Below are 57671 nucleotides of genomic sequence, written 5' to 3'. Positions count from 1 at the left end.
GCATCTGCAGACGATCACGCGCGTATTTCAGGCCGCCCTGGAAGCCGATTTCGGCGTGGGCCAGACCTTGCAATGCGGTACCCAGACGTGCGGTGTTCATGAAGGTGAACATGCAGTTCAGGCCTTTATTCGCCGGGCCGATCAGGAAGCCGGTGGCCGCATCGAAGTTCATCACGCAGGTCGCGTTGCCGTGGATGCCCATCTTGTGTTCCAGAGAACCACAGTTCACGGCATTGCGCTCGCCAACGCTGCCGTCAGCGTTTGGCAGGAATTTCGGCACGATGAACAGTGAGATACCTTTGGTGCCAGCAGGGGCATCCGGCAGACGCGCCAGTACGATATGGACGATGTTATCGGCCATGTCGTGCTCGCCAGCCGAGATAAAGATTTTGGTGCCGGTGACACGATACGAGCCATCAGCCTGAGGTTCGGCCTTGGTGCGCAGCATGCCCAGGTCGGTACCGCAGTGGGATTCGGTCAGGCACATGGTGCCGGTCCATTCGCCCGACACCAGCTTGGTCAGGTACAGGTGCTGCTGTTCTTCGGTGCCGTGTTCGGAAATGGTATTCATCGCGCCATGGGACAGACCTGGGTACATGCCCCAGGACCAGTTGGCTTCGCCGACCATCTCACTAACCGCCAGCCCCAGGGATTCAGGCAAGCCCTGACCACCATGCTCAACGTCGTGCGCCAGGCTTGGCCAGCCGCCTTCGACGAATTGCTTGTAGGCCTCTTTGAAGCCGCTCGGCGTTTTCACGCCCGACTCGCTCCAGGTACAACCTTCCAGATCACCAACACGATTCAGCGGTGCCAGCACCTGCTCACAAAACTTGGCGCCTTCTTCAAGAATGGCGTCGACCATGTCTGGAGTAGCGTCCTGGCAAGCCGGCAGACTTTGATAGTGCGCTTCGTAGCCGAGCAGTTCGTCACGAACGAAGCGAATATCACGCAAGGGGGCCTTGTAGTCAGGCATAGCGATAAACCTCTGCTGATGAAACCTGGAAATGTATGACCGATCGGTCGCTGCGGGAATGTTCCCCAACCACCGGACAATCTCGGATGCCTAGCGGTCAAACAGGTGTTTGAAACATACGTTTACGCCCAAACCTTGTCAAGCATGCGTCTACTACCTTTCATCTTGAGATGTTTTACAAGACGCACAGGCAAAGGCGCACAGCGGGATAAATGCCGTTCGTCGACGTCATGAGTCTAGTTGAGAGAGATGACTTTGCGGAGCTGCGCGGAGGAAATAGAAACGAGTGATGACAGGGAATTCAGCGCATGCCGTGCGCAGATCGCACGGCACAGAAGAGGTAAATCAGGCGTAGGTATCGATCAAAGTGCCGAGCATTTCGTCGCTGGCTTTCTGCACGGCAACACCGGCTTCAGCCTGAAATTTTCCAGAAGCCATTTCGACCAGATTCGCGGACAAGTCAGAACGTTGGGAACGGTCAACCGAACGCAGGTTTTCCAGCTGGAAGTCCGAAGACTGGCTTCTGCCGGAGACTTCAATGTTGCTGCTGGCGATTTGAGTAGCCGCTTGATCGACACGCGACTGCCCGACTTCCATGGCGCTGAGGCCTGGATAGAGCGTGTTATTCATGGAGATTTGCATAAATCGATCCTCTGTTCGTAAGCGAACACGGGCTTATTTAAGCAGCAAACCCGGCGAAACACCCGACAAAAAGACTAATGGCACAAAGCCTCTTCATAGGCTTAGCCTTTCTCGTTTGGCCAGTTTACTGCTTCGACCTGAATCACATTGATCAATTTTTGTGCGGTGGCGCACATTCCAGCCACACCGATGCCCTGTAGGAGCCATCGGAGGTTACGACGGTCGCGAAGCGGTGTGTCAGACAGACCGCAATCGCAGCCTTCGGCAGCTCCTACATGAACCGCGCAGGACTCAATCCAGCAACTCCAGATGCAGATACTCCGCCACCGCGTCAGCCCCGGCCTTCTTCAACTTGGGCACTCGCCCCAGACACGGCGCAGGCAAACGCTCAGCCAAGGTCGCCAGATTCTCTTCGAGGCGCGAGGTTTTCGGGTCGATGATATTGGCCACCCAACCCGCCAATTGCAGCCCATCAGCAGCGATGGCCTCAGCGGTCAGCAATGCATGACTGATGCACCCCAGGCGTACGCCAACAACCAGAATCACCGGCAATTGCAGACCGACGGCCAGATCCGACAGATTGGCCTGGTCGGCCAGCGGCACACGCCAGCCTCCCGCTCCTTCGATCAGAGTGAAGTCAGCATTGCGGGCCAGTAACAAGCGCATCGGACCCAGTAGCGCCTGCACCGTGAGCGCGACGCCCGCCTCCCGCGCAGCCAGATGTGGTGCGATGGCGGGTTCGAACGCAAACGGATTGATCTCGTCATAACTCAACGCTATCGAACTCTCGGCAATCAGCGCCAAGGCATCCGGGTTGCGCAAGCCATCAGGAGCGACCACACACCCCGATGCGACTGGCTTGCCCGCAAGGGTACTCAGACCGCTCAACCGGGCAGCATGCAACAAGCCCGCAGCAATCGTAGTTTTACCAACGTCAGTGTCGGTGCCTGCGACGAAGTATGCACGGCTCATCTCGGCAATCCCTTTTCACGTGGTGAACTCAGACGGTTTTTTCCAATACCGCGTAGATAACCTGATACGTCGCAGGCAAACCTTCAGCCTGACGATAACCTTCATACGCCTCAATCAAGGCTAGTAGCCGCGCCCGCCCGGTCAAACCGCCGGGACGTCCGGGGTTCAGATTGTGTGCGCCCAATGCTTTCAGCTCATGGGTCAGGCTGCGCACATCCGGGTAGTGCAGGACATGCGGACGGACCTCAAGCGAGCGTACTCGCATCCCGCTGGCCGCGCATAACTGTTGGTAATCCTCGAGTTGTCGGAAGCGGTTGACGTGAACCAGCCCGTCTACCGCCTGCCAGCTGTCGCGTAATTCATGAAGGGTGCCGACGCACAGACTGGCAAAGGCAAACACGCCCCCCGGTTGCAGTACGCGACGTGCTTCACTCAGGACAGCAGCAAAATCGGCACACCACTGCACCGCGAGACTGGAGAAAATCAGCTCACAGCTTTTATCGCGCAGCGGCATGCGTTCAGCATCGCCCGCTACGAAATACTCAGCGCCGCCCAACGGCTGTGCATGGCGCAACATGCCTTCGGCAATATCAAGCGCGACGCCTTTGCAGCCCGCAAAGGTCTCGGCCAGCGCGCGACTGAAATAGCCGGTGCCGCTGCCCAGATCCAGCCAGCGCCGGGGGGACAGCCCGGCAGGCAGACGCGACAGCAGTTCGCCGCCCACCGCACGCTGCAACTCGGCGACGCTGTCATAACTGCCCGCCGCACGGGAAAAAGAGGCCGCCACCTGGCGCTTGTCTGGCAAACCACCCGGCAGCCGTGGATTGGAAAGATCAGTCATCACCGGACTCATGCAGAAAAGCGTGGATCGCCGCCGCCACACCGTGGGGGTTTTCCAGCAGGAAGGCATGGCTGGCCTGTTCGATCAGCCCTACTTCCACATCAGGTAACAGCGCCAGCAGATCACTCGCTGCCTCGGCGGGCACAAACGCATCCAGACCGGCAAACAGATGCAACTGCGGACCGCGAAAGGTTTGGAGCGCGCTTCGGGTATCAAGTTGCCCCAGCAATTGCAGGCCGTGTACCAATGCGTTGATGGAGCCATGTGGCGCGCCCGCTTTGAGCAACCGCGAAATAGCCCGCGGGTCTTCGGCCCCTTGTGCACACAGCAGACTGAAGCGCTTCAAGGTCTCGTCCGGATGATCAATGCATCCAGTCAGGAAAGCATCGAAATCCCCGGCGGGCATCGCGTTGGGCCACGCACCACGGGGCACGAAACTGGCGTTGCTGGCCAACGTCAGAAGACCACAGCAACGCTCACCACGACGCGCCGCCAGCTCAGCGGCGAGCATACCGCCCAGTGACCAGCCACCTAGCCAGGCGTCATCGGGCAGGGTCGCGTCTAGCTCGTCTAGCCATTCTCGAAGATCGCTGCTGTCCAGCTCCGGCAAGGGCTCGATTTCCACCCGGAGGTGCTCGTCGAGACCGCGCAGCGCAGCGGCCAAAGGCTCCAGAGGCGAGATACCCAAGCCCCAACCCGGTAACAGAATCAACCGATCACGCATGCTCTGGCTCCACCGGTTCGCTCATGCCCAGCAGCGGGTAACACTGCGCCAATGCATTCAACAATAGCTGCACTTGGGCGGCGCTGTGTGCGGCGGATAACGTCACGCGCAATCGCGCGCTGCCAGCGGGTACAGTCGGCGGGCGAATAGCGGTCACCAGCAGGCCGTGCTCGCGCAGCATCTGCGACAGGCGCACAGCCTGCCCGGCATCGCCGATGAGGATCGGCTGGATCGGCGTGAAACTGTCCATCAGCGTCAAACCAATCTGTTCGGCACCGGCGCGAAATTGTGCGATGAGCCGCGTCAGGTGTTCACGACGCCAATGCTCGGTACGCAACAACTCAAGGCTTTTCAGTGTTGCGCAGGCCAATGCCGGAGGCTGGCTGGTGGTGTAGATGTACGGTCGGGCGAACTGGATAAGGGTTTCGATCAACTCGTCGCTGCCCGCTACAAAGGCTCCGGACGTGCCGAATGCCTTACCCAGCGTGCCAATCAAGACCGGCACGTCATCCATGCCGAAACCGAAATGCTCAACGATACCGCCGCCATTGGCGCCCAACGGACCGAAGCCATGAGCATCATCGACCATCAGCCAGGCGCCTTTGGCTTTCGCGGTGTGTGCGAGGGTCGGTAGATCGGCGATATCGCCATCCATACTGAATACGCCATCGGTGACCACCAGCGTATCCCCAACGGCTTTCTCCAGACGTGAATTCAAACTCTGGGCGTCGTTGTGCAGATAACGGGAAAACCGCGCACCGCTGAGCAATCCGGCATCCAGAAGCGAAGCATGATTGAGGCGATCTTCGAGCACGGTGTCGCCCTGCCCTACCAACGCAGTAACGGCACCAAGGTTGGCCATGTAGCCATTGGAGAACAGCAGCGCACGCGGTCGCCCGGTGAGCTCGGCCAGCGCCTCTTCCAGTTCGTGATGCGGGCTGCTGTGGCCGATCACCAGATGCGAAGAGCCACCGCCAACGCCCCACTTATCAGCGCCTGCCTGCCAGGCGGCGATAATTTCGGGGTGATTGGCCAGCCCCAGATAATCGTTGTTGCAGAACGCCAGCAACGGCTTGCCGTCGACTACCACTTCGGGGCCTTGCGGGCTTTGCAGCAAAGGGCGCTCGCGATAGAGATTGTCAGCACGCCGGGAAGCCAGACGTGCGCTCAGATTGAAAGACATTGGGGCCTCGAGGAGGGAAGCTGTTTGGAGATCCATGTGGGAGCGAGGCTTGCCCGCGATAGAGTTAACCAAAATCGCGGGCAAGCCTCGCTCCCACAGGACCTCGCGCCAACAGAAATCTGCGCGCTAAACCACGGCGTTATAAAACTGCTCGCTGCTCTTCTGTTCGACCAGCGCTTGCTCGATGGCAGCCTGGTGCACTTCGTCGGCATGTTCTTCGCGGGCTTCGGGCTTGATCCCAAGACGCGAGAACAACAGCATGTCTTTGTCCGCTTGTGGGTTGGCGGTGGTCAGCAGCTTGTCGCCGTAGAAGATCGAGTTGGCACCGGCAAAAAACGCCAATGCCTGCATTTGCTCGTTCATGGCCTCACGACCTGCCGACAACCGCACGTGTGACTGCGGCATCAGAATGCGCGCCACGGCGAGCATGCGAATGAAATCAAACGGGTCGATGTCTTCGGCATTTTCCAACGGCGTACCGGCGACCTTGACCAGCATGTTGATCGGCACCGATTCCGGATGCTCTGGCAGATTGGCCAGCTGGATCAGCAAATTGGCGCGGTCATCCAGCGACTCACCCATGCCCAGAATACCGCCTGAACAGATCTTCATCCCGGAGTCACGCACGTAGGCCAGGGTCTGCAAACGCTCGCTGTACGTGCGGGTGGTAATGATGCTGGTGTAGAAATCCGGCGAGGTATCGAGGTTGTGGTTGTAGTAATCCAGACCGGCCGACGCCAGTGCTTCGGTCTGTTCCTGATCCAGACGACCCAGGGTCATGCAGGTTTCCAGGCCCATTGCCTTGACGCCTTTGACCATCTCCAGCACATAAGGCATGTCTTTGGCAGATGGGTGCTTCCAGGCCGCGCCCATGCAAAACCGGGTCGAACCGATGGCCTTGGCACGAGCGGCTTCTTCGAGAACCTTCTGCACTTCGAGCAGCTTTTCTTTTTCCAGGCCGGTGTTGTAGTGACCCGATTGCGGGCAGTACTTGCAGTCTTCCGGGCAGGCACCGGTCTTGATCGACAGCAGGGTCGAGACCTGAACGCGATTGGCGTCGAAATGAGCACGATGCACCGTCTGCGCCTGAAACAGCAGGTCATTGAAAGGCTGTACGAACAGCGCTCTGACCTCAGCTAAAGTCCAGTCATGACGCAAAGTGGCGGTGGTGCTGGCGCTCATCGGGCGGTCCTCGGTTTCTGCTGTGATTCTTTTGGCTAACGACCTGCGACTCAGCCCTGCTTGCACAGGCTAAAAGTCCACAAGCACGACATGGATGTTTCAGTATGTTTAAGGAAGAGCCATGCGCTGTCAACCACATCCTACCTATCAGGTTTACAACTGGCTAAAAAACAACCAGAACTGTTTATTGTGCGACGAGTTGACCGACACGCTTTATCCGATTTGCACAGCCTGTGAAACCGAACTGCCCTGGCTCGGTGACCAATGCCAGCAATGCGCACTCCCGCTGGCGATGTCAGGCCTGAATTGCCCGCAGTGCACGAGAAACGAGCCAGCCTTTGACGAAGTAGCAGCGCCCTGGCTGTATGAATTCCCCATCGACAGCCTGATTACCCGATTCAAGCATCAGGGCAACTGGCCCATGGGGCGCCTGTTGGCGCAATTACTCGGGCAGTTTCTGCAACACCGCTTCGAAGAAAACCTGCCGCGCCCGGACTTTCTCCTGCCCGTGCCATTGGCTGTTAAACGCCTGCGCCAGCGCGGCTACAACCAGGCAGCGATGCTGGGTGACTGGCTGGGCGATCAATTGCAGCTTCCCGTCTCAGATCGCCTTGTGCTGCGTACCCTGGAAACCCCCGCCCAACAAGGCCTCGACGCCAAAGCCCGCAAGCGCAACCTGCGTAATGCGTTTGTTGTGATTGATGAGGAGAAAATCAAAGGTAAGCATGTAGCGCTGGTGGACGACGTGCTGACCACAGGCTCCACGGCGGATGTGATTGCAAAGCTGCTGATCAAGGCCGGGGCGTGTCGGGTGGATGTTTATTGCCTGGCGCGGACGCCGAAGCCGGAGGATTGATTACCATCAATAGACGACATTTGTAGGAGCTGCCGAAGGCTGCGAAGCAGTCATCCTGACACACCGCCATCGCAGCCTTCGGCAGCTCCTACAGATCCGATGTGTGGCGTAGACATCCGGCAACACCTACAAAAACACCAATGCCTTACACTGCCCGCCATCATCACGACCAAAAAGCAGCCCCCATGCCCCTACCCACTCTGCTCACCCAACACATGGTCCGTCGCCCGCAGCGCATTGCGCTGTTGCAGCACATCGCCGAGCAGGGTTCGATTACCCGTGCGGCCAAGAGTGCGGGGTTGAGTTACAAGGCGACGTGGGATGCCATTGATGAGCTGAACAACCTGGCGCAGAAGCCGCTGGTCGAGCGCAGTGTCGGCGGGCGTGGCGGTGGGGGTGCGAAGTTGTCTGCCGAGGGCGAACGCGTGTTGCGTTTGTACCATCGCTTGCAGGCACTTCAGGCTCAGGTGCTGGAGGCCACTGAAGAAAGCGCCGACCTGGATTTACTCAGCCGCCTGACGTTACGTACGAGTGCTCGCAATCAGTTACTGGGACGTATCGAGAGCATTACCGCTCATGGTCACAACGATCTGGTTCGCCTGCGTCTGGCAGGCGATGTATTCATCAATGCGCAAATTACCCACGACAGTACGCTGCGTCTGGATCTGGCAATCGGCATTGATGTCGTGGCGCTGATCAAGGCTGGCTGGCTGGAATTACAGACTTCAGGGCACCCCGTAACAAATAGACACAATTGCTTGAGCGGCACGGTAGAAGAAGTCATCGACGCTGCGGATGGTCCGAGCGAGGTGCGCATTACCCTGCCCAGCGGTCAGATTCTGTGCTCACTGGCAGAGCCTGCACAGCTTGCGGCCCTTCAGCTGAAAACCGGCAGCGCGGTGCAGGTTCAATTCGCGCCATCCCTCGTGCTGCTGGGCACGCCGCTGTAAGTAGCACGGCGTCATTGCGACGACACAATTTCGTCATATCTGCTCACTAAGGTGTCTGCCACACCTGCTGGGAGCCGTGTTGATGAAACTACTAGAAGAAAACCAAGCTACAGACCTCGAACAAATGGTCGGCCTGACCCGCCGTGGCTTCATTACCGCTGGCGCTTTGTGCGGCGCAGCGATGTTTCTCGGCGGCGGCCTGTTGAGCCGCACAGCGCTGGCCAAGAGTGTCAGCGCTGCATCATCAGGCAAGCTGCTCGGCTTCGACAGCATCCCCGCCGCCACGGCTGACAGCATCAGCCTGCCGCCGGGCTACACCTCTTCGGTTCTGATAAGTTGGGGTCAGCCGCTGCGGGCTGACGGACCGGCATTTGACCCTAGCGGTAAAGGCACCGCCGAAGCGCAGGAAGTGCAGTTCGGCGACAACAATGACGGCATGAGCCTGTTCCCGATGCCGGGTCATAAAGACCGCGCACTGATGGCCATCAACAACGAATACACCAATTACCGCTACCTGTTCGATCACGGCAAAGAGCCTCAATCCCCTGAAGACGTGCGTAAAGCGCTGGCCAGTGAAGGCGTGTCGGTAATCGAAGTGCAGCAAAAGAATGGCAAATGGCAGTTCGTGCAGAACTCCAAATACAACCGCCGCATTCACGGCAACACCCCGATCAATCTGAGCGGCCCGGCCGCCGGGCACGACTGGCTCAAGACCGCCGCCGACAGCACCGGCACCAAAGCCCTCGGTACATTCCAGAACTGCGCCAACGGCAAAACGCCATGGGGCACTTACCTGACCTGCGAAGAGAACTTCACTGATTGCTTCGGCAGCAGCGACGCCGAGCAGAAGTTCGACGCGGGCATCAAGCGTTATGGCGCAGTCGCGGCCAGCAAAGAGATCAACTGGCATCAGCATGACCCACGTTTCGATCTGGCCAAGAACCCCAACGAGATCAATCGCCACGGCTGGGTGGTGGAAATCGATCCGTTCGATCCGAAATCCACTCCGGTAAAACGCACCGCGCTGGGCCGCTTCAAGCACGAAAACGCTGCTTTGGCCGAGACCAAAGGCGGTCGCGCGGTGGTGTACATGGGTGATGACGAGCGTGGCGAGTTCATCTACAAATTCATCAGCCGCGACAAGATCAACCACAAAGATCCGAAAGCCAACCGCAACCTGCTGGACCACGGCACGCTATACGTCGCGCGCTTTGATAACGGCGACGGTAACCCGGACCGTCCGAAAGGCACCGGCGAATGGGTCGAGTTGACCCATGGCAAAAACGGCCTGGATGCAGCCGCTGGTTTCAATAACCAGGCTGAAGTGCTGATTCACGCACGTCTTGCCGCCAGCGTCGTGAAAGCCACGCGCATGGACCGTCCGGAATGGATCGTGGTCAGCCCGAAAGATGGTCAGGTCTACTGCACGCTCACCAACAACGCCAAGCGCGGTGATGATGGGCAACCTGTTGGCGGGCCGAACCCGCGGGCGAAAAACCAGTACGGGCAAATCCTGCGCTGGCGTGAAAACGCCGACAACGCCTCGGCAATGACCTTCGACTGGGACCTGTTTGTGGTCGCCGGCAACCCGACTGCCCACGGCGGCACGCCACAAGCTGGGTCGAGCAACATCAATCCGCAGAACATGTTCAACAGCCCTGACGGTCTTAGTTTTGATAGCGACGGTCGCCTGTGGATCCAGACTGACGGCGACTCCAGCAACAAGGGCGACTTCGCGGGCATGGGCAACAACCAGATGCTCTGCGCCGACCCGCACAGCGGCGAAATCCGTCGTTTCATGGTCGGGCCGATTGGTTGCGAAGTCACCGGTATCAGCTTCGCGCCGGATTACAAAACCATGTTCATCGGCATCCAGCATCCGGGTGAGAACGGCGGCTCGACCTTTCCTGAGCATCTGCCAAACGGCAAACCGCGTTCATCGGTGATGGTGATTACGCGGGATGATGGTGGGGTGATCGGCGCTTGATATTGCCCTGGATTCTGCGGTGTCGCGAACTCCGCAGAATCCAGAAACGAATACAAACCCTGTGGGACCGAATTCATTCGGGAAGACTGATTGCCAGACGCTAAATATGTATTGTCTGGGCCGGCCCTTTCGCGAATGAATTCGCTCCCACGGGAATTGGGTTTGCAGGATAGAATTTCACACAGGTCGTATACCAAGTCGTTAAACCTGTCGCCGACTAATCAATCAACCCATTCACGTCATAAAACGGATACGGTCCCGGGTACTCGCCGAACACCGCGTTGTGGGTCACCATGCCCTGTTCTGGATGCCAGCGGTGCAAGAGATAACCCGCCGGTTCCAGATTGAAATGCGCCGGTGCATCTTCCTGCAGATCAAGCACGATCTGATGTGAAGTGCCGGGGCAGATACAGCTCAGGCTGCCGCCAAACCGACGCTGCATCGGACGATGCAAATGCCCGCACAGCAAGCGCTCGACTTGCGGGTGGCGTGCAATCACTTTTTCAAACTGCGCCCTGTTCCTGAACGGCTCACGGTCCATATGGCCGATGCCGGTAATGAACGGCGGGTGATGCAAAACCAATACGGTCGGCACATCCGGGCGGCGCGCCAGCAACTCATCGAGCCAGAGCAATTGACACTCCGTCAGTTGTCCGCCATGGGAGCCGGGAATGCTCGTATCAAGGCCGACCAACCGAACGGGGTGCTCTTCCACCACCCAATCCAAAGGCGCCTCCGGGCAAATCGGCAGGTACGTCTGGTTGGCAAACTCGGCCAACAAGTGCTGGCGATCATCATGGTTACCCGGTACCAGATAAAACGGCATGTGCAAACGCTTGAGTTCCGGATGCAGCACGGCGTATTCATCCGGCTGACCGAAGTCCACAAGATCGCCACTGATCACCACGATGTCCGGACGCGGCAAGCTGGCGTTCAGATGATCCACAGCATGGCGCAAGGCACCCAGAGTATCGACGACGCCATAGGTCAGTTTCTGACCGGCTTTAAGGTGCAGATCGCTGATCTGCGCAATGAGGAATGGGTGGTTCAAAATTAGATCTCAACAAAAATGCAGATTTGTGGGAGCTGGGCTTGCCCGCGATGAAGCTGGACGCGATTCCTGATAAATCTCGGTGCCTTCATCGCGGGCAAGCCCGGCTCCCACAGGTCGGATGCAGGTTCAAATTCGCGCAGTATCAGGAACCCAGGGTAAACAACACCTGCGGCGCAACAGTCAGGCCGATCAATGCACCCGGGCTGTGGATAACGTTGTCAGCGCTATCAACCAACAAGGGCTGAGCCGCGCCGACATCCACCAGAAGGCGGCTTTGAGCGCCCTGGAAAAACTGCCCCACCAATCGCCCGCGCAGATGACTCTCACCGTCCATCACGCGCAAATGCTCGGGGCGGCAGTACACCGTCGAAGGCAGATTCGAAGCAGTCCACGGCAACTCGCCGCCACTGACTTTCAGGCCCTGGGCGGTGCGTTCAACCACTGAAAACGCATTGAGATTGCCGACAAAACTGGCGACGAAGGCATTGGCGGGCTGTTGATAAATCTCTCGCGGCGTCGCGAGTTGCGCGACACGCCCTTTCTCCATCACCAGAATCCGGTCGCCCAGCGCCATGGCTTCGCCTTGATCGTGAGTGACGAAAACTGAAGTTATCCCCAACCCGCGCAGCAGGTCATTCAGCTCGCTGCGCAAGCGTTCACGCAATTGCGCATCCAGCGCCGCCAATGGCTCATCAAGCAACAACACTCGCGGACGTGGGGCCAGCGCGCGGGCCAATGCGACCCGCTGACGCTGCCCGCCGGACAATTCATGAATGCTGCGCTTGCCATGCTCCTGCAAGCCGACCAGCTCCAGCAACTCGGCACAGCGCTTATTGCGCTCAGCGGGCGACATGCCGCGAATCTTCAGGCCGTAGACGATGTTTCCGGCCACATCCAGATTCGGGAACAATGCGTAGTTCTGGAACACCATGCCCACGTCACGCTTCTCGATAGGCAATCGGGTGACGTCGTTATCGCCGAAGAAAATCTGCCCGACATCAGTACTTTCCAGCCCGGCGATGAGGCGCAACGTGGTGGTTTTACCGCACCCCGACGGACCGAGAATTGCGAGGGTTTCGCCGGGCTCGATGGTCAGGTTCAGATCATGCACAGCGACAGTGCCGTCAGCGAATGCCTTGCGGCAGCCCTGCAAGCGAATAGTGGTTCCGGTCATCGACTCTCTCCACGGGAAAGACGGGCGCTGATGGCCTGCAACGCGATCAACAGCGGCACGATCATCAACAGAAAAATAAGGGTGTAGGCACTGGCGACTTCCAGTCGCGCAGACGCGTAGCTGTCGGCGAGACCCACCGGCAGGGTTTTGGTCATAGGCGTGTGGAGCATCCAGGTCAGGTTGAACTCACCCAACGACAAGGTGACGACCATCAACACCCCGGCCAGAATCCCGGCTCTGCAGTTAGGCACCACGACGCTGAAGAATCGCTTGAACGGTCCTGCGCCCAGACTGGCTGCCGCCTCTTCCAGCACCGGCAGTTGCTGGCGCTGCATGACCGCCATCACCGGACGCACCAGAAACGGCAAAGTGAACAGCACATGCCCCACCAGGATGAACAACCAGCTGCTGCGAAACCCGCCGAACTGGCCGTAGGTCAGCAGCAACGCCAGTGCGCTGGCCAGACCGGGCATAGCCACCGGCAAGACCATCAATTCTTCAAAGGCGCGGCTGAAGCGGTTGTTCATCCGCACCAAGGCATACGCGGCCGGTACGCCAATCACGCAGACGCACACCGCACAGGCCACGGCCAACTGGATCGACAACCAGACCGTCGGCGAATAGGCCTGCCAGACCTGGATCAACCAGTCGAAGGTCAATCCACTCGACACGCCCTGGAAATAATTGCGCGTCAGGCCGGCGAGTAATGACAACAGCACCGGCACCAACATGAACGCGCAGACCAACAGGGTAAACAGCAGTTGCATGATGAACAGCGATGAGCGCTTCACAGGACCGTCCCCGAGTTTTTCACCAGGCGCCGAGCCAGCAGCAACACGGCCCAGGTCAACGCGCCCAGCACCACGGACAGCGCAGCTGCAACGGCGAAGTTGGCGTAGTTGGTGAACACGTTGTAGATCGCGACGGGCGTGACATTCAGACGTGTGCCCAACGTGAACGCAGTACCGAACGCCCCCATGGACGTCGCAAAACAAATCGCCCCACAGGACACCAACGCTGGCGCGAGGCCCGGCACAATAACGTCGCACACCACTCGCCAATGACCCGCGCCCAAGGAGTGCGCAGCTTCTTCAAGGCTGCGATCCAGACTTTCACAGGCCGCCATCACGGTGAGAATCACCCGCGGAATCGAGAAGTACAGGTAGCCCAGGAAAAGCCCGGTCAGCGAATAAGCAAAGATCCATCGCTCACCGGCCAGCTCCATGCCAAGCATCGCAAACAAGCCTTGACGACCGGCCAGCAGAATCACCAGAAACCCTACGACCACGCCAGGAAACGCCAGCGGAAAAGTCAGCAAAGCCACCAGCGCCGAACGACCAAAAAAACGTTGCCGGGCGAGGAACACGCCGCTGATACCGCCAACCAGCAAAGCGGCCAGCGTTACGACGATAGCCAACACGCAGGTCTGGGCAAGACTGCCCAGATACTGCGCACTGCTCAGCACCTGCCAGTAACCGATACTGCCGTCGCGACGTTCGGCCCCCAGCAAAATCAGGTGCGCCAAGGGCAGCAGCCAGAACGCAAACAACATGGCGGCGGCCGGAGCCAGCGCCCAGGCCGCGGTCGGGCGCAGGCGCAAAATTGCCCGCCTGCCCGGCTTCACGCCCTGAGCTTTCAGAACCGAAGCGGTCACTTACTTGACCTCACTCAGATAGCGCGCTGCGAAAGCTTCCTGCACGGCGGCCATATGTTCGTAATTGACGACGCCAGCCCGGGCGTAATCGCTGTCCGGCAGGAACTGCGCGGCAACATCCGCAGGCATTTTCACGTCACGCACCGGGCGCAAATAGGCCTTCGCCCACAACGACTGGCCTTGATCGGACAGGGTGAAATCCAGCACCTTCTCAGCGTTGGCGCGATGCGGTGCGTTATCCACAATGCTCATCACGTACGGCACGCTGATGCTGCCTTCCTTGGGGATCACGAAAGCGACATTGGCTTTGTCTTTGTAGCGAGCGCGATAGGCGTTGAAGTCGTAATCGACGAGGATCGGCAACTCACCGGACAGCACCCGCGCATACGCGGTTTGCTTCGGCACGATCGGCGAGTTTTTCGCCAGCTTCTGGAAGTAATCGATGGCCGGTTTGAAATCATCCAGCGTGCCGCCCATGGCCTGGTTGATCGCCACCGCAGACACGTAACCGACAAAGGCGCTGGACGGATCCAGATAACCGACCATGCCTTTGTACTCAGGCTTGAGCAAATCGGCCCAGCTTTGCGGCACCGGCAGACCGCCCAGTGCATCGACGTTGACCATGATGCCCAAGGTGCCGGAATGGATTGCGAACCAGTGACCTTCAGGGTCTTTCAAGCCGGCCGGAATCTGATCCCAGCCTTTTGGTTTGTAGCTGCCCACCACGCCTGCTTTCTGCGCCTGCAGGCCGAAAGTCACGCCGTAATACACCACGTCGGCAACCGGAGCGGCTTTCTCGGCGACCAATTGTGCCAGCGACTGGCCGGAGTTCTTGTTGTCCAGCGGCACCTGCACGCCTGTCGTCTCCGCAATTGCCTTGAGTTGCGTACCCCAGTCCGCCCACTCTGGCGGGCAGTTGTAACAGATGGCGGTTTCAGCGGCCTGAGCCAGACTGGCCGCACCGCACAGCAGCAGCGCTGCCAACGTTTTACTGAAGCGGATCATGAAGCATCTCCTCGTAGGGCTGAGTACTTTCACCCGGCCGGATATGGCAAGGCAGGCAATGGGAAATCGGAGCGGCACCGGCGATTTGCGCCAGCAGTTGATCGATCACGGTGCTGGCCAGCACCGCGATGGGTTGCACGACGCTGCACAGCGTCGGATGCATCTGGGCGCCGAGGGCGATGCCATCGAAGCCGATGACGGAAAGCTGGCCGGGCACGCTCCAGCCGTTGCGGCGCAGTTCGGCGATCAGGCTGATCGCCAGCAAATCGTTGGAGCAAACCAAAGCGCTGGGCCGTTTGGGGCCGCGCAGCAAAGGCTCGATAGCGGCGAAATCGGCCTGGGTATGCGCAGGCATCTCAATGACCGGCAGGCTGTCCAGACCGCGCTCGAGCATGGCTTCGCAATACCCGGCGTAACGCAGACGGGCACGGTCCGACTGCAACGCGGGACCGGCCACCATGCCGATGCGGCGATGCCCGGAGTCGAGTAAGTAGCGCGTCGCCAGCGCCATACCCGTGCGGTTATCCACAGACACAGCGCTGTAATCAGGATTGCCCGGCTGGTGATAAGCCAGCACGAACGGCGTGTCTTCGTTGACCAGACTTTGCAGGACCCGATTGCTCTCGGCGTCGGTCACGGTCAGCACAAGCCCATCGACTCGCTGACGCAGTAACTCTTCAACCACGGCGCTTTCGCGTTCGCTGCTGTAATCAGTCGTTGCCAATAGCAGGTTGTAGCCTTTCAAACGCGCAGCACGTTCCATGGCCTGGAACTGCTCAGCGAAGACCGGGTTAAGCAGGTTGGGCACGATCACACCGATCAGGTTGGTGGTTTGCAGGCGCAACTGACGCCCCAAGCGATTGGGCCGAAAACCCAACTGACGGGCGGCCTCGAACACTTGATCGCGAGTAGTCGGGCGCACGACATCGGGAGACGCAAAAGCCCGCGCGGCAGTTGCCCGCGAAACTCCTGCCAGTCGTGCCACTTCTTTTAAATCACTCACGTTCGCTCGCCTTGAGATCGATCTCATTGGCCGCGACATTAGCGATTCAATATTTCGTTACAGCTAACAGGTGATGACAGTTTGGTTGCAGCGTGAAACTTTGCGCTGAAGCTAAAGCCCCATGCCCTGCCCGTCTGCGCTACCATCACGGGCCGACGCAGCAGCCTGCTGCGCGCAGGAGTTAGCATGGCCCACCCGTTCGCAACACTTACGCCAGACCTGGTCCTTGATGCCGTTGAAAGCATCGGGTTCCTCAGTGACGCCCGCATCCTTGCGCTCAACAGCTACGAGAACCGCGTTTATCAGGTCGGCATCGAAGACGGCCAGCCGTTGATCGCCAAGTTCTACCGGCCGCAGCGCTGGACCAACGAAGCCATCCTTGAAGAACACAGCTTCACGTTCGAACTGGCGAACGTCGATATCCCGGTCGTCGCCCCCATGGTGCATAACGGGCAAACGCTGTTCGAACACGCAGGGTTTCGCTTCACCCTCTTCCCTCGCCGTGGCGGCCGTGCGCCAGAGCCGGGCAACCTTGATCAGTTGTATCGTCTGGGCCAGTTGCTCGGGCGTATCCACGCCGTTGGTGCGACCAAACCTTTCGAGCACCGTGAAGCGCTGGCGGTGCAGAACTTTGGTCAGAACTCGCTGGACTTCCTGCTGCAGAACGACTGCATCCCGCGCAGCTTGTTGCCTGCTTACGAGTCAGTGGCGAAGGATCTGCTCAAGCGCGTCGAAGACGCTTACGCAGCCACGCCGCATCAGAACATCCGTATGCATGGCGACTGTCATCCCGGCAACATGATGGCGCGCGACGAGATGTTCCACATCGTCGACCTCGACGACTGCCGGATGGGCCCTGCTGTGCAGGACATCTGGATGATGCTGGCCGGTGATCGCCAGGAATGCCTGGGGCAATTGTCGGAATTGATGGATGGCTACAACGAATTCCATGACTTCAACCCGCGTGAACTGGCGTTGATCGAGCCCCTGCGCGCCCTGCGTCTGATGCATTACAGCGCCTGGCTGGCCCGTCGCTGGGACGACCCGGCGTTCCCGCACAGCTTCCCGTGGTTCGGCACCGAACGTTACTGGGGTGACCAGATTCTGGCTTTGCGTGAGCAACTATCGGCGCTGAATGAAGAGCCGCTGAAGTTGTTTTGAATGGGGAAACGCGATCTGTATGTGGGAAATTCCATGTTGGCTCGCAAACCTGATTCTCGTGGGAGCGAATTCATTCGCGAAGAGCCAGATACATCCGCAGCCTATGTAAGGCCTGAAATACCGCCTTCCCGAATAAATTCGGTCCCACAGGGCCTCAGCGAACTTAAGATCATGACCAGACTGTGGGAAATTCTATGTTCACCTGCAAGCGCTGATCCCGGTGGGAGCGAATTCATTCGCGAAGAGGCGGGTACATCCGCAGCCTATGTATGGCCTGAAATACCGCCTTCCCGAATGAAGTGGAGCGCCACTCCGGTCGGTCCCACGGTCCATCATGAACTTAAGATCAGCGCCAACCTGTGGGAGCGTGGCTTGCCCGCGAATCAGTCACCTCGGTGAGTCAGTAATACCGTGTCATCGTTCATCGCGGGCAAGCGCACTCCTACGGGTGGAATGAGATTTACATGGAAGGCTTGGACGCGATGGGTCTGATATTTGCGGTGTCCTTATCGCGGGCAAGCCACGCTCCCACAGAGGTCTGATTCCGGGCAAATAATAGATCCACGCACCAACAGACTCATAAGAATCCACCACCTGCCAACAGGACCCAACATGCCAGCCGTCAACCCGCGACGCGGGTACATTCTCGGGCTCAGTGCCTACACCATCTGGGGTTTGTTTCCGCTGTACTTCAAAGCCATCGCCGACGTGCCATCGGTGGAAATCATCGTCCATCGAGTGCTTTGGTCGGCGGTATTCGGCTCGTTGCTGCTGATGTTCTGGAAACACCCTGGCTGGTGGCGCGAATTGCGGGAGAACCCACAACGTCTGGCGGTGCTGGCCTTCAGCGGCTCGATGATCGCGGTGAACTGGCTGGTGTATGTGTGGGCTGTGAATAACGAGCGCATGGTGGAGGCCAGCCTGGGTTACTACATCAACCCGCTGGTCAACGTGTTGCTGGGGATGCTGGTATTGGGCGAACGGCTGCGGCGTTTGCAATGGATCGCCGTCGGTCTGGCGGCGACGGGCGTGGCGCAGCAGTTATGGCAAGTCGGCAGCCTGCCGTGGGTATCGCTAGTGATTGCCGGAACGTTCGCGGTGTACGGCATTGTCCGCAAGAAAGCACCCGTCGCCGCCCTGCCCGGCCTCGTCGTGGAAACCTGGATACTGGTGCCTATCGCCGTGGGCTGGCTGCTGCTCAACCCGGCAGCCTACACCTCACAACCAGAATTCTGGACCACCAGTGAAGCGCTCTGGCTCGCCGCCGCAGGCCCTGTAACGATCTTGCCACTGGTCGCCTTCAACGCCGCCGCCCGACACCTGCCTTACACCACACTGGGCTTCCTGCAGTACATCGGCCCGACACTGGTGCTCGCACTGGCAGTGCTGGTCTTCAAGGAACATCTCGCGACAAGCACCATCGTGACCTTCGCATTCATCTGGGCGGGATTGGCGGTTTACAGCGTTGATGCGTGGATAACTTTACGGCGCAGGGCCTGATCATTTATTGATCAATAGTTTGCAGGCCTTAAACAATAAGGCCTGCAAACGGTTCTCCCAAGGTTATCCACAGGCAGGCTCATGGATAAAGTGGATAACATCTGCTTGAACTCATTCCCGTCTGTGGGAGCTGAGCTTGCTCGCGACAAGACTGGACGCGATCTGAAGTGAATCGAGTACAGCCTTATCGCGAGCAAGCTCAGCTCCCACAGAAACCGCGCTATCTCGTGGGACCGGCTTTAGCCGGAAAGAGGCCGGTACAGTCACTAAAAATAGGCCTTCAGAAATACCGCTTTCCCGGCTAAAGCCGGTCCCATGTCGTTAGCGTGCGGGCAAACATGGATCTCACACACAGGCAGCGCATTTCACTCGCAAGCAGTCGGTGCCTCCAGCCTGACCAAAGACTGATCGATAACATTGCGCGCCATATCCACCAGATGCATGACCGACATCGCCAATAGCCGATCCGAACCGGTCAGGCGGTCGCCGTTTTCGTAGGCTGTTACGGCTGCGCAGTGCAGCAGGTGGGAGGCGTGGTTCAAAGATTGTTCAAGGTCAGAAGGTGAAACCGGTAACTCGGTCATATCGAAGTCTCTTAATGTTGAAAGAGACCGCCAACCACCGCTACTAAACGATAAGGGTGGCAGCCGTGCGTAGGTTAGTAGACCGGGTTACCACCGGCGCGCTCGAAAGCGCCCTGCGCACAGCCGCCATAAATCAGACGTCCAAAGACGTCTACTTCAAGGTGTACTGCACGAGCGATAACCACGGGCTACTAAACCCCGTCACTGAAATAACAGCGACCGGCGCACCTTAGGAGCCAAAATCCTCACCCGCAAGCGCTTGGGATTGTTTCGGAAACTTCCCTCAAGAAAAACGGAAACGTAGCGCAAAACCATGAGGCGATGGCCTGCAAATTGGTTTGATTTAGCACTGAATGCATGGCCTCTGGGTCATAGAGCTTCAACTGCTCAATAAATAACCAGTCGCTCGCAAGCCTTGATTCGTCTGGCCTGCAAACGGTTCTCCAACGGTTATCCACAGGCAGGCTAATAGATAAAGTGGATAACCGCAGGGGCTCGCAATCCCCTTGTGGGAGCAGAGCTTGCTCGCGATAAGGCTGAACGCGGTTCAATTCAGATCGCGTCCAGCCTTATCGCGAGCAAGCTCTGCTCCCACAGGCTCAAAGATCCGTACGCAACACCAGATCCACCATCAAATCATCCGCCAGGGTTTCCAGCGCTTGTTGCAGATCATCCAGCGCCAGCGATTCAGGTACGCCCAATATCGCGTCGGCGTGGAACAGCAGTTCACTGCTCATCGGCGCGGGTTTGACTTCTGTCACCAGTCTTTCGACGTTAACGCCCTGCTCCGAAAGCAACCGGGTGATGTCGCGTACGATGCCCGCGCGATCATTGCCCACCAACTCCATGCCGATGTGTTTCCAGGTGCCGGGGGTTTCGATGGCGGTGTCGGCGAACAATACGCGTATGCCTCGACCGGACAACTCGATCAGCGCGCTCTTCAATTCTTCATGGGCGTCAGCCGCAACGCCAATGCGCAGGATGCCGGCGAACTGTCCGGCCATGTGCGACATGCGGCTCTCCAGCCAGTTACCGCCGTGGTCGGCAATGCATTTCGCGATCGCCTCGACCTGGCCGGGTTTGTCTGGGGCAAATACCGTAATAACGAGATGATCCACTGCTGACTCCTTCTGGTCTTGAATCTGCACCAGCCAGTCAGGCTGACGACAACGCAACGAGTATAGGCAAGCCTGATCTTCACGCTGGCGAATGACCGGCCTGCCATTTTGTGTACGATCTCTATTTTTATCTGGAACAATCGGCAACATCTTTGAGAACATCCGAATCCCGATGATGACTGGCGATGAAATTTCAGTCGCGAAGTGACATATTTAGTTCCGTTTCCACGCGTCAAGCCTTCATGTAGCATCCCGCGTCGCGCACTACATAAACGGCGACCCAACAAAAGAGTGCTCCCTCCGGGGGCGCAAAAAAGCTGAGCAGAGTGAGGCAAGTGCAATGACTGAACACGTTCAAGTCGGTGGCCTGCAGGTCGCCAAAGTCCTGTATGACTTCGTGAATAACGAAGCACTTCCCGGGACCGGTCTTGATGTTGCTGGCTTCTGGATGGGCGCAGACCAGTTGATCAATGAGCTGGCCCCCAAAAACAAGGCACTGCTCGCCAAACGTGATGACTTGCAGGCGCAGATCGACGCCTGGCACCAGTCCCATGCCGGACAGGCCCACGATGCCTCGGCTTACAAGGCTTTCCTTGAGCAAATCGGTTATCTGCTGCCAGAAGTGGCGGATTTCCAGATCACGACGCAAAACGTCGATGAAGAAATCGCCCGCATGGCTGGCCCACAGCTGGTGGTGCCGGTCATGAATGCCCGCTTCGCCCTCAACGCCTCGAACGCCCGCTGGGGCTCGTTGTACGACGCTCTGTATGGCACCGACGCCATCAGCGAAGCCGACGGCGCAGAGAAAGGCAAAGGCTACAACAAGGTTCGCGGTGACAAAGTCATCGCCTTTGCCCGCGCCTTCCTCGACGAAGCCGCGCCGCTGGCCGCTGGCTCTCACGTTGATTCCACCGGCTACAAGCTGATCGACGGCAAGCTGGTCATCAGCCTCAAGGGCGGTAGCAATACCGGCCTTGAAGACGACGCGCAGTTGATCGGCTATCAAGGCGACGCATCAGCGCCGACCGCCGTGTTGCTCAAGCACAACGGTTTGCATTTCGAGATCCAGATCGACGCTGCCAGCCCGATTGGCCAGACCGATGCCGCGGGCGTCAAAGACGTGCTGATGGAAGCCGCGCTGACCACCATCATGGACTGCGAAGACTCCATCGCCGCCGTTGATGCCGACGACAAGGTTGTGGTGTACCGCAACTGGCTGGGCCTGATGAAAGGCGATCTGGCCGAACAGGTCTCCAAAGGCGGCGAAACCTTCACCCGCACCATGAACGGTGATCGTCACTACACCGCTCCCAATGGCGGCGACGTGAAGCTGCACGGTCGTTCGCTGCTGTTCATCCGCAACGTCGGTCACTTGATGACCATTGATGCGATCCTGGACAAGAACGGTCAGGAAGTACCGGAAGGCATTCTGGACGGCCTGCTGACCAGCCTTGCGGCGATCCACAGCCTCAATGGCAACACCACGCGCAGCAACAGCCGTACTCGCTCGGTGTACATCGTCAAACCGAAGATGCATGGCCCGGAAGAAGCTGCATTCACCAACGAGCTGTTCGGTCGTGTCGAAGACGTTCTGCGTCTGCCACGCAACACGCTTAAAGTCGGGATCATGGACGAGGAACGCCGTACCACGGTCAACCTCAAGGCCTGCATCAAAGCGGCCAGCGAGCGTGTGGTGTTCATCAACACGGGCTTCCTGGACCGCACTGGCGACGAAATTCACACCTCCATGGAAGCAGGCCCTGTCGTGCGCAAGGCGCAGATGAAAGCCGAGAAATGGATCAGTGCCTACGAAAACTCCAACGTAGATATCGGCTTGAGCTGCGGCCTGCAAGGTCGTGCGCAGATCGGTAAGGGCATGTGGGCCATGCCGGACCTGATGGCGGCGATGCTGGAGCAGAAAATCGCTCACCCAATGGCAGGCGCGAACACCGCCTGGGTTCCGTCGCCGACGGCCGCTGCGCTGCACGCGCTGCACTATCACAAGGTTGACGTGTTCGCCCGTCAGGCTGAACTGGCCCAGCGCACTCGCGCCTCGGTGGATGACATCCTGACTATCCCGCTCGCACCAAACACCAACTGGACGCCCGAGGAAATCCAGAACGAACTGGATAACAACTCACAGGGTATTCTCGGCTACGTGGTGCGCTGGATCGATCAGGGCGTGGGCTGCTCGAAAGTACCGGACATCAACGACATTGGCCTGATGGAAGACCGCGCCACATTGCGTATCTCCAGCCAGCACATCGCCAACTGGCTGCGTCATGGCGTGGTCAACGAAACTCAGGTGATGGACAGCCTCAAGCGCATGGCGCCTGTGGTTGACCGGCAGAATGCAGGGGACTCGCTGTACCGTCCGCTTTCACCGGATTTCGACAGCAACATCGCGTTCCAGGCGGCGGTTGAACTGGTAATCGAAGGGACTAAACAGCCTAACGGCTACACCGAGCCGGTCTTGCACCGTCGGCGTCGTGAGTTCAAGGCGAAGAACGGGTTGTAAACAATTTCGCGAGCAGCTCTAGCGCTTCCTGTGGGAGCCGAGCTTGCTCGGCTCCCACATAACCCTCACTCCATCCCCAACTCTCTCTTCACCAGCTTCACCAACTGCTTGGTGTTGATGGGCTTGAGCAGGAAGTCCAGCACGCTCAGGTGCATGGCATCGATCGCATCACGCACGTTGGCGTCACCGGACACAATGATGATCGGCAACGAAGCACGCTCGGAATCGCGGACCTGACGAATCAGGTCAAGGCCGTTACACGGAGCCATCCGCAGGTCGGTAATCAGCAGAGCGATGCTGTCACGGGTGCGAAGCAACTCCATGGCGCTGTTACCGCCAGCCGCCGTCAGACAACTTATGTCGTTGAGGCTGAGGATTTCGGCCAGCAGTTCGCGCGCGTCCCGGTCATCGTCCACGATCAGCACCCGTTGCTCCGAACTGGACGGCGGCGCGAGCATCACCTCATGCAGAGCTTCGCGCTCTTCATCGCTCAAAATATCGTAATCCAGCATAACCGCCTCATTCCTTTGCACTGACTGACAAAAACACCGGGCTCTGCCCGGAGATATCTGTGTGCTTTTTTGCTGGCGCCCTTGCATTCGAACAAGGGCCGTCCCAAGCATCGTACAACTCTGTACAGGTGCTTTTTACACCATGAAGGTAAGAGTCAGAAATCTTTTTGTTGTCGTAAGACTTACGTCCAATGGGCACTACCCCTCAAGCGGCCGACCATAGCCTTCAATAAAAACAAAGCGGTGCTGGTCATGAGTCGAGCCGATGCATTCACCCAGGCCGGGAAAACAGCGGTGTTGCAGAACATTCACGGCACCATGCAATTCCTGCAAAAATTCCCGCCATTCGACCATATGGAAAATGCGCACCTCGCGTATCTGGTCGAACAATGCCAACTGCGTTTTTACGCCGCCGACGAGAGCATCATCAAGCCGAGCGATGGCCCAGTAGAGCATTTCTACATCGTCAAACAAGGGCGAGTGGTCGGCGAGCGTCCTCACACAGCAAAAGGCGGCACTGAAACCACCTTCGAAATCACCACCGGTGAATGCTTTCCGCTGGCCGCTCTGCTGGGAGAACGAGCTACGCGCACCGAGCATCTGGCCGCTGAAGACACCTTTTGCCTGCAGTTGAACAAGCAGGCGTTCATCAAGCTGTTCGCGTTATCCACAACCTTCCGCGACTTCGCCTTGCGGGGCGTCAGCAGCCTGCTGGATCAGGTTAATCAGCAGGTCCAGCAACGCGCCGTTGAAACCCTCGGCACCCAATATTCCCTCAATACCCGGCTTGGCGAGCTGGCCATGCGTCATCCCGTGATGTGTACGCCTGATACGCCAATGCGTGAAGCTGTGAAGCTGATGCACGAGCAACAAGTTGGCAGCATCGTGATCATAGACCAGCATCAGGCACCGCTAGGGATTTTCACGTTGCGTGACCTGCGTGAGGCCGTGGCCGACATCAATGTCGACTTCAGCCAGCCGATCCAGAGCCGCATGATTCAGGCGCCCTTCCATCTCAGCCCTGACGCCAGCGCCTTTGATGCGGCCATCGCCATGACCAGCCGACACATTGCGCATGTCTGCCTGGTCAGAGACGGTCGCTTGTGCGGCGTGGTTTCAGAAAGGGACCTGTTCTCTCTGCAACGGGTCGATCTGGTTCATCTGGCTCGGACCATTCGCACGGCACCGCGCATCGACAGCCTGTGCAACCTGCGCGGCGATATCGTTCAACTGGTGGATCGCATGCTGGCCCATGGCGCGTCCTCGACCCAGATCACCCAGATCATCACCCTGCTCAACGACCACACCGTGTGCCGCGTGATCGAGCTGACGCTGCAAGAGCGCGGCGACCCTGGCATCCCCTTCAGTTGGCTGTGTTTCGGCAGCGAAGGCCGTCGTGAGCAAACCCTGCACACCGATCAAGACAACGGCATCCTGTTCGATGCCAAGGACGCCGCTGAAGCGGAGCATATTCGCGGTCTGCTGCTCCCGATTGCCGAGCGCATCAATCAGAACCTGGCGCAATGCGGCTTCACGCTGTGCAAAGGCAACATCATGGCGAGCAACCCGGAGCTGTGCCTTTCCCGAGCTGAATGGTCTCGACGCTTTGCCGCGTTCATCCGCGACGCAACGCCGGAGAACCTGCTCAACTCCAGTATCTATTTCGATCTGCGGGTAGTCTGGGGCGAAGAAAGCGGCGGTGAGCAGTTGCGTCAGCAGATCCTCGACCAGGTCGCCGACAACCGCCTGTTCCAGCGCATGCTGGCAGAGAACGCCTTGCGGCAACGTCCGCCCGTTGGACGCTTCAAGGACTTCGTTCTGGCTCGCAAGGGCAGCGACAAGGACACCCTGGACCTCAAGACCCAGGGCCTGACGCCGTTCGTCGATGGCGCGCGCGTGCTGGCGTTGGCCAATGGCGTTGGCGTCAACAACACCCTGGAGCGCCTGCGCCAGCTGGTTGCACGCGAAGTCATCGACGCCCAGGACGGCGCCGCCTATGAGGAGGCCTACCACTTCATTCAACAAACCCGCATGCAGCAGCATCAATTGCAAAGCAGACAGAACCTGCCGTGGTCCAACCGTATCGATCCAGACACCCTCAACCATCTGGACCGGCGGATCCTGCGTGAATCATTGCGCCAGGCCCAGCGCCTGCAAACCAGTCTGACGCTGCGTTATCAACTATGAGTCTGTTTACCAGCATGAACCTGTTCCAATGGCTACGCCCCCGGCCACCAAAACCGTCGCTGGAAAAACGTGATCAACAACGCCTGGCCAACCTCGCCTCGCCAGCCCCCCTTGGCGAACACCCGCTGCGGCAGCAACGCTGGGTAGTAGTCGACCTGGAAACCAGTGGCCTGAACATGAACCGCGATCAGGTGCTATCCATTGGTGCCGTCGTCATCGAGGACGGTGCCATTGACCTGAGCCAGCAGTTCGAACGAACGCTGCTGTGTCCCAACCATAAAGTCAGCCCCGCCGTGTTGATTCACGGCCTGGCACCCAGCGCCATTGCGGCGGGTAGTGAACCTGTACAGGCTCTGCTGGATTTCATGGAGTTCGTGGGTGAAAGCCCGCTGCTGGCGTTCCATGCGCCTTTTGATCAGCACATGCTCAGCCGGGCTCTGAAAGAGAACCTGGACTACCGCCTTGAGCATCACTTTCTCGACGTAGCTGAAATCGCGCCTATGCTTTTTCCACAGGCTGGTTTTCGTAAAGCCGGGCTTGATGACTGGACACAATTCTTCGGACTGCATGCAGAAGAGCGCCACCACGCCAGCGCCGATGCGTTGGTGACAGCAGAGCTGGCGCTGATCCTGTTCAGCCACGCACGTCGCCAGGAAATCGACAGCCCCGCCCGCCTCGACCAGACCCTGAGCCAATGGCGTCGACGGCAGCAGAGTCATTCTTTCTAAAGCCACTGAGCAGAACGGTAGGAGCGAACTTGTTCGCGAGCACATCTACAGACGATGAAAATCTATAGCCTGGCCGATCTCCTCGCGAACAAGTTCGCTCCTACCAGGGATATTCAAGCCTGGGAGCGTCAAGCCCCGCCCGCCTCGATCAGAGCCTGAGCCAATGGCGTCGACGGGCTTAGGTGATCCGTTGGAGCGAGGCTTGCCCGCGAATACAGGCGCCCCGTTTTATCAGGTCTACCGCGTCATCGTTCTTCGCGGGCAAGCCTCGCTCCCACAGGGTATCGCGTTGTGCGATATGTAGGAGTTGTGCACATTGGTTGTTAGTGGCTCTGTGGATAAGTTGTTCGCTGATCCCTGCATCCCATGCTGGCCGCGCCTTACAGCTCATTGATCGAAAAACAACCAGCATAACCCACGGTTTTTATTGGTTTTTCATTGTGGATAAAGCATCCACTGAAAAAACTGATCATCCACAACTACCCACAAAGTCTGTTGGCGCTTCTGTGGACAAGTTGTTCGCTTACCTCTGGAGGCCACGTATATAAAGGCTTTCAAGCAAACGATTAAAAAACGACCAATTACCAAATAAAAGCTCGAATCCCCTTCTGTCAACCTTTAAAAACAAGGCTTTCAAAGGTTTTCCACAGATACGACGCCACTGACTCAAAGTTGCCCCCAAACTCTGTTGGCGCTTCTGTGGATAAGGTGTTTGCGATCGGCTCCAGGCCTTTAGAGGCGTGGGCTCTATGGACATGATCAATAATTGATCAATAACACGTTAACGAGGTTTATTCTGGATAAGTCCTCGTTTTAAATGGCGTTTCAGAAGTCTCGGACGTGCTTTTCCACAATCGCTGTGTACATATCTGTGGATAACGTGTGCAGATCCATGTACCACGGTAAAAAGAGAGAAACTTCTCACCAAGGGCATCACGGCCGTAGCCAGATCAGGGTTGATATGGACCTGAAACGATTTGAGCCACCAATTCTGCAATCCGCCCCTCACCTTCTAACTCAGACCATGGACCATCAGCGGCCACTGCCCCCTGCTTCATGACAATGACTCGATCAAATTGTGGCAACGCTTCCAAATCATGAGTTACACAAATCAGCCCGCTGCTTTTGAAGTGGCCAAAAATGACATCCCATACCCGCAACCGTGTGTCTTGGTCCAGGGACGCGGTGGGCTCATCAAACAAATTGAAATCCCCCGGACGGTTAATCAACCGCAACAGCGAAAGCCGCTTCGCTTCGCCCCCGGAGATGTTTTTAGCACCTTCAGAAATGAGCCGATTTTCGACCAACTCCCGCAATTCGAGGTCATCCACGACGTGAGCGAGAACCGAAGATGTCTCGCGGCCGAACAGCACGGAGTGCTCAAAAGCACCCTCCATAAACGCAGGCCCCTGTGGGCAGTAGCGAACACGGCGCAAATACCCCTCAATGTCATGAGGCTGGAGCCGCCGGTCGTTGAAGCCAAGGTGATGCCGCCGGGTCTTTACCACGCCTGCCAGTGATTCCAACAATGTCGTCTTCCCCGCTCCGCTGGGTCCGATGATCGCAACTGATTGCTCACGTTGAAAACGCATAGGCCTGTCAGTTAGCGGACTCATAACCGAAAGACTCAACATCGAAAGGCGGTCTGGGAATGGGGTTTGAAGCACCTGTAGAAGATTCTCTAACGATAAAATCTCCTGAAGTCTTTTCTTATCGACTAAAAACTGATCGAGCGTCCTGTAAGCCTCCGCTAACTGACTAAAGTTATTCAAAAACATCCCAGCAATAGAAAACACCGCAACCAGGCTACCTACGGTCAAATGCGGCGAAGCTGATAACTGATCCTGAACGCCCCAGGCCAGTAAAGCAGTCGTTGAAAGGCCCGTATAAAGAACCCTGATTGACCCGAGAACAGCGCCAGTACTGGCGACCTTCGTAGCCGCTCGCGCGTAGGCCGTGTAACTTTCGCACAGCGGCCCAAGAGCATGGTCACAGGCTTGCTCTAGTTTAACTATTTTTCCAGCATTAAGTGTCTCAAATAGCCTGGAGGAAACCAGATCTTCCTCAGTATTGACAACTAGCAAATAGGGCCTTCTCCAGTTAACCAGATAGTGGTAAAGCAGCATATATCCGATCGATATACCCAGAAGCACTATAAAGAGCGCAAACCCTCCAGCATAGGCAAATACTGCCCCGACCAAAATCAACTCAATGAAAAGTGGAAAACCTGAGGTAATGAAAAAAGTCAGTAGTTTTTCATGAGCGGTGATGCCTCGCTCCACGGCCTTAATCAATCCTCCGAGTCTAAAAGCTGAAAAAGCTTCAAACTCTTTCTCCAGGATAGCTTTGGTCCATTCAATAGATTTTTCCTTCAGCGTCGTCTGCACAAGGCTCACCAGTTGATACGTTTGCAGTGGACTGACAACAGACTGAAAAACAATCGCTATACACAACGCTGCAAAAAGCCAAAACACACCGGAGGCGGGAACAACGCCTGGAGAAACGAGGCCATCAATAATCTTCCCCAATAAAAGCGCAGGAATGACAGCAACGCCTTTCAGAAGGACCGTTATAGCCGTTGCGCTAAGAAAAAGTCTCTTTTTTGCGAGAAAGGTATCTTTCAAGAAATTGAACATTTTACTAAGTGCCTTTAAGAAAAAGACCTATTAGCATGCAGCAAATGTTGCGGCACCACAGGAATACCAGCTCGAACCAAGTTGAAGCGCTCCACACCAGGTATGTATATCTGAGTCACCACGCAACCGTTATCAAATTCAAGCAATGTTCGACGTAATATCCGCAAGCCGGTAGCAGAAATCTGTTCAATTATATATTCAAGCTGATGCGCGACCGTTTTTTTTTCCCGGGAGGATCCAGCCGCCTGCATATGTATTCATTATTTCTGAGCACTTCAAGGTCGATCAGCGGCTGTAATTTCAATGACCGATGCATCAATGAATAGGCCTTGAGATCATTGTCCCTCTCTGACTCGTCGAACAACTCCAACGCCTGAAGAAGCTCGGTTGAAGCACGTTCGATCGCTACACGCGCATCTACAGAACATCCAGACCCGATGAGACATACGGGGTACCTGCCATCTGGCCTTTTCGGAATAGCCATACAGAAATAGACACCATAAATGGTATGTGTGAGCAATACTTTCATTCCGTCCACCGAAGCGCGAAGACAGTCTTGACCAAAAAATAATTCGTCCAGTAGCTCCGCACTTGGAGATTTCAGCAGTAGCTTTTCGTGCTGACCGCACAGAGACATTAGGACCTTTGAAAGTGCATGTCTCTCAACAACCTCATTAAGCCCGTGAAGTATCGCTTCATTTTTTGAGCAACCAAATGCAAGACCTGAGTTTGATGAATAGCGATTGAGATAGGAAAGCTCAGGGTGCGTCTCAATTTTATCTCCCAACTCCTTGCATGGCAGTTGAATTACAGCAGGTACTCTTACCTTGCCACCCGTGAGCATGTCATGCATTTCGACGCAGTCGATTGCAGAACGGCTTTTGGGAAGATTAGCCAGCAATCCGTCCATACTGAGCGAAGGCTGACTACGGATATCATCTATAGCGGAGGAAACCAGACCCGTAAGTAAATTATCATCCAGAGCAAAGTGCTCCAGACTTTCAGCCTGCGCACCAATTTTACAAAATATTCCTTTACCGGCACCTTCGGCTACTGTTACGCCGGTTTTGTCTATCAACTTCGATACTGCAACTGTCTTTGAGGCATTTTTGAATTCTGTCGAAAACGAGAAACCTAACGAAGATGCAGCCTGCAGGACTTTTTCCTCAGATGATATTACAGAGAAATCACGCTCAAACATTTTTCGCTCCTTGAAGTAGTGCTTGGGGGTCACCCCCCCAAGCTAGCCCGTGGGCTACACAACATTAGTCATGTGAATAAAACAGAGTCTCACTAGGCAAGAGCCCCCCTACAAACTCATCATTTTTGTTGAACGGAACAATTGCGATTTCAGAACGCTTACGACCCATTTGATGTACTCCATATATTTATGTGAACGGGAATAATTCCCTTCGTGCTCACGGCATGCGCCGCGAGTGGTGTATTGGTACCACTTCGTTCAATAACGTGCCAAGTCGTTTAATATTTTCGACATCCGATAATGCCGTAGGAAAATTCCAGCACGTTGTAGGAATACATAAGCAACCCCATGCATAACCTCATCTATTCGTGTAGGACTTAGTGTTTAGAGAGGTGCGATATCACAGAAGATGCAAATGCAGAAATTTGTCTTCCAGCGACTACATCAACGGCTTGGGCATCAGGGGGTGCGAGCGGAAAGTCGTGGCTATGCCAACGAAACTACTTGATAGTCACTCTTCAGAACGGTTTTATAAAAGGGAGTAGTGACTTCTCCACAATTGCTGTGGGATTGCTCGGTGGATTAGTTATTTACTCGGGCTGGTAATATCCAGAAGGATTAGGCCTGCGGGGATTTGATCAGATGAAAAACAATCTGCGGAAGCTCTTACCAAAAGGTATATAACCACCTGATTTTGGAATGATTTTACCTGTAGGAGCGCGCTTGCCCGCGATTGCGTCAGCACAGGCGATATATTCATCGACTGACAGACCAAATCGCGGGCAAGCGCGCTCCTACAGGTTCTCGTTTGCTTCGTGACAGAGTGGCGTCAGAGACCCGGGGCCGCTACTACAGGGTTCTAATGCATCACTCGTGATTAACCGCCACACCCTTCAGATACGGCGCTGGCTCGGCGCCCATGTTTTCAAGCATGCGGGCACTGTACCAGTCGATGAAGTTGACCACACCGAACTCATAGGTCTTCGAGTAAGGACCTGGCTGGTAGGCGTCGGAATTGATGCCGCGCTGGTTTTCTTCAGCCAGACGGCGGTCCTGATCGTTGGTTGCATCCCAGACTTCGCGCAAGCGAGCCACGTCGTAGTCCACACCTTCAACGGCATCTTTGTGTACCAGCCATTTGGTGCTGACCATAGTTTCCTGGGCGCTGATCGGCCACACCGTGAACACGATGATGTGATCGCCCATGCAGTGGTTCCAGGAGTGCGGCAGGTGCAGGATGCGCATCGAGCCCAGGTCCGGGTTTGTGATCCGGCCCATGAGTTTCTTGCAGCCCTGTTTGCCGTCCATGGTCATGGACACCGTGCCTTTGAGCAGCGGCATGCGCACGATACGGTTGCGCAAGCCAAAAGCAGCGTGAGCGAACGGGATCTTCTCAGCCTCCCAGGCCGCAGCCGATTCGGCGACATGGTCCTTGAACGACTGGGTCGCACGCGGGTCGGTAACGTCGTCCCACTCCAGCAGTGTGTTGAGCAGTTCTGGATGTGAGCCAGTGCAGTGATAGCACTCGCGGTTGTTTTCCAGCACCAGCTTCCAGTTGGCCTTTTCCATCAAGGTGGTCTGCACCGCCACCTTGGTGTTTTCCATGTCGTACGGTTCCATGTAGTGCTTGAGGGTCTGCAGGAACTCGTCGATGGCAGGCGGGTTTTCCGCGAGGCTGATAAAGATATAGCCACCCGCGGTTTTCACGTTAATGGGCTTGAGGCTGAAGTTCTTCATGTCGAAGTCATCGCCCATTTCGCTGCCCGCGTACAACAGGCGACCATCAAGCTCGTAGGTCCACTGGTGGTATGGGCACACCAGTTTGGCGACCTTGCCCTTCTCCTTGGTGCACAGACGCGAACCGCGATGGCGGCAAACGTTGAAGAAGGCATTGACCGCACCATCCGGACCGCGCACCACAACCACCGGGTTCTTGCCGATCTGCAGCGTCAGGTAGTTACCCTTGGCCGGAATCTCGGCGGTCATGCCTGCGATCAGCCACTCTTTGTGGAAGATCTCCTGCATATCGATTTCAAACAACCGCTCATCACTGTAGAAAGGCTGCGGCAGCGAATAAGTGCGTTCGCGATTCTGCAGCATTTCGGCAGTGGCCTTACGTGCCGGTTCCAGCGGATCGCCCAAGCTCAAGGTTGCGGTGACGTCCATCGTTTGAAGTCCTCATGACCATACGGTTTACGGTCGGCGAATGTGGCTAATACGGTTCTTTGTGGCGTTTGGCACGCAAGACGGCGATTGTTTTGCCGCTCATGCTTTTCGATAAACATTTAGTGGCGAGTGTGGAGTCCGGCGCAGACTTGACCTTATCCATGGGCGACATGGCCGAATCCGTTCCCGACGCGCTAATGCAGGTAATCAGGGGCTGGTCGCGATAAGTACGCCGATGTCGCTGGCAGGTAAGTGGGTGGTCTGCGCCTTACGCAGAATTCGCATCATGAGGCCGGTCGTCGGCCGTTGGAGATTCAGCATGTCCCAAAGCTTCCTGAGCCCGGTAAATACCCAGACATGGGCGAACGGCCGTCACCTGGTTCGCGTCGTCAAAGTGATCCAGGAAACCTGGGACGTGCGCACCTTCTGTTTCATGGCTGACCAGCCGATCATGTTCTTCTTCAAGCCCGGTCAGTTCGTGACCCTGGAGCTTGAAATCGAAGGCGTGCCGGTGATGCGCTCGTACACCATTTCCAGCTCGCCTTCGGTGCCTTACAGCTTCTCGGTCACCATCAAGCGCGTGCCTGGCGGCAAGGTTTCCAACTATCTGCACGACACGCTGCATGAAGGTCAGGAGCTGGCGGTCCACGGTCCGGTCGGGCTGTTTAACGCAATAGACTTCCCAAACCCGAAAATCCTCTACCTGAGTGGCGGCGTCGGCATCACGCCGGTGATGTCCATGGCGCGCTGGTTCTACGACACCAACGCCAACGTCGACATGGTGTTCGTGCACAGTGCCCGCACCCCCAAAGACATCATTTATCACCGCGAGCTGGAGCACATGGCGTCGCGGATCGATAACTTCAGCCTGCACCTGATCTGCGAGAAGCATGGCCTTGGCGAGCCTTGGGCCGGTTATCGCGGGTATCTGAATCAGAAGATGCTAGAGCTGATGGTGCCGGACTTCATGGAGCGCGAGGTGTTCTGCTGCGGCCCGACGCCTTACATGACGGCCGTCAAACGCCTGCTGGAAGCCAACGGTTTCAACATGGCGCAATACCATGAGGAATCGTTCGGCGCGACGCCTCCCGAAGCCCGTGCCGATGCTGTGGAACAAGCGGAAATCGCCGCTGACGCACCGGAAGTCGATGCATCGGATCTGCATCAGGTGGAATTCACCGACACCGGCAAGAGCATCCGCGTGGCACCGGGCGAAACCGTCCACGCAGCCGCAGCCAAGCTCGGCCTGATGATCCCCAAAGCCTGCGGCATGGGTATCTGCGGAACCTGCAAGGTGATGAAGCTCAGCGGCGAAGTGGAGATGGAGCACAACGGCGGGATCACCGAAGAAGACGAAGCCGAAGGCTACATTCTGTCGTGCTGCAGCATTCCGAAGGGGGATGTGCGGATCGAGTATTGATCGCCTGAGCGATTGATACAGGTAGGAGTGGTCCCGGTATCCCTGACACCGCGCTGTCGCGCAGCAAACGGGTGACCTGTAGGAGCCAACTTGTTGGCGAGACGTCGGACCCGCATCGTCAGAAATTCCGCTTCGCCAACAAGTTAGCTCCTACAAGGTCCGCGTTTCAAATCCATTATTGGAGTGATGTTTGATAGGAGCGAACTTGTTCGCGAGGCGATTTACCTGGCAAAGCAGGTCTGACGCCTCGCCAACAAGTTGGCTCCTACAGAGAGCGGGTATCGCGCTTACAAACTAAACCGCGAAACCATGCCGTTCAGGTCAACCGCCAACCGGGTCAGCTCGCTGCTGGCAGCACTGGTCTGGGTGGCGCCGTCGGACGACTGGGCCGACAGATCACGGATGTTCACCAGGTTGCGGTCCACTTCACGAGCCACTTGAGCCTGCTCTTCGGCGGCACTGGCGATTACCAGATTACGCTCGTTGATTTCCACCACGGCGGTGTTGATGGTGTCCAGCGCCAGCCCTGCGCCTTTGGCGATGCTCAGGGTCGACTCAGCACGCTCAGTACTGTTACGCATTGAGCTGACTGCCTGTTCAGTGCCACCTTGAATGCTGCCGATCATGCGTTCGATTTCGCTGGTGGACTGCTGAGTGCGATGCGCCAAGGCACGCACTTCGTCCGCGACCACGGCAAAACCACGACCGGCTTCACCGGCACGCGCCGCTTCAATTGCGGCGTTGAGGGCCAGCAAGTTGGTCTGGTCAGCCAGGCCGCGAATCACATCCAGCACTTTGCCAATGTCACGGGACTCTTCAGCCAGATTACCGATCAGTGTTGCAGTGCTCTGCACGTCGCCGCTCATGCGCTCGATGGCATTGACAGTTTCCTGAACCAGATCACGACCATCACCCGCCGAAGCGGTAGCGTTTTTGGATGCTTCAGAAGTACTGACCGCGTTACGCGCCACCTCTTCCACAGCGCTGGTCATCTGGTTGACAGCAGTAGCGGCTTGTTCGATTTCGTTGTTCTGCTCAGCCAGGCCACGAGCGCTCTCGTCGGTCACCGCATTCAGCTCTTCAGCAGCAGAAGCAAGCTGGGTGGCGGAACCCGAAATACGGGTCAATGTGTCACGTAGCTTTTCCTGCATTTTCTGCATGGCGGCGAGCAAACGACCGGCTTCGTCAGTACCGTCGGCTTTGATCGGGCGAGTCAGATTACCCTCAGCGATGGTTTCTGCGGCTTCAAGCGCTGAAGCAATTGGCTGGGTGATACTGCGGGTCAACAGCCAGGCGAACAGGATGGTCAGGATCGTGGTGATGATCAGCAGGCTAACTACCAGAGTGAATGCCGAAGAATACTGCTCGGCAGCGTCCATGTTGGTATCTCTCAATTCCTTGGCATTGATCTCGACCAGCCTGGCCAGCGCCACGTTCATCTGATCGGAGTTGGCCAGCGTTTCTTCATTGAGCAATTGACCCAACTCATCAATCTTGCCAGCACGACTCAGGCTCTTGATGCGTTCTTCTAGCTGGCGGTACTCCCCTAGCAGTCGCACATACTCGTTGTAGGCGGATTGCTCCTCTGGAGAGGTAATGAATTTTTCATAGACAGCCTGGGCGTCAGTGATTTGCTTGTTACGCATGGCGAACAAATCGATGGTCTTGTTCTGAATGTCCGGTTCGCGGTTGATCAATAGACGATAGGACAGAACGCGCAGGCGAATGCTGATTTCGGTGAGTCGGTCCAGACTCTGGATGCTGGGAACGCTGCTTTTTGCGATCTCATCGCCTGCGTCACGGATCTTGCTCATCTGCGACAGCGCAAAAACGCCGAGGACCAACATAAGGGTGCCGATCAAGGCAAAGCCGAGAAACGCGCGGGGCGCGATATTCATGGTGCGTAATGACATGGGTTTTCCCAAAAGAAGAAGCGCATTCCTTGCGTTGAAGTGAATAGAAGAGGTGGTGATGCCTATCGGTTACAGGGTGAGGGACTTGAGGCCGATGCACTGAAATCAGGCGTGGCGTAAGGTCGCAGGCTCTTTTCGATATAGCAAAAAGCCATGTAAGTCATTGAAAGGCAACGTTTACAGGGCTTTGAGCAAAAAATACGGGAATATCGAAGACGACATGTTTCCTCGGCCTGGCCCGACTGACGAGCAGCAGGAACCAGATCGGAAAATCACAGTCAACAGGGCCTGTTTATGCACTTGCCTTCAGGGAGGACGCAGCGCGCCAGAACGCCGTTATTTAAGTGGCTTAACTGGTATGCGCAGTGACTTTTCTTTAAGGTGTGCGCCCGTTGAAATTTGCTAGAGAAATCAAAATGTTGGAAGCATCCCTTAGCCAGTTGGAACAACTTGTCAGCGATCTGGTGCAACAAAACCAGCAACTGCAAAGCACAAACGCTCAGCTCAGCACGGAGCTGGCCCAAGCCAGGGATGACAACGACAGTCTGCAACTGAGTCTGATGGAGCAGGAAGAGAAACAAGGTGCCACTGCGGCGCGGATTCAGGCCCTTGTTGACCGTGCGACCAGCGCAAGCGCAGTCAGCGCATGAGCACTGACAGAAACGGGGTGACGGTCGTTTCGATTCTCGGCAACGACTATTCGATCAAGGCCCCGGCCGGTGAAGAGCAAAACCTGCAGCAAGCCACCGCATTGCTGCGCGCATCGCTGGCCGACACCAAGCGCAAATACCCGACGCTGATTGGCGACCGCCTGCTGGTGCTGGCCGCCCTTAACCTGTGCTCACAGCAGATCGAGCTCAAACAGCAACATCAGGTCGAGCTGGACCTCTGCCGCGAGAAGGTCGATGCGACGGTGGAAGCGATTTCGAAGACGATTGCGCAGAACTAAACCCTGATTCAAATTTGAAATGCGGGCTCCATGTGGGAGCCGAGCTTGCTCGCGATAGGGGCATCGCGATCTAATCTAAACCGCATCCAGTCTTAATCGCGAGCAAGCTCGGCTCCCACAGGTTGCATTCCAACTGAGTTCTCGCGTTAAGCCCCCATCACCAACCGGATATCCGCTGCCAACTCGCGCACGCGGGCCTCCTCGGTGTCCCATGAGCACATGAAGCGCGCGCCGCCGTTGCCGATGAAGGTGTAGAAGCGCCAGCCCTTGGCCGTGAGTGCCGCAATGGCAGGTTGTGACAATTGCAGGAATACACCGTTAGCCTGGACCGGGAACATCAGTTCAACACCCGGAATGTCCTTCACCAACGACGCCAGCAATTGCGCGCAATGGTTGGCATGATTGGCGTGTTTGAGCCAGGCATCACCTTCCAGCAGCCCAACCCAGGGTGCTGACAGGAAGCGCATCTTCGACGCCAGTTGCCCGGCCTGCTTGCAACGGTAATCAAAGTCTTCAGCCAGCTTGTGGTTGAAGAACAGAATCGCCTCGCCCACCGCCATGCCGTTCTTGGTGCCACCAAAGCACAGCACATCGACACCCGCCTTCCAGGTCAGCTCAGCGGGTGAACACTCGATAAATGCACAGGCGTTGGCAAATCGCGCGCCGTCCATGTGCAGATTCAGATTCAACTCTTTGCAGGTTGCGCTGATCGCCTTGAGTTCTTCTGGCTGGTAAACACTACCGACTTCGGTGGCTTGGGTCAGGGTCACGACCCGAGGTTTCGGATAGTGAATATCCTGACGTTTGAGCGCCACTTCGCGGATCGACTCAGGCGTCAGCTTGCCCTGTTCGCTGCGTGCAGTGAGCAGCTTGGAGCCGTTGGAGAAGAACTCCGGAGCGCCGCATTCGTCAGTTTCGACGTGAGCGGTTTCCGAGCAGATAACGCTGTGATAGCTCTGGCACAACGAAGACAGGGCCATTGAGTTGGCCGCCGTGCCGTTGAAGGCGAAGAACACTTCACAGTCGGTTTCAAATAATTTACGGAATTGATCCGAGGCACGCGCGGTCCATTCGTCATCGCCATACGCACGTTGATGGCCGTGGTTAGCCTGTTCCATCGCAGCCCAGGCTTCAGGACAGATGCCCGAATAGTTATCACTGGCAAACTGCTGGCTTTTATCGGTCATGGCCGAATCCTTGTCATTGATTATGCTGCGCACTGTAGCGAAGATCGCAGGGCTTGGTCATGGGTTGTTGTGTTGCAAACACCGATTTTGTGACATGCGCTGGACCTGTGGGAGCGGTGCTTGCCCGCGATAAGGCTGGACGCAGTTCACTTTAGATCGCGTCCAGCCTTATCGCGGGCAAGCACCGCTCCCACAGGTAATTCGTTCCACCTTAGAATCCGCGCTTAACCCTCTCGGAGAGATATGGATCTATCGAACCCGCCTTACCTGCCCGGACGCGACAAGGCGCTCGACTTGCTCAAGTGGCTGGCGATGCTGGCCATGGTACTCGACCACTTGCGCTATGTCGGCTGGTCGATAGATGTGCTGTACGTACCGGGCCGCCTGGCATTCCCTTGGTTCTGTCTGGCGATTGCGGCCAATCTGGGTCGCAAATCCGCGCTGTTTCCTGACCCCAAAGTGCAGTGGCGTTATCTGGGATGGATGCTCTTGTTCGCCGTGCTGGCCGAGCTCCCCTATCGGCTGTACATGGCGGATGACGCCCACACGCTGAACGTATTGCCGACGCTGGTGCTCGGTTTGCTGATTGCCCAAGGCTGGCGACACCGATTGCCTGCAACGCGATTGATGGCGCTCGGTTCGCTGCTGGTCGCCGCTTTATTCCACAAATATTTGATGTTCGGTTTCTTTGGCACGCTGCTGCCGCTGGCGCTTCTGCTTGCGCTGCATCGGCCGCTCTGGTTCGCCTTGTTGCCGGGCGTTGTTTGCGTGGCGAGCAATGCCTGGCCTCAGATGTTTGCTGGGGCCGCCTGGGGCGATCCGATCTCGATTGGCTCACTGATTGTCTGTCTGATCGGGCCGGCGCTCGGGCTGGCTTTATTGCGTCGTCGCCTCAACTTCCCGGTCAAACCGATGCGGCGCTGGGCATACGCGATCTATCCCGCGCATTTTCTGGTGCTGTTGGGGTTGCGGGAAATATTGGCAATATGGATCACACCCACGCCCCTGTAGGAGCGCGCTTGCCCGCGATGGCGTCTAGCCAGATGATAATTGTCTGAATGACACCGCGCATCGCGGGCAAGCGCGCTCCTACAAACCAGATCCTCAAAAATCCCTGTAGACAAAACGCCACCAGCGCCCTTATCTTCTGCGCTGGCCACCGCAGTGGCCAACGTCGCTCGGACGGTTCCGGGCGCTTACGTATCTGAGGCCTCCATGGCAGACCTACCTTCGCCGCGCCGTTTTGCGCGCATCGATCGACTCCCCCCTTATGTATTCAATATCACCGCCGAGCTGAAAATGGCCGCTCGCCGTCGTGGTGAAGACATCATCGACTTGAGCATGGGCAACCCCGACGGGCCAACCCCTCCGCACATTGTCGAAAAACTCGTTACCGTCGCCCAACGTGAAGACACTCACGGCTACTCGACTTCGCGTGGCATTCCGCGTCTGCGTCGGGCGATCTCCAACTGGTATAAAAAACGCTACGACGTCGATATCGACCCGGAAGAAGAAGCCATCGTCACCATCGGCTCGAAGGAAGGCCTGGCGCACTTGATGCTTGCTACCCTCGACCAGGGCGACACGGTATTGGTACCGAACCCGAGCTATCCGATTCATATCTACGGCGCGGTGATTGCTGGCGCTCAAGTACGATCAGTGCCACTGATTCCCGGTGTGGACTTCTTCGCCGAGCTGGAAAAAGCCATTCGCGGCTCGATCCCGAAACCGAAAATGATGATCCTCGGCTTCCCGTCCAACCCGACAGCGCAGTGCGTGGAACTGGATTTCTTCGAGCGAGTGGTTGCGCTGGCCAAGCAATACGACGTGTTGGTGGTTCATGATCTGGCCTACGCCGACATCGTCTACGACGGCTGGAAAGCCCCTTCGATCATGCAGGTGCCGGGCGCCAAAGACATCGCTGTCGAGTTCTTCACCCTGTCCAAAAGCTACAACATGGCGGGCTGGCGAATCGGTTTCATGGTCGGTAACCCGGAGCTGGTCAACGCTCTGGCGCGGATCAAGAGCTACCACGACTACGGCACATTCACACCGCTGCAGGTCGCGGCCATTGCTGCACTGGAAGGCGATCAGCAATGCGTGCTCGATATTGCCGAGCAGTATCGCCAGCGCCGCAACGTGTTGGTCAAAGGCCTGCATGAACTGGGCTGGATGGTCGAGAATCCAAAAGCGTCTATGTACGTCTGGGCCAAGATCCCTCCCGCCTACGCGCATATGGGCTCATTGGAGTTCGCTAAAAAGCTGCTGGCTGAAGCCAAGGTTTGCGTGTCACCGGGTGTCGGTTTTGGTGAGTACGGCGACGACCATGTGCGCTTCGCGCTGATCGAGAATCAGGACCGGATTCGTCAGGCCGTACGCGGTATTCGCGGGATGTTCCGGGCGGATGGGCAGTTGCCCGGCAAGGCCGTTTAATCCCTGCACACTGCATTTTCCTTGTGGGAGCTGGGCTTGCCCGCGATAAGGACACCTCGGTCTATCCGAGAGTTGCGTCGACCTTATCGCGGGCAAGCCCAGCTCCCACATGGATCACATTCCAACCTCACCTCCCGCGTATTTCCCCCTCCTCTCCCACCCATGTCGTAAACGCACCTTTGCGTGGCGCGCGCAGGCATTTGGCGTCTTTGGTCCGGCCCTAGTATCGCTGTCAAAGGGCCCTGCTTAGATGCTGCGGCTCTACCGATAAGTCAGGCGCTACGCCGCCGCTGGGAGAACCGCGATGTTCAGCAAGAATGACCAAATCCAAGGCTATGACGATGCACTGCTGGCCGCGATGAATGCCGAAGAGCAGCGTCAGGAAGATCACATCGAGCTGATCGCCTCGGAGAACTACACCAGCCAGCGCGTGATGGAAGCCCAGGGCAGCGGCCTGACCAACAAGTACGCCGAAGGGTATCCGGGCAAGCGCTATTACGGCGGCTGCGAGCATGTGGATAAAGTTGAAGTACTCGCCATCGAGCGTGCCAAACAATTGTTCGGCGCTGATTACGCCAACGTCCAGCCGCATTCCGGCAGTTCGGCGAACGCCGCGGTTTATCTGGCACTGCTGCAAGCAGGCGACACCGTGCTGGGCATGAGCCTGGCCCACGGTGGTCACTTGACCCATGGCGCTAAAGTCAGCTTCTCCGGCAAGCTCTACAATGCGGTGCAGTACGGCATCGACACCAACACCGGTCTGATCGATTACGACGAAGTCGAGCGCATCGCCGTCGAGTCCAAGCCAAAAATGATCATCGCCGGTTTCTCGGCCTATTCGAAAACCCTCGACTTCCCGCGCTTCCGGGCCATCGCTGACAAGGTCGGCGCTTACCTGTTTGTCGACATGGCTCACGTTGCCGGGCTGGTCGCGGCCGGTCTGTACCCGAACCCGCTGCCCTACGCAGACGTCGTGACCACCACCACTCATAAAACCCTGCGCGGTCCACGTGGTGGTTTGATCCTGGCCAAGGCCAACGAAGAAATCGAGAAAAAGCTCAACTCGGCGGTATTCCCAGGCGGTCAGGGCGGCCCGTTGATGCACGTGATCGCCGCCAAGGCCGTGTGCTTCAAAGAAGCGGCGGAGCCAGGCTTCGTCGCGTATCAACAACAAGTCATCGATAACGCTCAGGCCATGGCGCAGGTGTTCATCGACCGTGGCTACGACGTGGTCTCCGGTGGCACCGATAACCATTTGTTCCTGGTCAGCCTGATCCGTCAGGGCCTGACCGGCAAAGACGCCGATGCTGCTTTGGGTCGTGCGCACATCACCGTCAACAAGAACTCGGTGCCTAACGACCCGCAATCACCGTTCGTGACCTCGGGTCTGCGTATCGGCACCCCGGCGGTCACCACTCGCGGCTTCAAAGTTACCCAATGCATCACGCTGGCCGGCTGGATCTGCGACATCCTCGACAACCTCGGTGATGCCGACGTCGAGGCCAATGTCGCCAGCCAGGTTGCAGCCCTGTGTTCCGATTTCCCGGTTTATAGCTGAGTCAGGAGTAGTTATTCATGCAGCATTACTCAGGCTTCGGCCTTCTCAAACACTCCCTCAGCCACCACGAAAACTGGCAGCGCATGTGGCGCACGCCAACCCCGAAAAAAGTCTATGACGTGGTCATTGTTGGTGGCGGCGGACACGGTCTGGCGACGGCTTACTACCTGGCCAAAGAACACGGCATCACTAATGTGGCCGTGGTCGAGAAAGGCTGGTTGGGCGGCGGCAACACCGCACGTAACACGACTATCGTACGCTCCAACTATCTGTGGGATGAGTCAGCGCATCTCTACGAACACGCCATGAAACTGTGGGAAGGCCTGTCTCAGGACTTGAACTACAACGTGATGTTCTCCCAGCGCGGCGTATACAACCTGTGCCACACCCTGCAGGACATTCGCGACTCAGAGCGTCGGGTCAGCGCCAACCGTCTCAACGGCGTAGACGGTGAGCTGCTCAATGGCAAACAGGTAGCGGAAGAAATCCCGTACCTGGATTGCTCGAAAAACACACGCTACCCAATCATCGGCGCCACCGTGCAACGTCGCGGCGGCGTGGCACGTCACGATGCCGTGGCCTGGGGCTATGCCCGTGCTGCCGATGCGTTGGGCGTGGATTTGATTCAGCAAACCGAAGTCATCGGTTTCCGCAAGGAAAACGGCGTGTGCATCGGTGTAGAAACCAACAAAGGTTTCATCGGTGCCAAGCGCGTCGGTGTGGTAACAGCCGGTAACTCGGGACACATGGCGAAACTGGCAGGCTTCCGTCTGCCCGTTGAATCCCACCCGCTGCAAGCGCTGGTGTCCGAGCCAATCAAGCCCATTATCGACAGCGTGATCATGTCCAACGCCGTACACGGCTACATCAGCCAGTCCGACAAGGGTGACCTGGTGATCGGGGCCGGTATTGACGGCTATAACGGCTACGGCCAGCGCGGTTCATACCCGGTGATCGAACACACGATTCAGGCCATCGTCGAGATGTTCCCGGTGTTGTCACGCGTGCGCATGAACCGTCAGTGGGGCGGCATCGTCGACACCACGCCGGACGCTTGCCCGATCATCTCCAAAACGCCCGTCCCGAACATGTTCTTCAACTGCGGCTGGGGCACCGGTGGTTTCAAAGCCACGCCGGGCTCGGGCAACGTGTTCGCTGCAAGCCTGGCGAAGGGTGAAATGCATCCGCTCGCCAAACCTTTCTCCATCGACCGTTTCCACAATGGTGCGTTGATCGACGAACACGGCGCCGCTGCGGTCGCCCACTAAGAGGAGCACTACCATGTTGCACATCTTCTGCCCTCACTGTGGCGAACTGCGCTCCGAAGAGGAATTCCACGCGTCTGGCCAGGCTCACATACCGCGTCCACTGGACCCGGCAGCCTGCACCGACGAGCAATGGGGCGACTACATGTTCTTCCGCGATAACCCTCGCGGGCTGCATCACGAACTGTGGATCCACGCCGCCGGTTGCCGTCAGTACTTCAACGCCACCCGCGATACCGTGACTTACGAAATTCTCGAAACCTACCCGATTGGCGCTAAACCGCAGTTCAGCAACCCTGCGTTTGAGAAGACAGCCAGCGGCGAGGGAGACCAGGTATGAGCCAGACCAACCGACTGCCCAACGGCGGCCGCATCGACCGCAGCAAAGTCCTGAACTTCAACTTCAACGGTCAGACCTATCAGGGCTTTGAGGGCGACACGCTCGCCGCAGCCCTGCTGGCCAACGGCGTTGATGTCATAGGCCGCAGCTTCAAGTATTCCCGCCCTCGTGGCATCTTCGCAGCAGGCTCTGAAGAGCCAAACGCGGTACTGCAGATTGGCGCTACCGAAGCGACGCAGATCCCGAACGTGCGCGCCACGCAACAGGCACTTTATTCGGGCCTGGTCGCGACCAGCACCAACGGCTGGCCGAACGTGAACAATGACGTGATGGGGATTCTCGGCAAAGTCGGCGGCAAGCTGATGCCGCCGGGTTTCTACTACAAAACCTTCATGTACCCGCAATCGTTCTGGATGACTTACGAGAAGTACATTCGTAAGGCCGCCGGCCTCGGTCGTTCACCGACTGAAAACGACCCGGACACTTACGACGCCATGAACCAGCACTGCGATGTGCTGATCGTCGGTGGTGGCCCAGCAGGCCTCGCCGCTGCTCTGGCGGCCGCTCGCAGCGGTGCCCGGGTGATTCTGGCCGATGAACAGGAAGAATTCGGCGGCAGCCTGCTGGACAGCCGCGAAAGCCTTGATGGCAAACCCGCTGCTGAATGGGTCGCCACCGTAATTGCCGAGCTGAAAAGCCTGAAAAACGTAGTGCTCCTGCCTCGCGCCACCGTCAACGGCTACCACGACCATAACTTCCTGACCATTCACGAGCGCCTCACCGATCACCTCGGCGACCGCGCACCTATCGGCCAGGTCCGTCAGCGCATGCATCGGGTTCGTGCCAAGCGTGTCGTGCTGGCCACCGGTACTCACGAACGCCCACTGGTTTACGGCAACAACGATGTGCCGGGCAACATGCTGGCCGGTGCGGTTTCCACGTATGTACGTCGTTATGGCGTAGCGCCGGGCAAAAAACTGGTGCTGTCCACCAACAACGATCACGCCTACCGCGTTGCTTTGGATTGGCTCGACGCCAGCCTGCAAGTGGTGGCGATTGCCGATGCGCGTCATAACCCACGCGGCGCACTGGTTGAAGAAGCGCGCGCCAAAGGCATTCGGATTCTGACCGGCAGTGCCGTGATCGAAGCCCGTGGCAGCAAGCACGTCACCGCCGCTCGTGTGGCGGCCATTGATGTAAGGGCACATCGCGTAACAAGCCCCGGCGAATGGCTCGAATGCGATCTGGTCGCCAGCTCCGGCGGCTACAGCCCTATCGTCCACCTCGCCTCGCACCTGGGCGGCAAGCCGGTCTGGCGTGAAGACATTCTTGGTTTCGTACCGGGCGAAGCACCGCAAAAGCGTGTGTGCGTCGGTGGCGTGAATGGCGTTTATGCATTGGGCGACACTTTGGCCGACGGCTTCGAGGGCGGCGTGCGCGCAGCCAGTGAAGCCGGTTTCAAAGTGGTCGAAGGCGTTCTGCCGAAAGCCCTGAGCCGCGCTGAAGAGCCGACGCTGGCGCTGTTCCAGGTGCCGCATGACAAACCGACTGCCCGTGCGCCGAAGCAATTCGTCGACCTGCAGAACGACGTCACTGCTGCTGCCATCGAGTTGGCGACCCGTGAAGGCTTCGAGTCGGTGGAACACGTCAAACGCTACACCGCACTGGGTTTCGGCACCGATCAGGGCAAGCTGGGTAACGTCAACGGCCTGGCCATCGCAGCACGCTCGCTGAACGTGACCATCCCGGAAATGGGCACCACCATGTTCCGCCCGAACTACACGCCCGTGACCTTCGGCGCAGTAGCCGGTCGTCACTGTGGGCATATCTTCGAGCCGGTACGTTTCACCGCCCTGCACGCCTGGCACGTGAAGAACGGTGCTGAATTCGAAGACGTCGGCCAGTGGAAACGTCCGTGGTATTTCCCGAAAGGCGGTGAAGACATCCATGCTGCCGTGGCCCGCGAATGCAAAGCCGTGCGTGAAAGCGTTGGCCTGCTGGACGCTTCGACCCTCGGCAAGATCGACATTCAGGGTCCGGATGCGCGCGAGTTCCTCAACCGCATCTACACCAACACCTGGACCAAGCTCGATGTGGGCAAGGCGCGTTACGGCCTGATGTGCAAGGAAGACGGCATGGTCTTCGACGACGGGGTTACCGCCTGTGTCGCCGACAACCACTTCATCATGACCACCACCACAGGCGGCGCGGCGCGCGTGCTGCAATGGCTGGAGATCTACCAGCAGACTGAATGGCCTGATCTGAAGGTGTACTTCACTTCCGTGACCGACCACTACGCGACCCTGACCTTGTCCGGCCCGAACAGCCGCAAGCTGCTCAGCGAAGTGACTGACATCGATCTGGACCGTGAGGCGTTCCCGTTCATGACCTGGAAAGAAGGTCTGGTCGGCGGCGTTCCGGCACGGGTGTTCCGTATCTCGTTCACCGGTGAACTGTCTTACGAGGTCAACATCCAGGCTGACTACGCCATGGGTGTGCTGGAAAAAATCATCGAAGCCGGCAAGCAGTACAACCTCACGCCATACGGCACCGAGACCATGCACGTACTGCGCGCCGAGAAGGGTTTCATCATCGTCGGTCAGGATACCGATGGCTCGATGACTCCGGACGACCTGAACATGGGCTGGTGTGTCGGCCGCACCAAACCGTTCTCGTGGATCGGTCAGCGCGGTATGAATCGCGAAGACTGTGTGCGTGAGCAACGTAAACAACTGGTCGGCCTCAAGCCGGTTGATCCGAACAAATGGCTGCCCGAAGGTGCGCAACTGGTGTTCGACCCGAAACAGTCGATTCCGATGACCATGGTCGGTCACGTGACCTCCAGCTATGCGGCTAACTCGCTGGGTTATTCGTTTGCCATGGGCGTGGTCAAAGGCGGCCTGAAGCGCATGGGCGAGCGGGTGTTCTCACCGCAGGCGGATGGCAGCGTGATCGAAGCCGAAATTGTGTCCTCGGTGTTCTTCGATCCGAAGGGTGAGCAGCAGAACGTTTGATGGCTAGCCCAGCACCTGTGGGAGCTGGGCTTGCCCGCGATGAACGATGACACGGTGTATCTGAAAGACCGAATCGACCTTATCGCGGGCAAGCCCGGCTTCCACAGCGCACACAACAGAATTCAGAACAGGTGCTCTATGACCACAGCCAACGTTTACCAGCAGCGGCCAACGACCGGCGAGAAAGCCGAGTCACCGCTGTTTCACGCCGACCTCAATAGCCTGGTCGGTAAAGGTCGCGCCAACCCTGGCGTGACTTTGCGCGAGAAGAAATTACTCGGTCACCTGACCATTCGCGGCGATGCTCACGATCCTGCTTTTGCCGCAGGCGTGCACAAAGCCCTGGGCATGGAGTTGCCGGGCGCACTGGCCCTGGTGATCAGTGGCGACAGCTCGATCCAGTGGCTCGGCCCTGATGAATGGCTGCTGATCGTACCGACCGGTGAAGAGTTTGCGGTGGAGCAAAAACTACGCGCTGAACTGACCGGCCTGCACATCGCGATCGTTAACGTCAGCGGCGGTCAGTCCATCCTCGAATTGAGCGGCCCGAAAGTCCGTGAAGTGCTGATGAAATCCACCAGCTACGACGTGCATCCGGACAACTTCCCGGTGGGTAAAGCCGTCGGTACCGTGTTCGCCAAGTCCCAACTGGTAATCCGCCGCACCGGCGAGGAAACCTGGGAACTGCTGATCCGCCGTAGCTTCGCCGATTACTGGTGGATGTGGTTGCAGGATGCGAGTGCCGAGTACGGCCTGACTATTCAGGCTTAACGCCGCAGATCCCCTGTAGGAGTGAGCTTGCTCGCGATAAAGCCGGAACGGCTTTCAGACAATGGTGTGTTCACCATTTTTGCGACTGCTCCGCAGCCGATCGCGAGCAAGCTCACTCCTACAATGATCAGATTCCGTCATTTAGAGCCAAGACTTACCTCTGGAGTTATCGAATGAGCCGCGCCCCCGACACATGGATTCTGACTGCCGACTGCCCCAGCGTGCTGGGCACGGTGGACGCGGTGACCCGCTATTTGTTCGAGCAGGGCTGCTACGTCACCGAGCACCATTCCTTTGACGATCGCCTGTCCGGCCGCTTCTTCATTCGGGTTGAATTTCGTCAGCCAGACGGTTTTGACGAACAAGGTTTCCGCGCAGGTCTGACTGAACGCGGCGAAGCCTTTGGCATGATCTTCGAGCTGACCGCGCCGAACTACCGGCCAAAAGTTGTGATCATGGTTTCCAAAGCTGATCACTGCCTGAACGACCTGCTCTACCGTCAGCGCATTAACCAACTGTCCATGGACGTGGTCGCGGTGGTGTCCAACCATCCGGATCTGGAACCGCTGGCGCGCTGGCATGAAATTCCGTACTACCATTTCCCCCTGGACCCCAACGACAAGCCCGCTCAGGAAAGCAAAGTCTGGCAGGTGATCGAAGAGTCAGGTGCCGAGCTGGTGATTCTTGCCCGCTACATGCAGGTGCTGTCGCCGGATCTGTGCCGCAAGCTGGACGGCAAGGCGATCAACATTCATCACTCGCTGTTGCCCGGTTTCAAAGGTGCAAAGCCGTACCATCAGGCTTACAACAAAGGCGTGAAACTGGTGGGTGCCACCGCACATTACATCAACAACGATCTGGACGAAGGTCCGATCATTGCGCAGGGCGTGGAGGTTGTGGATCACAGTCATTACCCCGAAGACCTGATCGCCAAAGGTCGCGACATCGAAGGCCTGACGTTGGCAAGGGCGGTGGGTTATCACATTGAGCGCCGTGTGTTTCTGAACGCCAACAGGACTGTCGTCCTGTAGTGGAAAGCTTCAAGCCACAAGCTTCAAGATGAAAAGCAGGAGACTGGAGACACACTTCAATCACAGGAGATGAGCAGCAGGCTTTTACTTGCCGCTTATAGCTTGCAGCTTGAAGCTCACTTAATAACAACAAAATCGAGGTGAAAGAATGGCTGACAATCGTGGTGTTGTGTATCTCGGCGCAGGCAAGGTCGAAGTACAGAAAATCGACTATCCCAAAATGCAGGACCCGCGTGGGCGCAAGATCGAACACGGCGTCATCCTGCGGGTGGTTTCCACCAATATCTGTGGCTCGGACCAACACATGGTTCGCGGCCGTACCACCGCACAAACCGGCCTGGTACTGGGCCACGAAATCACCGGCGAAGTGATCGAAAAAGGCACTGGCGTCGAGAATCTGAAAATCGGCGATCTGGTGTCGGTGCCCTTCAACGTGGCCTGCGGCTTGTGCCGATCCTGCAAGGAGCAACACACCGGCGTTTGCCTGACCGTCAATCCGGCTCGCCCGGGTGGAGCATACGGTTACGTCGACATGGGCGACTGGACCGGCGGCCAGGCCGAATACGTGCTGGTGCCCTATGCCGACTTCAACCTGCTCAAGCTGCCGGATCGCGATCGCGCCATGGAAAAAATCCGTGACCTGACCTGCCTCTCCGACATCCTGCCCACCGGTTATCACGGCGCAGTCACAGCTGGGGTAGGCCCGGGGAGTACCGTGTACATCGCTGGTGCAGGCCCCGTCGGTCTGGCAGCGGCGGCATCGGCTCGCCTGTTGGGCGCGGCAGTGGTGATTATCGGCGACGTGAACCCTGCTCGTCTGGTTCACGCCAAGGCTCAGGGTTTTGAAATTGCCGACCTGTCCCTCGATACCCCGCTGCACGAGCAAATTGCCGAACTGTTGGGCGAACCGGAAGTCGACTGCGCCGTTGACGCGGTAGGTTTTGAAGCCCGCGGGCATGGCCATGCGGGTGTGCAGCATGAGGCACCGGCAACCGTACTCAACTCATTGATGGGCGTAGTGCGCGTAGCGGGCAAGATCGGTATTCCCGGTCTCTACGTCACTGAAGATCCAGGTGCCGTCGATGCCGCCGCGAAAATGGGCAGCCTGAGCATTCGTTTCGGTCTGGGCTGGGCCAAATCCCACAGCTTCCACACCGGCCAGACGCCGGTCATGAAGTACAACCGCCAGTTGATGCAGGCCATCATGTGGGATCGCATCAAAATCGCTGACATTGTTGGAGTGGAGGTCATCAGCCTCGACGACGCGCCACGCGGTTATGGCGAGTTCGATGCCGGTGTGCCGAAGAAGTTTGTGATTGATCCGCATAAACTGTTTAGCGCGGCGTAAAACCAACCTCGGCCCTGTGGGAGCGAATTCATTCGCGAATGCGGTGTGTCAGATCTGGATATTTTTCCGGGCTGCCCCCTTCGCGAATGAATTCGCTCCCACATATCGTCTTTTAAACCAGATATCTGTGCATTTACTCACTAGACAAGCGCAAGGAACATTGCCAACCCGCCCAAGGTCAAACACGTGTTTCTACCGGCAGCTGCCGGACTTTTCGTTTGAGGGGTTTGTTGCAATGAAGATTTCACGCGGTATAGCACTGGCAACCTTGATGGCCGTTGCGACTGGCCCAGTGTTCGCTTTCAATCTGAATGACGCGGCCAACGCCGTTTCCAACGCTACCAACGGCAATCAGAAAGCCACCGCAGCACCTGAAGCAGCAGGCCTGCTCAATCTGTTGGGCTCCAACCTTAATGTCACCCCCGAGCAAGCCGTCGGCGGCACGGGCGCATTATTAGGTCTGGCAAAGAACAAACTCGCCGGTAACGACTACAGCCAATTGAGCAAATCGGTTCCGGGCCTCGATCAACTTGCTGGCAACAGTGCATTGAGCAGCCTTGGCAGCCTGAATGGCCTGGGAGGTCTGCTGGGCAACTCGGGCAACAGCGCTGAAAGCTCTGTTCTGAACAGCGCGCTGGGCAACGTACAAAGCATGGGCGATGTGAACAAGGCGTTCAGTGCCCTGGGCATGGACAGCTCAATGGTCAGCCAGTTTGTACCGCTGATTCTGCAATACCTGGGTCAACAAGGTGCTGGCGGTTCGGCACTGAAAAGCCTGGGCAGCGTGTGGGGCGCAGGCAGCTGATTCAGCGCTGATCCTTCAATCCTGGAACGCATCGCCGCGCAAGGTGGCGATGCGTGCATTCTTCTCCTGCCACAGCTGATTGACCCAGCCCTGTACCTTCTCGCGAAACACTGGATCGTTCTCGTAATCGCCCTGCCATAACGCAGGGTCCAGCTCGCGAGTCTGAATATCGATGATCACCCTTGGAACATCACCACAGAGCAGATTCCAGAACCCCGGAATGCGCTCGCCCGGATACACCACCGTCACGTCCAGAATCGCATCCAGCTTTTCACCCATGGCCGCCAACACGAACGCCACGCCGCCCGCCTTGGGCTTGAGCAGGTGTGAATAGGGCGAGTTCTGTTCTGCATGTTTGGCTGCTGTGAAACGGGTCCCTTCCAGGTAGTTGACCACGGTCACTGGCTGATTTTTGTACAGCTCGCAGGCCTGACGAGTGATTTCCAGATCATGACCCTTGAGTTCGGGATGCTTGGCCAGAAAGGCCTTGCTGTAGCGCTTCATGAACGGGTAATCCAGCGCCCACCAGGCCAGACCCAGCAGCGGCACCCAGATCAGTTCTTTCTTCAGGAAGAATTTGAAAAAGGGCGTGCGGCGGTTCAACGCCTGAATCAGGGCGGGGATATCGACCCATGACTGGTGATTGCTGATCACCAGATAAGAAGTGTCGCTGCGCAAACCTTCGTCGCCACGGATTTCCCAGCGGGTTGGAATGCACAGCGAGAAGATCAGCTTGTCGACTTCAGCCCAGGTTTCGGCAATCCATACCACCGCTTGCGAGCAACTCTCGCGTAACTGACCGCTGAACGTCAGCTTGAGCAGGCCGAAGATCAGTAACGGACCGATCATGACCAGCGTGTTAAGCAACAACAGCAATGTGACAAAACAGCCAGTGAGCAGGCGACGCATACGGATCTCTGGAGGACTACAAGGGCCGCCATGATAAAGAGCAACAGCGCCTGCGCCAAATCCGCTTGTCGCGGACAAATGTTTCACAAGGTTACGGGTAAGCTCTGGCCTGCGAACGATGTGTGATCGCGATGTCTAAAATCGCGAATGAATGACCTGTAGGAGCTGCCGAAGGCTGCGAAAATATTTACCTCATGGACCAATTCGCAGCCTTCGGCAGCTCCTACAGAACCGCGTAACCCAAAAAAGGTATCTACCCAGTGAAATCAACTCTGGCGCTATTGTCCCTGTTGGCATTGCCTGTCATGGCTGCCGAGCCGACGCTGTATGGTCGCTACGAAAACATCAAGGTCGCGGAAATCGGTGAAACCTTCAAAGCCAAGATGGACACCGGCGCGTTGACCGCGTCGCTGTCGGCCAAGGATATCGAGTTGTTCAAGCGCGACGGCGATGACTGGGTGCGTTTTCGCCTGGCGACCAAAGACGCCAGCAACAAGGTGTATGAACACAAGGTTTCCCGGATCAGCAAAATCAAGAGCCGCGCAGAAGGCGACGACGAGGACGAAGACCTCGACCCGACCAAACGCCCGGTTGTGGACCTTGAGCTGTGCCTGGGCAACGTGAAACGCACGGTCGAGGTAAATCTAGTAGACCGTAGCCACTTCAATTATCCGCTGTTGATCGGTGCCAAGGCCTTGCGCGAGTTCGGCGCAGCGGTGAACCCGGCGCGGCGTTATACGGCGGACAAGCCGGATTGCTGATTAGGAGCATGTGGATTACTCCTGTGGGAGCTGGGCTTGCCCGCGATAAGGCTGGACGCGATCTAAAGTGAATTGCGTCCAGCTTTATCGCGGGCAAGCCCGGCTCCCACAGGTATATTTCAGCCCAACAAAAAACGGCGCCCTTGCGGGGCGCCGTTTTTGTTTACCCGCCTTGAATCAGGCGTGAACCAACGTCTGCTCAGACGCGCGCACTACCGGCTGCAAAGGCAACAGTGGTGCGTGCGGATCAGCGGCGACAGACTCACGCCATGCATCCAGCCATTCGGGGTGGTTTTCAGTCCAGACCTGCTCATGCAGGCGGCCCAAGGCCACAGGGTCGCTAAGCAGCATCAAGCGGTCTTGATTGCTGAGTTTCTCCGGCCCGACTGCCAACGCGTGACGTACACGCTCCATCCGTACGAACTCGATAGGCTCGGCGATCCGGTGACGTGAGGTCGCCAGGGCGCAGGCCAGCGCGTTCTGTTGCGGATCGACCACGGCGCGGATGAAGCCTTGCTTCAGTGCGTGCCAACGGTTCTCGTGGGTGTACAGATCGGTCGAGACCAGTTCTTGCGGCGGCGTGTGCTCTTCAGGAATCAGGAAGAACTTCTCGTCGCGAGCCTTGAGGCCCAGACCGGTACGGCTGGAAATCACCGAGACCGGAATCGACAGCATCAACGAACCCACGATTGGCGCCAGCCACCACAGGAAGCTTGGGTTCAACCAAGCCACCAGCAGAGCCCAGCACGCACCCAACAAGGTCTGCGGACCGTGACGCTTGACCGCTTCGATCCACGGCGTGGAGTCGTCGTCACGTTGTGGCGAGTTCCAGGTCGCAGCCCAGCCCAGGAAGGCAGCCAGTACGAAACGGGTGTGGAACAGCATGCGCACCGGAGCCAGCAGCACCGAGAACAGCATTTCCATCAGCATCGACAGGGTGACTTTGATCTTGCCGCCATAACCGACTGCGCCCTTGGCCCAGATCAGAATGATGCTGAGCAGCTTAGGCAGGAACAGCAGCACGATAGTCGTCGAGAACAGCGCAACGGCTTTTTCCGGGTGCCATTGTGGCCACAGCGGATAAAGCTGACGCGGTTCAAGGAAGTAAGTCGGCTCCATCAGCGTGTTCACCGCCAGCAAGGCTGTGGACAACACGAGGAAGAAGAACCACAACGGCGCCGACAGATAAGACATCACGCCCGTCAGGAACACTGCACGGTGAACCGGGTGCATGCCTTTTACCAGGAACAGCCTGAAGTTCATCAGGTTGCCGTGGCACCAGCGACGGTCACGCTTGAGCTCGTCCAGCAGGTTTGGCGGAAGCTCTTCGTAACTGCCCGGCAGGTCGTAGGCAATCCACACGCCCCACCCAGCACGACGCATCAAAGCGGCTTCAACGAAGTCGTGAGACAGGATCGCACCGGCAAAAGCGCCTTTACCTGGCAACGGCGCGAGGGCGCAGTGCTCGATAAACGGCTTCATGCGGATGATCGCGTTGTGGCCCCAGTAGTGGGATTCACCCAACTGCCAGAAGTGCAGACCGGCCGTGAACAATGGACCGTACACGCGAGTCGCAAACTGCTGCATGCGCGCATAGAGAGTGTCCATGCCCGACGCTCGTGGCGCGGTCTGGATGATACCGGCGTCCGGCGTGGCTTCCATCAAGCGCACCAGACTGGTCAGGCATTCACCGCTCATGACGCTGTCAGCGTCGAGCACGACCATGTAACGGTATTCACCGCCCCAGCGACGGCAGAAGTCGTCGAGGTTGCCGCTTTTGCGTTTTACGCGACGGCGACGACGGCGATAGAAAATCTTGCCGAAACCTTTGGTCTCGCGGCAGACGTCCAGCCAGGCCTGTTGCTCTGCCACGCAGATGTCAGTCTCGTTGCTGTCGCTGAGCACGAAGAAGTCGAAGCGATCGAGGTCACCGGTTGCTGCAACCGACTCGAAAGTCGCTCGCAGACCAGCAAACACACGCGGCACGTCTTCGTTGCAGATCGGCATGACCAACGCGGTACGAGCACCCTTTTCAATCGGCTCATTACCCGCACTGGCACCGGAGATGCGGTACTTGTCGCGGCCGGTCAGCAGCTCCAAAAAGCCCATCAAGGCGGTCCAGAAACCGGCTGATACCCAACAGAAAAGAATCCCGAACAGCAGCAGGATGCTGGTCTGCAAGGCATACGGCAGCACCTGCCACATGGTCTGTACAAACGTCTGGTGAGTGATTTCGTCCAGCGAAACCAGCGACCAGCCTTGGTACGGCAGAATGCCTTTCATGTACCAGCCAGCAACGATCGTCTGGCCAAGCATCAGGATCAGCAGGATATAACGGCGGATAGAACCCACTGTACGCCAGCGCGCCTTCGGCAGATCACGCTCGACCTTTGGCTCGACCGGGTTACTGCGACCGGTCATGCGACGCCACATGCGCACCAGAATATTGGTACGCCATGGCTCCGGCACGACTTTGGTCCGACGAATCGGCGGTGTGGCCTTGAGGCACACACGACCGTTGGCGTCGAGGGTCAGCATCTCGGCCTCTTCCAAAGCCTCGGCGGTAGTCAGCGTCAGTCGGCGACCCACCGAAGCCTGAGCGGCTTCGGCAGAGTCGGTGACTGGCTGAGCAGACAAACGCTCATGCAACTCGGCGAACGAGGTGCAGCCAGCCAGTTCGGCTCGCTGCTCATCGCTCATCGGGAGGTGTGCCAGGTACTCGCTGAGTGACACTGGCACCGGTACGGAATTACTCATCGGCTGGCAACTGGTAGCTCCAGGTCTCGGTCATGACTTGCAGCGTCTTGGCCGGTTCTGGATTGGTGGGTGCAGCTTCGGCTTCAGGCTGCTGGGTCTCTTTACCGTCTTTGTCTTTCGCGACATCAGCCTTGGCTACGTCTGCCTTGGCAGCATCAGCTGGCTTGGCGGCGTCCGCTGGCTTGCTTGCATCGGCTTTGGCATCAGCAGGCTTGGCTGCGTCAGCCTTGGCTACGTCGGCTTTCGGATCCTTGGCGGCGTCTGCAGCGGCTTCTTTCTTCGGAGCCTCTTTAGCAGGCGCAGCTTTCTTCTCGTCACCGATGTGAGCCTTGTCAGCAACCAGTACCGCAGGTTCCTTGCCTGGCTCGGCCGGGATCTCGCGCAGCAGGTACGCCTGCATCTCGATCGGCTTGTTGGTGTCCTTGACCTTGACCCGTAACGTCAGGCGATAGCCCTTGGTCACCGGGTTGTAGCGAAGGTTGTTTTCCACCAGCTCGGTATTGGTGTCAGTGGTCACCTGGCTACGAATGGTCTTGTCTTCAGGCATGGACGCGAGGATCGGACCCACGAAGTCGACCTGGAACGCGACGCTGCCGTCCAGCTGACGAATCAGGTTGGACTGACGGATGTCACCAGCGGAACGCAGGGTCTGCTTGACCCAGCCCAGATCAGGCGAGTGAATGGCTTTCTCGTCCATGGTCCAGTGGATGCGATAGTTGAAATCAACAGGCTGGCCCGGTGCTGGCAGGGTTTCCGGCTTCCAGAACGCAACGATGTTGTCGTTGGTTTCATCGGCGGTCGGAATTTCTACCAGGTCGACGGTGCCTTTGCCCCAATCACCTTTAGGCTCGATCCATGCGCTCGGACGCTTGTCATAGCGGTCGTCCAGGTCTTCGTAGTTAGCGAAGTCGCGGCCACGTTGCAGCAGACCAAAACCGCGCGGGTTCTCTACCGAGAAGCTGCTGACGGCCAAGTGCTTAGGATTGGTCAGTGGACGCCACAGCCATTGGCCGTTGGCTGCCTGAATCGACAGACCGTTGGAGTCATGCAGCTCGCGGCGATAGTTCTGCACGCGCGAAGGCTGGTTGGCACCAAACAGGTACATGCTCGTCAGCGGAGCAACGCCCAGCTTGGAGACCTTGTCACGCAGGTACATGCGCGACTGGACATCGACCAGCGTATTGGTGCCCGGACGCAGGGTCAGCTTGTAGGCACCCGTAGCGCGCGGGGAGTCGAGCAGCGCGAAGATCACCAGATGGTTATCATCGGTGGCTGGCTTCTCGATCCAGAACTCGGTGAAACGCGGGAACTCTTCGCCGGAAGGCATCGCGGTATCGATCGCCATGCCACGAGCAGACAGGCCGTAAACCTGACCTTTACCGATGACGCGGAAGTAGCTCGCGCCCAGCATGGTCATGATTTCGTCTTGCTTGTCATCTTTGTTGATCGGGTACAAAACGCGGAAACCGGCATAGCCGAGATTCTCGGTCGACTTGGGATCGAACTTCACATCGCCAAAATCGAAACGACTGGCGTCGTACTTGATCTCTTCAACGGTGGTCGCAGTGACTTCGTTGATTTTGACCGGGGTGTCGAAGTGCATACCCTGGTGATAGAACGAGACTTTGAACGGCGTTCTGTCGCCAGCCCATTCGGCACGATCCTCACGGAAACGGATTTTCTGGTAGTCCGCGAACTTCATGTCGCGGAACTCGGCGGGCAGATTGCTGCGCGGGGCTTCGTATTTCTTGTCGGCCAGTTCTTTCGCTCTGCTCGCTACGTCATCAAGACTAAACGCCCACAGTTGAGTGGCGCTGAACAGTGAGATCAGGGCTGAACTTGCCAATAGCGCGCTACGCAACCGCTTGCCAGGTGTCTTTACCGCATTACAGGGACTAACAATCACGAGCAACCCTCGCCGAAAACAGATGAAGAAACCAACGGCCAGCTATCAATTGCCGGGTTGGCGAGCACTGTTCCGACTCCAAAAGAACCTAATGATTCCCCAAACGGTGTCGAACCAGCCTCTGACCTTGCCAAACGGTGCCACAAACACACATACCCGGACGGCGCGATTATCTAGTAGCGCGTGCCACAACGCACCATGTCCGATGAAGTATTTATTGCTTTAGAGCCTAATAATTTCGGGGTTATGCATCAGATTAGTCTTTTAACCCTCAAGCATAAAAGTCACAGGGCCATCATTTACCAGATGGACTTGCATATCTGCACCAAACTGGCCCGATTCGACCACCGCGTGCGAGCTTTTAGCCTGGTTCAACAAATACTCGAACAACTCCGCTCCAAGGGCCGGCGGGGCTGCTTTTGAGAAGCTCGGCCGCATGCCGCTTTTGGTATCGGCTGCCAGGGTGAACTGAGATACCAGCAGCAAACCACCTTCCACATCGCGCAACGACAGATTCATCTTGCCGTCAGCATCGCTGAACACCCGGTAATTGAGCAGCTTATGTAGCAGCTTGTCGGCACTGGCCTGCGTGTCTTGAGGCTCGACGCCCACAAGGACCATCAAACCCTGATTGATAGAGCCAACAATCTGCCCTTCAACTTCAACTCGTGCGCTACTGACGCGTTGTAGCAAGCCTTTCATGCCCGTTCCTTTTAATTCAATCGCGCATCAAACGGATACCTGTGGGAGCGAATTCATTCGCGAATGCGATGTACCAAACGATGAATTTCTA

The 57671-nt window shown here is 57.5% G+C and carries 47 protein-coding genes and 1 pseudogene (1 of these 48 running past the window's edge); 22 read left to right on the top strand and 26 right to left on the bottom strand.

Features of this window, described 5'->3' with window-relative positions; genetic code table 11:
- From RX972_RS18970 to bioB, 7 genes are all read right to left on the bottom strand, one after another.
- Positions 1-973, bottom strand: partial view of a phenylacyl-CoA dehydrogenase gene (locus tag RX972_RS18970; protein WP_316877620.1) — the 5' portion only. 833 nt of this gene lie to the left of the window's left edge; only the first 973 of its 1806 coding nucleotides appear in the window; it begins with the start codon at positions 971-973; the stop codon falls past the left edge of the window.
- A gap of 345 nt (positions 974-1318) precedes the next feature.
- Positions 1319-1615 carry a hypothetical protein gene (locus RX972_RS18965; protein WP_027902456.1) on the bottom strand — a complete coding sequence of 99 codons (297 nt, stop codon included), beginning with the start codon at positions 1613-1615 and terminating at the stop codon, positions 1319-1321.
- A gap of 291 nt (positions 1616-1906) precedes the next feature.
- Positions 1907-2587, bottom strand: a complete 681-nt coding sequence (bioD, locus tag RX972_RS18960; RefSeq protein ID WP_316877619.1) for a dethiobiotin synthase — start codon at positions 2585-2587, stop codon at positions 1907-1909.
- Between the two features lie 28 nt (positions 2588-2615).
- Positions 2616-3428, bottom strand: a complete 813-nt coding sequence (gene bioC, locus RX972_RS18955) for a malonyl-ACP O-methyltransferase BioC (protein WP_316877618.1) — start codon at positions 3426-3428, stop codon at positions 2616-2618.
- Positions 3421-4152 (bottom strand): alpha/beta fold hydrolase, encoded by a 732-nt coding sequence (locus RX972_RS18950; protein WP_316877617.1) that lies wholly within the window; start codon positions 4150-4152, stop codon positions 3421-3423. The genes bioC and RX972_RS18950 overlap by 8 nt, the downstream gene beginning before the upstream one ends.
- Positions 4145-5335, bottom strand: a complete 1191-nt coding sequence (gene bioF, locus RX972_RS18945) for an 8-amino-7-oxononanoate synthase (RefSeq protein WP_316877616.1) — start codon at positions 5333-5335, stop codon at positions 4145-4147. The genes RX972_RS18950 and bioF overlap by 8 nt, the downstream gene beginning before the upstream one ends.
- A 126-nt stretch (positions 5336-5461) precedes the next feature.
- On the bottom strand, positions 5462-6517 hold the full coding sequence (gene bioB / locus RX972_RS18940) for a biotin synthase BioB (protein ID WP_027901924.1): 1056 nt from the start codon (positions 6515-6517) through the stop codon (positions 5462-5464).
- Positions 6518-6638: 121 nt separating this feature from the next.
- On the opposite strand from bioB, the gene RX972_RS18935 reads away from it, so the two are divergent.
- The 3 genes from RX972_RS18935 (at position 6639) to RX972_RS18925 (ending at position 10310) form a co-directional block, all read left to right on the top strand.
- Positions 6639-7373: a ComF family protein gene (locus RX972_RS18935; RefSeq protein WP_316877615.1), complete on the top strand. Its 735-nt coding sequence runs from the start codon at positions 6639-6641 to the stop codon at positions 7371-7373.
- A gap of 185 nt (positions 7374-7558) precedes the next feature.
- On the top strand, positions 7559-8323 hold the full coding sequence (locus RX972_RS18930) for a TOBE domain-containing protein (protein ID WP_316877614.1): 765 nt from the start codon (positions 7559-7561) through the stop codon (positions 8321-8323).
- 82 nt (positions 8324-8405) lie between these two features.
- Entirely contained in the window at positions 8406-10310 is a 1905-nt protein-coding gene (locus tag RX972_RS18925) for a PhoX family phosphatase (protein ID WP_316877613.1), read from the top strand.
- A gap of 217 nt (positions 10311-10527) precedes the next feature.
- Here the strand turns inward: RX972_RS18925 and RX972_RS18920 are convergent, their stop codons facing one another.
- The 6 genes from RX972_RS18920 to RX972_RS18895 all read right to left on the bottom strand — a co-directional run bounded on the left by RX972_RS18920 (position 10528) and on the right by RX972_RS18895 (position 16200).
- A complete protein-coding gene (locus RX972_RS18920) occupies positions 10528-11361 on the bottom strand; it encodes a phosphodiesterase (RefSeq protein WP_316877612.1) in 834 nt (277 codons plus the stop codon).
- A gap of 145 nt (positions 11362-11506) precedes the next feature.
- Entirely contained in the window at positions 11507-12538 is a 1032-nt protein-coding gene (locus RX972_RS18915) for an ABC transporter ATP-binding protein (RefSeq protein WP_316877611.1), read from the bottom strand.
- Positions 12535-13329: an ABC transporter permease gene (locus RX972_RS18910; RefSeq protein ID WP_316877610.1), complete on the bottom strand. Its 795-nt coding sequence runs from the start codon at positions 13327-13329 to the stop codon at positions 12535-12537. The genes RX972_RS18915 and RX972_RS18910 overlap by 4 nt, the downstream gene beginning before the upstream one ends.
- Positions 13326-14090 carry an ABC transporter permease gene (locus RX972_RS18905; protein ID WP_255886672.1) on the bottom strand — a complete coding sequence of 255 codons (765 nt, stop codon included), beginning with the start codon at positions 14088-14090 and terminating at the stop codon, positions 13326-13328. Before RX972_RS18905 ends, RX972_RS18910 begins: the two co-directional genes overlap by 4 nt.
- A gap of 102 nt (positions 14091-14192) precedes the next feature.
- Positions 14193-15197 (bottom strand): ABC transporter substrate-binding protein, encoded by a 1005-nt coding sequence (locus RX972_RS18900; protein WP_255878374.1) that lies wholly within the window; start codon positions 15195-15197, stop codon positions 14193-14195.
- Complete coding sequence (locus RX972_RS18895) at positions 15181-16200, bottom strand: LacI family DNA-binding transcriptional regulator (protein WP_316877609.1); 1020 nt, start codon at positions 16198-16200, stop codon at positions 15181-15183. The genes RX972_RS18900 and RX972_RS18895 overlap by 17 nt, the downstream gene beginning before the upstream one ends.
- Positions 16201-16386: 186 nt before the next feature.
- Between RX972_RS18895 and RX972_RS18890 the strand changes: the two genes are divergently transcribed.
- Together RX972_RS18890 and rarD are read left to right on the top strand one after the other, a co-directional pair.
- Positions 16387-17361, top strand: a complete 975-nt coding sequence (locus tag RX972_RS18890; RefSeq protein WP_087266014.1) for a serine/threonine protein kinase — start codon at positions 16387-16389, stop codon at positions 17359-17361.
- A 612-nt stretch (positions 17362-17973) separates the two neighbouring features.
- The gene (gene rarD / locus RX972_RS18885; protein ID WP_122707536.1) at positions 17974-18861 is read left to right on the top strand and encodes an EamA family transporter RarD; all 888 of its coding nucleotides are present in this window, start codon (positions 17974-17976) and stop codon (positions 18859-18861) included.
- A 365-nt stretch (positions 18862-19226) separates the two neighbouring features.
- Here rarD and RX972_RS18880 read toward each other — a convergent pair whose 3' ends face one another.
- Positions 19227-19445, bottom strand: coding sequence for a DUF6124 family protein (locus RX972_RS18880; RefSeq protein WP_231678114.1), 219 nt, complete (start codon positions 19443-19445; stop codon positions 19227-19229).
- Positions 19446-20044: 599 nt separating this feature from the next.
- Entirely contained in the window at positions 20045-20563 is a 519-nt protein-coding gene (locus tag RX972_RS18875) for a glycine cleavage system protein R (protein WP_231674044.1), read from the bottom strand.
- Between the two features lie 340 nt (positions 20564-20903).
- Here RX972_RS18875 and RX972_RS18870 point away from each other — a divergent pair, with 340 nt between their 5' ends.
- Positions 20904-23081, top strand: a complete 2178-nt coding sequence (locus RX972_RS18870; protein ID WP_231674043.1) for a malate synthase G — start codon at positions 20904-20906, stop codon at positions 23079-23081.
- Positions 23082-23146: 65 nt separating this feature from the next.
- On the opposite strand, the gene RX972_RS18865 is transcribed toward RX972_RS18870, so the two are convergent.
- Positions 23147-23593 (bottom strand): response regulator, encoded by a 447-nt coding sequence (locus RX972_RS18865; protein ID WP_027899830.1) that lies wholly within the window; start codon positions 23591-23593, stop codon positions 23147-23149.
- Positions 23594-23845: 252 nt separating this feature from the next.
- Here RX972_RS18865 and RX972_RS18860 point away from each other — a divergent pair, with 252 nt between their 5' ends.
- Positions 23846-25780 carry a DUF294 nucleotidyltransferase-like domain-containing protein gene (locus tag RX972_RS18860; protein WP_099267964.1) on the top strand — a complete coding sequence of 645 codons (1935 nt, stop codon included), beginning with the start codon at positions 23846-23848 and terminating at the stop codon, positions 25778-25780.
- A 14-nt stretch (positions 25781-25794) separates the two neighbouring features.
- Complete coding sequence (locus RX972_RS18855; protein WP_316877623.1) at positions 25795-26508, top strand: 3'-5' exonuclease; 714 nt, start codon at positions 25795-25797, stop codon at positions 26506-26508.
- A gap of 950 nt (positions 26509-27458) precedes the next feature.
- Here the strand turns inward: RX972_RS18855 and RX972_RS18850 are convergent.
- The 3 genes from RX972_RS18850 to gbcA all read right to left on the bottom strand — a co-directional run bounded on the left by RX972_RS18850 (position 27459) and on the right by gbcA (position 32511).
- The gene (locus tag RX972_RS18850; RefSeq protein ID WP_316877608.1) at positions 27459-29144 is read right to left on the bottom strand and encodes an ABC transporter ATP-binding protein; all 1686 of its coding nucleotides are present in this window, start codon (positions 29142-29144) and stop codon (positions 27459-27461) included.
- Positions 29145-29334: 190 nt separating this feature from the next.
- Positions 29335-30345, bottom strand: coding sequence for a YcaO-like family protein (locus RX972_RS18845; protein WP_316877607.1), 1011 nt, complete (start codon positions 30343-30345; stop codon positions 29335-29337).
- A gap of 867 nt (positions 30346-31212) precedes the next feature.
- On the bottom strand, positions 31213-32511 hold the full coding sequence (gene gbcA, locus RX972_RS18840) for a glycine-betaine demethylase subunit GbcA (protein ID WP_027899826.1): 1299 nt from the start codon (positions 32509-32511) through the stop codon (positions 31213-31215).
- A 319-nt stretch (positions 32512-32830) separates the two neighbouring features.
- Here gbcA and gbcB point away from each other — a divergent pair, with 319 nt between their 5' ends.
- A complete protein-coding gene (gene gbcB / locus RX972_RS18835; RefSeq protein ID WP_027899825.1) occupies positions 32831-33931 on the top strand; it encodes a glycine-betaine demethylase subunit GbcB in 1101 nt (366 codons plus the stop codon).
- Positions 33932-34218: 287 nt separating this feature from the next.
- Here gbcB and RX972_RS29570 read toward each other — a convergent pair whose 3' ends face one another.
- A complete protein-coding gene (locus RX972_RS29570) occupies positions 34219-35082 on the bottom strand; it encodes a methyl-accepting chemotaxis protein (protein ID WP_406644026.1) in 864 nt (287 codons plus the stop codon).
- Positions 35074-35829, bottom strand: a pseudogene (locus RX972_RS29565) (MCP four helix bundle domain-containing protein); the annotation flags it as partial. The gene RX972_RS29570 and the pseudogene RX972_RS29565, both read right to left, overlap by 9 nt.
- Before the next feature lie 431 nt (positions 35830-36260).
- Here RX972_RS29565 and RX972_RS18825 point away from each other — a divergent pair.
- Together RX972_RS18825 and RX972_RS18820 are read left to right on the top strand one after the other, a co-directional pair.
- Positions 36261-36494, top strand: coding sequence for a hypothetical protein (locus tag RX972_RS18825; protein WP_027899824.1), 234 nt, complete (start codon positions 36261-36263; stop codon positions 36492-36494).
- Positions 36491-36793, top strand: coding sequence for a cell division protein ZapA (locus tag RX972_RS18820; RefSeq protein ID WP_316877606.1), 303 nt, complete (start codon positions 36491-36493; stop codon positions 36791-36793). Before RX972_RS18825 ends, RX972_RS18820 begins: the two co-directional genes overlap by 4 nt.
- Positions 36794-36939: 146 nt before the next feature.
- Here RX972_RS18820 and RX972_RS18815 read toward each other — a convergent pair whose 3' ends face one another.
- On the bottom strand, positions 36940-37980 hold the full coding sequence (locus tag RX972_RS18815) for a low specificity L-threonine aldolase (RefSeq protein ID WP_099267958.1): 1041 nt from the start codon (positions 37978-37980) through the stop codon (positions 36940-36942).
- A 243-nt stretch (positions 37981-38223) separates the two neighbouring features.
- Between RX972_RS18815 and RX972_RS18810 the strand changes: the two genes are divergently transcribed.
- The 10 genes from RX972_RS18810 (at position 38224) to RX972_RS18765 (ending at position 50545) form a co-directional block, all read left to right on the top strand.
- The gene (locus RX972_RS18810; RefSeq protein ID WP_316877605.1) at positions 38224-38991 is read left to right on the top strand and encodes a TraX family protein; all 768 of its coding nucleotides are present in this window, start codon (positions 38224-38226) and stop codon (positions 38989-38991) included.
- Positions 38992-39195: 204 nt separating this feature from the next.
- Positions 39196-40413, top strand: coding sequence for an alanine transaminase (gene alaC, locus RX972_RS18805; protein WP_316877604.1), 1218 nt, complete (start codon positions 39196-39198; stop codon positions 40411-40413).
- A gap of 304 nt (positions 40414-40717) precedes the next feature.
- Complete coding sequence (glyA, locus tag RX972_RS18800) at positions 40718-41971, top strand: serine hydroxymethyltransferase (protein ID WP_099267954.1); 1254 nt, start codon at positions 40718-40720, stop codon at positions 41969-41971.
- Between the two features lie 17 nt (positions 41972-41988).
- Positions 41989-43239: a sarcosine oxidase subunit beta gene (locus RX972_RS18795; protein WP_027898961.1), complete on the top strand. Its 1251-nt coding sequence runs from the start codon at positions 41989-41991 to the stop codon at positions 43237-43239.
- Between the two features lie 13 nt (positions 43240-43252).
- Positions 43253-43576: a sarcosine oxidase subunit delta gene (locus RX972_RS18790; RefSeq protein ID WP_027898962.1), complete on the top strand. Its 324-nt coding sequence runs from the start codon at positions 43253-43255 to the stop codon at positions 43574-43576.
- Entirely contained in the window at positions 43573-46590 is a 3018-nt protein-coding gene (locus tag RX972_RS18785; protein WP_316877603.1) for a sarcosine oxidase subunit alpha, read from the top strand. Before RX972_RS18790 ends, RX972_RS18785 begins: the two co-directional genes overlap by 4 nt.
- A gap of 138 nt (positions 46591-46728) precedes the next feature.
- Complete coding sequence (locus RX972_RS18780; RefSeq protein WP_027898964.1) at positions 46729-47361, top strand: sarcosine oxidase subunit gamma; 633 nt, start codon at positions 46729-46731, stop codon at positions 47359-47361.
- 173 nt (positions 47362-47534) lie between these two features.
- Positions 47535-48392, top strand: a complete 858-nt coding sequence (purU, locus tag RX972_RS18775) for a formyltetrahydrofolate deformylase (protein WP_027898965.1) — start codon at positions 47535-47537, stop codon at positions 48390-48392.
- Between the two features lie 148 nt (positions 48393-48540).
- Positions 48541-49740, top strand: a complete 1200-nt coding sequence (fdhA, locus tag RX972_RS18770) for a formaldehyde dehydrogenase, glutathione-independent (protein ID WP_316877602.1) — start codon at positions 48541-48543, stop codon at positions 49738-49740.
- A 235-nt stretch (positions 49741-49975) separates the two neighbouring features.
- A complete protein-coding gene (locus RX972_RS18765) occupies positions 49976-50545 on the top strand; it encodes a DUF2780 domain-containing protein (protein ID WP_099267952.1) in 570 nt (189 codons plus the stop codon).
- A gap of 15 nt (positions 50546-50560) precedes the next feature.
- Here the strand turns inward: RX972_RS18765 and RX972_RS18760 are convergent, their stop codons facing one another.
- Entirely contained in the window at positions 50561-51454 is an 894-nt protein-coding gene (locus tag RX972_RS18760) for an acyltransferase (protein WP_027901822.1), read from the bottom strand.
- A 260-nt stretch (positions 51455-51714) separates the two neighbouring features.
- Here RX972_RS18760 and RX972_RS18755 point away from each other — a divergent pair, with 260 nt between their 5' ends.
- Positions 51715-52215: an ATP-dependent zinc protease gene (locus tag RX972_RS18755; RefSeq protein ID WP_095092544.1), complete on the top strand. Its 501-nt coding sequence runs from the start codon at positions 51715-51717 to the stop codon at positions 52213-52215.
- Positions 52216-52392: 177 nt separating this feature from the next.
- Here the strand turns inward: RX972_RS18755 and mdoH are convergent, their stop codons facing one another.
- The 3 genes from mdoH to dtd form a co-directional block, all read right to left on the bottom strand.
- Complete coding sequence (gene mdoH / locus RX972_RS18750; RefSeq protein ID WP_027901824.1) at positions 52393-54972, bottom strand: glucans biosynthesis glucosyltransferase MdoH; 2580 nt, start codon at positions 54970-54972, stop codon at positions 52393-52395.
- Positions 54965-56884: a glucan biosynthesis protein G gene (locus RX972_RS18745; RefSeq protein ID WP_316877601.1), complete on the bottom strand. Its 1920-nt coding sequence runs from the start codon at positions 56882-56884 to the stop codon at positions 54965-54967. The genes mdoH and RX972_RS18745 overlap by 8 nt, the downstream gene beginning before the upstream one ends.
- 258 nt (positions 56885-57142) lie before the next feature.
- Positions 57143-57580, bottom strand: coding sequence for a D-aminoacyl-tRNA deacylase (gene dtd / locus RX972_RS18740; protein WP_316877600.1), 438 nt, complete (start codon positions 57578-57580; stop codon positions 57143-57145).
- Positions 57581-57671 lie beyond the last annotated feature (91 nt).

Source organism: Pseudomonas syringae group sp. J309-1, assembly GCF_032582135.1.
Taxonomy (GTDB): Bacteria; Pseudomonadota; Gammaproteobacteria; order Pseudomonadales; family Pseudomonadaceae; genus Aquipseudomonas; species Aquipseudomonas quasicaspiana.
Note: the sequence above shows the minus strand (reverse complement) of the source record. Positions and strands in the feature narration are given on the sequence as shown.

What these genes read in the sequence shown, in the direction of transcription:
- RX972_RS18860 (WP_099267964.1), top strand. Translation starts at nt 23,846, where the DNA reads ATGAGTCGAGCCGATGCATTCACCCAGGCCGGGAAAACAGCGGTGTTG.
- RX972_RS18950 (WP_316877617.1), bottom strand. Translation starts at nt 4,152, where the DNA reads ATGCGTGATCGGTTGATTCTGTTACCGGGTTGGGGCTTGGGTATCTCG.
- RX972_RS18915 (WP_316877611.1), bottom strand. Translation starts at nt 12,538, where the DNA reads ATGACCGGAACCACTATTCGCTTGCAGGGCTGCCGCAAGGCATTCGCT.
- purU (WP_027898965.1), top strand. Translation starts at nt 47,535, where the DNA reads ATGAGCCGCGCCCCCGACACATGGATTCTGACTGCCGACTGCCCCAGC.
- RX972_RS18825 (WP_027899824.1), top strand. Translation starts at nt 36,261, where the DNA reads ATGTTGGAAGCATCCCTTAGCCAGTTGGAACAACTTGTCAGCGATCTG.
- RX972_RS18965 (WP_027902456.1), bottom strand. Translation starts at nt 1,615, where the DNA reads ATGCAAATCTCCATGAATAACACGCTCTATCCAGGCCTCAGCGCCATG.
- RX972_RS18865 (WP_027899830.1), bottom strand. Translation starts at nt 23,593, where the DNA reads ATGCTGGATTACGATATTTTGAGCGATGAAGAGCGCGAAGCTCTGCAT.
- bioB (WP_027901924.1), bottom strand. Translation starts at nt 6,517, where the DNA reads ATGAGCGCCAGCACCACCGCCACTTTGCGTCATGACTGGACTTTAGCT.
- RX972_RS18870 (WP_231674043.1), top strand. Translation starts at nt 20,904, where the DNA reads ATGACTGAACACGTTCAAGTCGGTGGCCTGCAGGTCGCCAAAGTCCTG.
- RX972_RS18850 (WP_316877608.1), bottom strand. Translation starts at nt 29,144, where the DNA reads ATGTTCAATTTCTTGAAAGATACCTTTCTCGCAAAAAAGAGACTTTTT.
- alaC (WP_316877604.1), top strand. Translation starts at nt 39,196, where the DNA reads ATGGCAGACCTACCTTCGCCGCGCCGTTTTGCGCGCATCGATCGACTC.
- RX972_RS18795 (WP_027898961.1), top strand. Translation starts at nt 41,989, where the DNA reads ATGCAGCATTACTCAGGCTTCGGCCTTCTCAAACACTCCCTCAGCCAC.
- RX972_RS18930 (WP_316877614.1), top strand. Translation starts at nt 7,559, where the DNA reads ATGCCCCTACCCACTCTGCTCACCCAACACATGGTCCGTCGCCCGCAG.
- RX972_RS18815 (WP_099267958.1), bottom strand. Translation starts at nt 37,980, where the DNA reads ATGACCGATAAAAGCCAGCAGTTTGCCAGTGATAACTATTCGGGCATC.
- RX972_RS18890 (WP_087266014.1), top strand. Translation starts at nt 16,387, where the DNA reads ATGGCCCACCCGTTCGCAACACTTACGCCAGACCTGGTCCTTGATGCC.
- RX972_RS29570 (WP_406644026.1), bottom strand. Translation starts at nt 35,082, where the DNA reads ATGCAGGAAAAGCTACGTGACACATTGACCCGTATTTCGGGTTCCGCC.
- bioC (WP_316877618.1), bottom strand. Translation starts at nt 3,428, where the DNA reads ATGACTGATCTTTCCAATCCACGGCTGCCGGGTGGTTTGCCAGACAAG.
- bioD (WP_316877619.1), bottom strand. Translation starts at nt 2,587, where the DNA reads ATGAGCCGTGCATACTTCGTCGCAGGCACCGACACTGACGTTGGTAAA.
- dtd (WP_316877600.1), bottom strand. Translation starts at nt 57,580, where the DNA reads ATGAAAGGCTTGCTACAACGCGTCAGTAGCGCACGAGTTGAAGTTGAA.
- RX972_RS18785 (WP_316877603.1), top strand. Translation starts at nt 43,573, where the DNA reads ATGAGCCAGACCAACCGACTGCCCAACGGCGGCCGCATCGACCGCAGC.
- RX972_RS18790 (WP_027898962.1), top strand. Translation starts at nt 43,253, where the DNA reads ATGTTGCACATCTTCTGCCCTCACTGTGGCGAACTGCGCTCCGAAGAG.
- gbcA (WP_027899826.1), bottom strand. Translation starts at nt 32,511, where the DNA reads ATGGACGTCACCGCAACCTTGAGCTTGGGCGATCCGCTGGAACCGGCA.
- RX972_RS18845 (WP_316877607.1), bottom strand. Translation starts at nt 30,345, where the DNA reads ATGTTTGAGCGTGATTTCTCTGTAATATCATCTGAGGAAAAAGTCCTG.
- mdoH (WP_027901824.1), bottom strand. Translation starts at nt 54,972, where the DNA reads ATGAGTAATTCCGTACCGGTGCCAGTGTCACTCAGCGAGTACCTGGCA.
- RX972_RS18760 (WP_027901822.1), bottom strand. Translation starts at nt 51,454, where the DNA reads ATGCGTCGCCTGCTCACTGGCTGTTTTGTCACATTGCTGTTGTTGCTT.
- RX972_RS18935 (WP_316877615.1), top strand. Translation starts at nt 6,639, where the DNA reads ATGCGCTGTCAACCACATCCTACCTATCAGGTTTACAACTGGCTAAAA.
- RX972_RS18855 (WP_316877623.1), top strand. Translation starts at nt 25,795, where the DNA reads ATGAACCTGTTCCAATGGCTACGCCCCCGGCCACCAAAACCGTCGCTG.
- RX972_RS18925 (WP_316877613.1), top strand. Translation starts at nt 8,406, where the DNA reads ATGAAACTACTAGAAGAAAACCAAGCTACAGACCTCGAACAAATGGTC.
- fdhA (WP_316877602.1), top strand. Translation starts at nt 48,541, where the DNA reads ATGGCTGACAATCGTGGTGTTGTGTATCTCGGCGCAGGCAAGGTCGAA.
- gbcB (WP_027899825.1), top strand. Translation starts at nt 32,831, where the DNA reads ATGTCCCAAAGCTTCCTGAGCCCGGTAAATACCCAGACATGGGCGAAC.
- RX972_RS18880 (WP_231678114.1), bottom strand. Translation starts at nt 19,445, where the DNA reads ATGACCGAGTTACCGGTTTCACCTTCTGACCTTGAACAATCTTTGAAC.
- RX972_RS18905 (WP_255886672.1), bottom strand. Translation starts at nt 14,090, where the DNA reads ATGTTGTTTGCGTTCTGGCTGCTGCCCTTGGCGCACCTGATTTTGCTG.
- RX972_RS18810 (WP_316877605.1), top strand. Translation starts at nt 38,224, where the DNA reads ATGGATCTATCGAACCCGCCTTACCTGCCCGGACGCGACAAGGCGCTC.
- RX972_RS18765 (WP_099267952.1), top strand. Translation starts at nt 49,976, where the DNA reads ATGAAGATTTCACGCGGTATAGCACTGGCAACCTTGATGGCCGTTGCG.
- RX972_RS18900 (WP_255878374.1), bottom strand. Translation starts at nt 15,197, where the DNA reads ATGATCCGCTTCAGTAAAACGTTGGCAGCGCTGCTGCTGTGCGGTGCG.
- glyA (WP_099267954.1), top strand. Translation starts at nt 40,718, where the DNA reads ATGTTCAGCAAGAATGACCAAATCCAAGGCTATGACGATGCACTGCTG.
- rarD (WP_122707536.1), top strand. Translation starts at nt 17,974, where the DNA reads ATGCCAGCCGTCAACCCGCGACGCGGGTACATTCTCGGGCTCAGTGCC.
- bioF (WP_316877616.1), bottom strand. Translation starts at nt 5,335, where the DNA reads ATGTCTTTCAATCTGAGCGCACGTCTGGCTTCCCGGCGTGCTGACAAT.
- RX972_RS18780 (WP_027898964.1), top strand. Translation starts at nt 46,729, where the DNA reads ATGACCACAGCCAACGTTTACCAGCAGCGGCCAACGACCGGCGAGAAA.
- RX972_RS18820 (WP_316877606.1), top strand. Translation starts at nt 36,491, where the DNA reads ATGAGCACTGACAGAAACGGGGTGACGGTCGTTTCGATTCTCGGCAAC.